Below are 42,258 nucleotides of genomic sequence, written 5' to 3' on the forward strand. Positions count from 1 at the left end.
CGGTATTAATGGTGATTCTGCTGAAGGTGACTATGTAAAATATGGTAAAAAAGATATGTCAGATAATTTTGTTGATGAGACGATTGTAGGATTAACATATCATAGGTATCCAACCATATCAGTGGACTCCACAAATACTGCTTATGTTTTTTGTCAGACAGCACCAGCCTCATATTTGACTTATTTGACTGGTTCTTATAACAATTGGGGAGATCCCATTACTACAAACTTATACGCCAAGTTTATTACAAGTGCCATAGACTCCACAGGTGGCTTACATATTGCTTATTTCGACGCCCATTATCAGTACAAAGATCTTAGATATATATATTTACCTGGGGCTAACCAGAGTGTTGGCTCTCTTACTGTTAATATTTCACCAGCAAGTGCAGTTACAGCAGGTGCTCAATGGCGTGTTGACAGCGGTACATGGAATTAGAGTGGAAATAGTGTTTCAGATCTTGATGTTGGTGAGCATATTATTGAATTTAAGGATATTGCAGGGTGGGACACTCCGTCAGATAAAACTGTCACTATCCAAGATGGGCAGAATCAATCAACAACAGGCATTTATACTCAATCAGGATCAAAACCATCTATAACTGATCAGTCAGCTACTAATATAACTTCTGATTCGGCTAGATTAAATGTTACCGTCAATCCCAACGGACTTTCAACCACAATTTATCTAGAGTTCGGGTTGACAGCAAGTTATGGTATAAAATCCGATATATTTGATATCGGAAATGAAACCATTTCAGAAAGTTATTACATAGATTTTCCAGGCATGGCTTCTAACACAACCTATTTTTTTCGCTTTGTTGCTGTCAATAGTGCAGGGACTACCTATGGTAGTGATCAAACTTTCACGACAACAGCATTGGCTACTGATGACTATGGAGATAATTGTACATCTGCTCAGGTTATAAATATTAATAGCACGATTGCCGGAGAAATTGAAATTGGCGATGATTCAGATCACTTCAAAATCACCTTGCCTTCACAAGGTACATTACAGGTATATACCAGTGGCGATTTAGATACGTTGGGTGACTTGAAGAACGCTGCATGCACGGATATTGCTGACGATGATGATGATGGAGATTCTCTTAATTTTTTAATATCTGAGGATTTGTCCGCCGGGACATATTACATCGCAGTTAGAAGTTATATGTCATCCATAGGGACTTATACACTTAACACTGAGTTTACGAGTGTCGCCGGGAATACAGAGTCTTATCATATTTTAACAGATCAGTCTGAGCCAATCACTATCAATGATGGTGAGTTTGTTAAGCTGTACGGATCAGCAGGTGTTAATAGAATCGATTTAAAATCTGGCGGTCAAGTAGAATGTATAAATTTTCCTGGTTTGAACCTTATAGGTATTGAAGGAAATTCTTATGAGTTTGATGTTTATCGATCTGGTGCTACAATCTTCTTAGAAAATGCCACAGAAGGAACAAAAATTAAGATCCCTGCAACAAACAGTGCTCAAAGTCTCATTTTTTCTGACGAAAGTGTTAACATGATTATCAGCAATGGCAAGGTTATGCTCGGCTCTCAGGAAATTACAATAACAAAAATGCCAGTTACTGTAGAAAGCAGTGACATGCTTTTTTAGTTCAGTATTGAAACTGTAGAATAAGTACTTTTGTTCAAATTCAAGTATAATTAAATATTGGGACTTATTCTACGGACTCGTTAATATCCGATGTAATTTTATGACCGAATCGGGGTCGTGTGGCGGAGTGGGGTCGGGCCATCATAACAGATTATAATCATAGAGAAATCTTTGAATTTTCTTCAATATAAAGGGCTTATATTGAACTTTTTGACACCGAAAACGAGAAAATGGCACGCGCAAAAAGACATTATATTCCTGGCCAAGTGTGGCACATAACACATCGCTGTCACCAACGAGAATTTCTTTTGAAATTTGCCAAAGACAAGAAGCGCTGGATTCAATGGTTGTTTGAATCCAAACGACGTTATGGGTTGACCATCTTGAATTACGTGGTGACCTCCAACCATATTCATTTTTTGGTGGTCGATGAGGGAGTCCGTGAGACCATACCGAAATCCATACAGTTGACAGCAGGACGTTGTGCCCAGGAATACAATCTTCGAAAAAAACGTAAAGGTGCATATTGGGAAGATCGCTACCATGCAGTCGCCATTTAAAGGGGATTAAGGCGAAATTGGGCGGCAGAGCATCGGGGCGTCGAGTCCGGGAGACGCCTGAGGAATACGTGTTGAGCGAAGAATCATGCCCCTATGACTTCAATTTGGGGTCTAAAAAAGAAGATATGTGCCTTGAAAACATGTAATTTTGGAGTGAATTATAAATGATTTCAATTTGTTATTGTGGCCCGACCCCGCAGACGCAGCCGCAGACGCAGACGACCGGATGGTTGTGGTCATTGAGAAGTATTGATTGATACTGGACGGCATATTTTGAGCAATATCATATAATCTATTTTTTTCTTGATGGCTATATCACAATGAGTTATATTATGCCTATGAAAACATTATCAACAAAATGGTTTAGAAAATGGCTCAAGAAGACAAAAATAAAGAACCAGGAAGTATTGAAAGCTGTTGATAATTTGGAAAATAATTTATCAACAGCAGACTTGGGTAGTGGACTTTATAAAATTCGAGTTAGCTCTACAAATAGAGGTAAAAGTTCTGCTTTCAGAACGATCGTAGTCTACAAAAAAGAAGATAGGGCAATTTTTATCTACGGATTTGCAAAAAACGAAAAATCGAATATCGACAAATCTGAGCTACAATATTTTAAAAAGTTAGGTAAAGACCTTCTTTCCTTGGGCCCCAATCAGCTTCAACATGCTATTGAACAACAAATATTGTTTGATCTGGAGGTATAAGAATGAGAGAATCAATAAAAAGTGCAATTGGAGAGACGGTACAGGATTTAATCAATTCCGGGTTAAAGACATCTTTTACAAAAAAAGAACTTGATTCTCTTGGTGTAGAAATCCCTGAAGTTCATCTGACAAATTTTCAAATCAAAGAAATCAGGGAAAAAATGAATCTTAGCCAGAGTGTTTTTGCCAAATTGTTGAACGTTAGTCCTTCATCAATAAGGCAATGGGAACAAGGCAAAAGAAAGCCAAGCGGATCTACAAAAGTTCTTTTAGATCTTCTTAAAAGGTCACCAGGAATACTGGATTATCGTTTGAATATTGTTGATTGCCTGCCAACAAAACAATAAACCAGACCGCGAGAACGGGAGGCGCTTTCCCGTAAGCCCTAAGCCCTTGGCGCGGCTGGTTATTTCACCGTTAGCATTTTCAATTAATTTTGAGTCAAAAATATTGATCTGTATGTAGGGTGTCCTTTCTGCTTGAAGTTGTTTTTTTGAGGGGACTAAAATTGAAAGAGCCTTATTTTTTTGCTTTTTCGATTTGAACGTTTTATGATTAAAGGGAATTTTTTTTTGAATCATAAAAACTATGGAGAGAAAATCAATGGACACCCAAGCGTTTCAAATTGAAAGAAAAGAAAATTTTATTAGTAGGCTTCACCGATTGCCTCAACATTTACGTATCCGTGTGGTGCAGTCAATTCATCAAGAAATTTTGGCGGCAGAAAATGAGGCGGGTTTAGCAACCACACGAGAAGGTTTGCCTTTTGTTTTTGCCGAAGAACGTATCCAAATCTTGAACTCTTTACCAACTTTGGATGAGTGGGAGGATTCAGACAAATGGATTGAGCGTATTCAAACTGCCCGTTTGGATAAAACAAATATTCCTCATTTTGAATAAATTGCTATGTCATATCTTTTGGATACCAATCACTGTATTTGCTTATTGAATGGCTGGGATAAACCTGAACCGAAACAAACCAAAAAAGAAGCCCGCATAATTGAGATTTTCCAGTCAGTAAGGGATGAAGGTGTGTATTTAAGCGAAGTTAGCCTTGGTGAACTATATTTTGGTGCAATGCTATCACATCAAAAAGAGAAAAGCCTTGCACGAGTGAATGGGTTTAAACGAGCTATCCCCGCTCTTACTCTGACTGATCAAATCTGGCTTTTGTTTGGTGAAATCAAGGCTGAATTGCAGAAACAAGGTACAAAAATCCCTGACTTCGATCTGTTGATTGCAGTCACGGCAAAGCATCATAGTCTAAAAATCGCCACTGCCGACAAACACCTTTTAAAGCTGCTGCCAGATTCATTCGAGCGGGAAAACTGGTTGCTATGATAATTATTTAGTAAATCAAAGCAGAAACTTGTTGGAGATTTAGCCGGTGCCTACTCAAGAAGGTTAAATATTCAACATAGAGTTGTTTACCAAATTATGATTGATGAAAAAATTGTTAAAATTATCCGCATGTGGACTCACTACGAATAGATAGAAGGCAGAACAATAAGTCTTGCACTGTTAACAGCACCGGAAAGATTGATTTTTACTCTTCCTTTATTACTTGTATCAAGAATCTCCTGAATAATGACTGAAAACTTCTCCGGCGCAAGATCATCATCCGACAGTACTTTAATAGGATGTCTGTAGGAGAGAAGTGTTGCCCTGAGGCGCTGCTCCCTGTTCTGATCAAACGGCCATACAATTGCCGGTACACCAGATGCCAGAATATTCATACAGGTATTGTATCCGGCCATGCTTATTGAAAGGTCAGATAGAGACATGAGGTTCAGAAAATCAGATGTAAACCTTGATACTTGGACAAACTCTGACTCAAACTGTTTCAAAAATGAAAAGGTCTCATCATCCATAAAATGACCTGAAAAGAGTTTAACAAAGATTTTTTTCCTATTCCTAAAGCCCTCACTTCTGTTTATCAAAGCGATAGTATTAACAACTGCAATAAGAAGTTCCCTGCCCACATTGCCCCCCCCGACGCTGACAATTATCCTTTGACAAGAGGCATCACTGCCAGCAGGCAGAGGCCAAAGTTCACTTAATGTTTTTCCTCTATCCGGCATTGAAGCCACAAATCCTGTATAATGAACAGGAACAGTAATTTCATCCATCCTTGAAAAGGTAGTGTCAAGGCGTAAAAAATCAGGATCAGAATGGACAAGAAGAGCATCAAAATATTGATTAAGGGTTTTAATCACACGCTTTTCATAGGATTCAACATCATCTTTTTCCACCAGAATATCCCTTAAACTGCAAACAACCCTGCATGGCGGCAGAGTTCCGTTACAGATACCCTTCAAAACAGGATCAAGCTCAAAACGGAAGGCCTTTCTGCCAAAAGGATAAAGCTCAACAATCAGTATATCTGGTCTTTCTTCAATGAAACATCTATAAAAAAAATCCCTTCTCTCGCTTTTTGCCTGCTCCACACTCTTATCCCTGTCATGGGAGTAGATACCGGAAAAATTCCTGTCCATCATAAGGGGAGGCAGGCGAATTTCTCTTACATTTTCAGGCAAAATGCTTTCCACAGGAGCACCACCTGTGATCAGAACCACATCGTGCCCCTTCATTGCTCTGCAAATTTCAAGTGCCCTGAAAAAATGCCCCACACCAAGGACATGCTGGCAATACATGAATATCTTCACTTTACACCTTTCTTTGCACAATATTGATCGCCCGCTGGAGGAAGAGAGAGTTTCAGCATATTAACCTGTTTTAACTTAAATGCAGTTTCCTCATGATCATAAAAAAAACTGTGCAGATTCCAAGGTTCCATTATATCAGGCTCATTCCACATGAAAGATCTGTTAAAAAAATAGTTAATAAGAGTGCGAATAACACCCTCATGGGTAACCACAAGAATCCTCTCTTTTTCCGCAAACGAGAATTTTTCAGAAGCAGATTCCAGGGCATCAAGGCTCCTCTGGAGAAGATCAATTCGGCTCTCCCCTCCGGGTGGTCTGAATTGCCAGCATAGATGCACCTGCTTTTTAACAGCTTCCGGTGATGCCTTTCTTATCTCTTTATATACTTTACCTGTCCACTCACCCCAATCCATCTCCCTCAATCCTATATCCATCATAAGGGGAATATCAAGGCAACTGTTGACAAGTCGCGCAGTTTTTACAGCTCGCCCAAGGTCACTTGAAAGGATGCTTGAAAATCTCCCTGCTTGATTCTCCTTTTTTTTAAGCTCCTTTCCCCAGCCAATAGCCATCTCTTCTCCAAATGGTGTAAGAGGAGAATCCTTAGTGCCCTGGATTTTTTTCTGCCTGTTCCATATTGTTTCTGCATGACGCATCAAGACAAACTCTGTCATTAAAAGCCTCGTTACTCATAAGTTTTTTCTGTGTCAGGTTTGCTCATCCGGAAATTTGGAGCCACATAAGCTATGTGACAGAAGAGGCTGCTCCTCAAGATAAATTCCGGCAAGTTTTTCTATAAGCCTCTTGTTGTCAAAAAGCTCTTTTACGCGCTTTTTCCCACCCTTTATAACGGTATCTCTTAAGGCTCCATCTGTCATGATACGCTGAACTGCATCTGCAAACTCATCTGGCTTGGCTGGTGCAACCATCAGGCCGGTTTTTTCGTTTATAATGATTTCAGGAATGGCGGATACAGTTGTGGAGACAACAGGTACACCCATAGCCATGCTCTCCACAAAAACATTGGGAATTCCGTCCCTGTCCCCATTTGGTGCAACTTCACATCCCAAAATAAATGCATGGGATTTTCTGTAGTGCTCTATCACCTCTTCATGGGTCAGGGTTCCAAGCCAGCGGCATTGTGGAGCAAGATTCAAATCCTTTATAAGAGCTAGAATTTTTTCCCTGTCATCACCGTCTCCCACAAGAGTATGGCGAAAATTAAAACCACGATCCTTAAGAATGGCAAGGGTTTTATAGACTGTGGGAAGACCCTTTTTCCTCACCATTCTTGCAACTGTAAAAAGCTGCCATGGAGTTTCAGGGAGAGCAGGCACAACAGTTTCCATACCCTGCTCAACATTTTCATGATTTTTATCAACATCTTCCAGTCCCTTATCAACATCTTCAAAGCTTTTCTCAACAACTTCAAAGCTTTTCTCAACACCTTCAAGGCTTTTCTCAACACCTTCAAGGCTTTTCTCAACATCTTCAAGGCTTTTCTCAACATCTTCAAGGCTTTTCTCAACATCTTCCAGACTCTTTCCGGAGTCATGAAGTTGAAAAAGATTAAGATCAATGCCATGATATACAGCATGAATGCTCTTTTTGCCCCTTGCAACTGATTCAAGATAGTTCTGGTTGTATCCAGTACAGGTAACAACAAACTTTGCCATCTCAATCTTCTCCTGCAACTGCTTAGGATCACTTGTATAGATATCCTTAGCATGACCGGTAAAGCTGAAGTCAATGCCGGCAAGAAGGCTTGTGAACATGGCAACAGATGTTGGAGAGTGGGCAAAATGGGCATGGAGATGGACAATATTTTTACCAGGCATCAATTTGTGGGCAATAAGGCCTGCCTGAAGCAAATGCTTGATGGTGGCAGATTTACGGGTTCTTGTAAAACGCCTGAAAGCCAATCTTAAAGCCTTTGCATATAAAGCCGGATTTTTAAATGCAAACAGAATATTGTGGTACAGAAACAGCGGCAGAAATCTTATAATTTCATGGGGAAGATAATCAACTTCAGCCTTGATGCTTTCAACACTTTTATGGGTAAATGATTCACGAGGATGGCGCATTGAAAAAAGGTGAATCTTAAATCCAAGCTGCTCCAGCAGAAGTATTTCATTGGATATAAATGTCTCTGAAATTCTTGGATATCCCTTCAGAATCATACCGAGAACAGGTCTCTTTTCTTCTATCTTATATTCACTCATATTTATAAATTCTCTTTACCGTGAAAATGACTATCATTTTTATACTTGGGGGTAATTGATACGCAATCATGTCAGTTTGATGAAGTCGTAAAAAGTCCGATTTCAGCATTTTTCAGGCTGTAACATGTTGAAATCATTAATAGTGATTTTGGAGACTCTGGCTTTTTACAGGGGCATCCAGTTTAATACTCAAAGTCAACACCTATGATCTTGTAAGCCTTGTCAACACTGTCTGAATCAGGATTCCCAAGATTAACAAAGGTAAGGCAGGAGGATTCTCTATCCTGAGCATCCTATCCATCCTAATTATCCTGGTTCAGACAACTGCAATAATTTATGAAAAAGCAATAAGATGTCGATTTTGAGTTAATATCTAACGATTCTAAAAAATTATAATTGACAGGCAATAGTGAAATATCAATCATCCCCTGAAGCTTTCAATACGCTTTTTCATCACTTCAATGCCTGTTAAAGGGAAGTTGAGCATGGCCTCCTTTCCTGCGAGTGGATTTTCAAGCAGTGCAAAGATCTTTATAGCAAGACTTTCAGGGGTAAGCTCATTCCATCTAATATAATCAATATAGCCGAAACTGTGAAATCTCTGTGCCCTGATAAGCTGTTCAAGCCTTGGTGTCTCCCTTGGAATAACAAGACCCGGAATTTTTAGGGTCATAAGCTCACAAAGGGTATTGTACCCGCCCATTGTCACAACCACATCTGCTCCGGCCATTAGTTTTTCCATCTGACGATAGAAATGAAACGCCTTGATTCCAAGTTCCCGTGCCTGTCTGAAAAAAAGTTTTCTCTTTGAAGAGGACATAAAAGGGCCTGTTATGACAATACTTTGAAATGGAATCTCACCATTCAAATCATGCTTTAGCTTTCTTATCATCCCAAGGTAAGCCTCAATTACAGCAGAACCATCTCCACCTCCTCCTGTGGTAACTACCACAAGTTTATCATCCACTTTTATGCCATTGCTTTTCCGCTCCTTGATGATCTCCCTTTGTTCAGGCTCTCTTCTGGGGATATAACCGGTAAAATGCATTTTTTCACGAATTGAATCCTGCATCTCATACTCCTTTGCAGGATCATATATTTCTTGTACCCCGTAAACCCATATCTCGCTGTAAAGTTTCTCAAAGACATCATATGTTCCCCGACGATGCCAGTTCTCCTTAATGGTCTCTGCATCATCCATTATATCTCTTAACCCCATAACCGTTTTTGTGCGTGGAAGATGCTTTTTTATCCACCTCAATGTAGGAAGAATCTCTTTTTTCAAACCCAGAGGCTCTTTGTCCACAATGAAAAGATCAGGGCGGAACGCTTTGGCTGTGGCAGCAATGATACTCTGGCGTATATCCATGGCATGGCCGGGATTTATCTTGATGGAAAGTGGAAAATACTCTTCATTGGTCTTTTTGATCATACCGGGGATTCTGATAAAATCAATCTGGGGCGGAAAATCAAAACGGCCTGCCAGAGGGGAACCTGTCAGAATAAGAATATTTATTCCCCTCTCCCTTAGGCTTGAAGCAATGGCCATGGTACGGCGGATGTGCCCAAGCCCATAGGTATCATGGGAGTACATGAGAATATTATATGTTTTGCTTTTAATCATGAATATTCCTGAAAAATGGCTGACGATCATACTTTTGGGACAGATTTGGAATCTCTCCCCGTTCTTGAAAAGGGTAAGTGATTACTCAAAGTCAACACCTATGATCTTGTAAGCCTTGTCAAAACTGTCTGAATCAGGATTCCCAAGATTAACAAGATAAGGCAGGATTATCTATCCTGAGTATCCTATCCATCCTGGTTATCTTGATTCAGACAACTGCAATAACTTCTGAACAAGCAATAAGATGTCGATTTTGGGTTATTACGTGAGCATGCCAGCATTCCCTACAAACAATGCTATAAAAGCCCCACATTAATCCCTGGTTTCTGAAGAGGGATATCCCATTTTTTCATGTATTTCCAGACAGAAGTTCGACTTTTCCCGATTCTGCGTCCCACTTCTGCTTTATTCCAGTCACTTTCGTGGAGAAGTTGCATGAGATATTCACGGGTGAGTCTTTTTGAAGGAATTCCTGCCGGAGCATATCCTGGTGATATTGATGCATAGCCTGCACCAGGGTGATGCCCCATCTTGTTTACGTTTGCTCTTCCGGATGGGTTTCTGTTGTTATTCTGAGCATCCACGACATTGTAGTTACGGCCATATGATGAATGGAGATTAGCAGAAGAGTTTATATTACCTGATAGATGGGCACTATAGGGATCAAGTTCATTCTCAGGGGATGACAAAAAGTTAAATCCATCCATACAGGTTGATGAAGAGCGGATCTCAACCGGCAGGTCTGCAATGTCAATCTGCCGTGATCGGCAAAGCACAAAAGCATGCTCCATTGCATTTTCAAGCTCTCTTACATTTCCTGGCCAGTGGTACTCCATAAGCCGCTCCATGGCATCCCTTGAAAGATCCTGGACATTTTTTCCATCCCTTTCATTACCTTTGTCAATGAAATGACGAATGAGAAGAGGAATATCCTCACGCCTCTCCCTAAGTGGCGGAACATTGATGGGAAAAACCTTGAGTCGATAAAAAAGATCTTCTCTAAAACGCCCTTCCATGACAAGGTTATATAGATTCTGGTGTGTGGCTGCAACCACCCTTATATCAATGTTTATCTTTCTGGAGTCCCCCACCCTTTCAATTTCTCGCTCCTGGAGAACCCTCAGAAGCTTAACCTGCATGTAAGGGGTCAACTCCCCTATTTCATCCAAAAAAATGGTACCGCCATCTGCCTTTTCAAAACGACCTGTACGCTCCTTATATGCTCCTGTAAATGCCCCCTTTACATGACCGAAAAGCTCACTCTCCAGAAGGGTTTCAGAAAGGGCACTGCAATTGACTGTCACAAAAGGACCTTCTGCATTGGGGCTGTTATAGTGAATGGCTCCTGCCACAAGCTCCTTGCCGGTACCGCTCTCCCCCTGAACAAGAACTGTAGCCCTGCTTTCAGCAGCAGCGGTTATTGCATCAAAAACCCTCTGCATTGAAGGGCCTTTTCCTATGATATTACCAAGGCGATGCACTTCGCCAAGGCGCCGTTCCGCCTCTTCTGCCTTTTTGCGCATCCGGCTCAACTCTGTAAGATCAGTAAGGGTCTCCACAATCCCGAGCAACTCACCACTCTCTCCTCTCACTGCCCTTGCACTTTTAATCACAGGAACATCATACCCCTCCCTGTGCCGAACCCTACACTCCTTGGCTTCAGATTTACCCTTTTGCAGAACTTCACAATCTGCATTTTCAACACAATTTTTGCCAAAACAGCGACTGCACTGAAGTAGCTGGCAACTCCTTCCCATGGCCTCCTGGGCAGGATAGCCTGTAATGCGCTCCATGGAAAGGTTCCATGAAGTAATTATACCTGTGCTGTCAAGCGTAAAGAGCCCGTCTGCCATGGTGTCAAGAATCTGATTGAAAAATCGTACATCCCAGAACTCATGATTCTTCATGACTGCATCTCCCTTCTCTTCCTTCCTGTATATATGGACTTCCAGAACAACATTTTGGCATCCCAATTTGGGCAAATTTCGATATTCTCTGAGTAATATCCTAACCTGTACCTGCCAGAACCAAAGAGGTTTTCCGATTCTCTTGCCAAGATAAAACAAAAATCTGCAATAATAAGTTACCGTGAAAATATCTCTCATCATCTTCATAATCGGAGGTGGCGAAGTAGAGACAAGGCATGCCTTGTCTCTACTGCCATGATGGTTTAATAACATTAAAGCATAATTGATGCCGTATTGCACCATTCTTCGTTTTCCAGTTTATATTTAACTTAATAAGTAAAATTTGCTTCGAAATATACCCATTTTTTTATCGTATCTCATGGCGTTCACATCTCATTAGGGAACGCTAATAATAAAACACCTCATCTAATAACGCAATGTTGCGCTACTATAGGTTACTGGTAACGGCAGTTAATATTCCAATAGCCTTCTTCAAACAGTTTAAAGCTTCACATGCACACAATTCCACATCCCCAAATAATATTAAAATCAAATAGTTATACATAGAGAATGGATATTGTATGAACATTTATCAAGCTGTTGGCACTCTCTTTGCTGATAGACTTATGCCAGGTAAGCATCACCAGAAACAAAACATAAAGTAACGGAATCCACAACAAAATCAATATGGAGGTAACACCATGACAGATCTCAATAGTATCGAAGCATCCGGTTCAGTTGACGCCAGAGGAAGTGCATGCCCGGGTCCTCTTCTTGAGGCAAAAAAAGGCATCGGCAAAGTGCAGGTTGGACAGGTTCTGGAAATTCTCTCCAATGACTCAGGCACAAGGGTTGATATCCCTGCATGGGCAGGCAAAGTTGGCCACGAATACATGGGCTTTGTTGAAGCTGACGGATATGACAAACATTTTATAACCCGCAAAAAATAGGCAGGTGAACATGGCTTCCCAGGGAAACAGTAAAGGCGAAGGAAAAATCTTGATTCTGGCAACAGAGAGCTGCGCATACCCCGGCGCTGATTCCGTTGGGCAGGCCCACTCTTCCTATCCGGCAAACACATATATTCTAAGGGTCAGGGCGCCGGTTCTCTTTCCTGAATCATTCTATTTCGACTGCTTCAGGAAAGGGATCAGCGGCATCATCATAATGTCCTGCGGTGAAGAGTGTCCCTATGAAGGTGCATACCACGCACTGGCAAAACGGTTAGACAATGTTTACAAAAAGATGAAGGCCATGCAACTGGATCTCAGACGCCTTCGGCTTACAGCCATCTGCACAGTGTGCAACAGGGCATTTCTCAATGAAGTAAAACAGATGAACGCCCTTATCCAGGAACTTGGGCCTCCACAGTTGAGTGCCTGACAGCAGATCATAAACATACAGTAACGGTGGATCAAGATATACTCAAAATCGATATCTTATTGCTTTTGCAGAAGTTATTGCAGTTGTCTGAACCAGGATAACCAGGATGGATAGGATGCTCAAGATAGATAATCCTGCCTTATCCTGTTAATCTTGGGAATCCTGATTCAGACAGTGTTGACAAGGTTTACAAGATCATAGGTGTCGACTTTGAGGATATAACAGTGGTTCAGGTTGTACCATGTATCGCCTGTGATGCATCGCTCATGATGTATCGCCTGTCATGCATCGTCAATCCTTCACCACTGTCAATACACCGTTTCAACAACAAGTCCGGGAGGAATATATGAACTCCACGCAACAAAACAGTTTCGACACCCTTGTGGTGGGTGGGGGCATTGCCGGTCTCCAGTCTGCCCTGGATCTTGCTGATCAGGGATATAAAGTGGCAGTGATAGAAAAAGACGCATCCATTGGCGGCAAGATGATACGCCTTTCCAAGGTTTTTCCAACCCTTGACTGCGCAAGCTGCATAACCACTCCCAAAATGGCATCGGCTGCACACCATGACAATATAACTCTTTTTACACGCTGCAATCTTAACTCACTTAATTCCATTGAGATCAAAGGCAGCAGTTCCAATAACAGCCAGGGCAAAATCAGCACATCTTCTGGCAGCCAGGACAAAACCGCCCCCTCCTCTGGTTGCCATGGCAAAGGCAGCAGCGGTGTAACAGCCTCAATCACCCAGATGCCAAGGTATGTTGATGCAGATAAATGCATTGGCTGCCGAAAATGCGAATATGTGTGCCCTGTTTACAGACCTGACCCTGAACAAGGCGGTTTTTCAGCAACCAAGGCCATCTCAATACCATTCTCCAATGCAATTCCACAGCTTGCAGTACTTGAACCTGAATATTGCATGCTTTGCGGCCAGTGCGAAAAGGTGTGTCCCACCCAGGCAATAGATTACTTTCAGAAACCTGAAACTTTTACCCTGTCAGCAAAAACAGCTATAATTGCAACAGGTTTTGAGATGACTCCCCTTAAAAACAAGGTTCAATACGGCTGCGGCGAAATTCCCAACGTCATTGATGCACTTCAGATGGAACGTCTTCTTGCACCTCACGGTCCATTTAATCGTGTACTTCGCCCCTGGGACGGCATGGAACCAGATTCCATTGCATACATCCAGTGCGCTGGTTCAAGGGACAAGAGCATGGGTGTATCGTACTGCTCCAGGGTGTGCTGCATGTACGCCATAAAGCAGGCAATGCTTCTGGCAGGAGCTTTGCCCCTTGCAGATGTGACCATATATTATATGGATATCAGGGCATTTGGAAAGGGCTACGAGCAGTTTTATCAGAATGCAAAGGCCATGGGCATAGAGTTTATCAAGGGCAAAGTTGCACGCATTGACGGCGGCGATAACGGCAGCGCCATTGTAAGATTTGAAAATCAGCAGGATGGAACCATTACAGAAAACACCCACGATCTTGTGGTTCTCTCCCTTGGCATGACCCCGGGATGGAATCCCAACGGAATATGTCCGGTATCAACTGCCGAGGATCGCTTCATCACCTCGATCCAGCCAAAAATGTCGCCTGTGCTCACCACCATGGAAGGAGTTTTTGTAACCGGAGCTGCCGCAGGCCCCAAGGATATTGTGGATACAATAACAGAATCCGGATCAGCGGCCATGGAAGCAGCACGCTACATGACTGCAAAGGGTCAGATGGCCAATGCAACATCAAACGGTGCAGCCGCATAGGCAGGGAGGATAATCAGGATGAACGATCAGACAGAAATCCGTCAGCCAGAAACCGAGCAGAATGAAACCGTACCTGCAACCGGACAGGCGGAAAAGGAAAAGAGTGCAACTTCTCAAACCGGAAACGGGAAAAATGAGTCAGGAGAGAGTGAAGCAAAGGATAAAAAACAGAAAGTTGGTGTCTATATCTGCTACTGCGGCGGGAACATATCAGATCATGTGGATGTGGAAGCTGTGCGTGAGCGCATGGAAAAACTTCCGGATGTGGCAATCTCCAGAACCAATATGTTCATGTGCTCTGACCCTGGTCAGGAGCTTATAATTGAAGACCTTAAAAACGGCCTTGTGGATCGCGTGGTTGTGGCCTCATGTGCCCCGAGCCTCCATGAAACCACATTCAGAAGCGCCATTGAAAGGGCCGGTGCCAACCCATTTATTTATGAACATGCAAACATACGTGAACAGGTAAGCTGGGTTCACCACGGAGATCCGGCAACTGACAAGGCAACAACACTTGTGGCAGCAGCAGCAGCCAAGGCAGGGCTTCTAAAACCCCTGGAACCTGTCAGAGTGGATGCAAAAAAACATACAACAGTCATTGGCGGCGGCATATCAGGCATGACAACTGCCCTCGGCATTGCAGACAAAGGCATTGATGTTGCCCTTATTGAAAAGACATCAGCTCCGGGAGGAATGCTCAACCGCCTTGATCGCCTGGCTCCAACAGGTGAGTATGCGGCCGACATAATTGAGAAGCTGACCCGCAAAATAAATGCCCACAAAAGAATCACACTCCATACTGACTGCGATATTGTGGATGTAACAGGATATGTGGGCAATTTTGTCATCACCATTAAAAACAACAGGAATACACAAAAAGGTGCAGGCAGCAAAACCTCAGAACTGAAAAACGGAGCGATTAAAACCGGAAGCATTGCAAAAGGAACCTCTGAAACCGAACTCCATGAAGCCGGAACCACTGGAGCTGGAGTCATTGAAACAGGAGCCATTGTAATGGCAACTGGTTCCCACACATATATCCCCGTGCCCGGGGAGTTCGGATATGGCAGGAACAAACAGGTAATAACTCTTGAGGAGCTTATCTCCCAGCTTAAAAAAGTTAATATTCCGGAGAGTTCCTCAAAATTCAGCAGGGAGCTTTTCACATGGAACGGCAGAAAAATCAGAAGTATTGCCATGATCCATTGTGTGGGAAGCCGCCAGATTCCAGGTATCCATGAACCAGGCAGCAGCGGATATCTTAACGAATACTGCTCAAGAACATGCTGCTCTGCAATGCTCAATGCATCAGTTACCATCAGAAAGGCATTCCCCGGGACAACCGTCTATGAAATGTACCGTGATATCAGGACATATGGAAGAGGCCAGGAGGAGCTTTACAACCGTGCAGCAGAAAACAAGGTCATCTTCATGAGATTTGAGGCAGGTGCTGAACCTGAAGTAAAAACAAGGGAAGAGCTTGAATCTGACACATCAGACAACCTGAGATCCCCAGCCAGCCAGGCTTTTAACGGCAGGCGATCAGGAGAGCCTCAATTTCCTCTTAATGTAACGGTTCAGGATACTCTTACATTTGGAGAAACTTTTGATATACCGGTGGATCTTGTGGTACTTGCCACAGGTGTTGAGCCAAACGATGTATCCTCCCTTGTAAAAGCCATGAAAATACCTGTGGGTACAGACAGATTCCTGCTTGAAGTCCATCCAAAACTCAGACCTGTTGAATTTCCGGTGGCAGGGATCTTCCTTGCAGGAACATGCCAGGCCCCCATGGATGCAGGAGAAGCATCCAATGCAGCAGGTGCGGCAGCAGCCAAGGCAGCAGCTCTTCTAAACAAGGGCTACATAGAACTTCCCCCATTTGTTGCTGAAGTGAACGAAGAGAGATGTACAGGGTGCGGTTCGTGTGTGGAAGCGTGCATCAAAGAAGGTGCCCTTAACATGGTTGAGATAGAAACAAGCAGAAATTCAGGTGCATCTGACGAAAAAGTCAAGGTTGCCAGGGTTACTCCGGCCATATGCCTTGGATGCGGTGCCTGTGTTGCTGTTTGCCAGGATAGTGCCATAGATCTCAATGGATGGGCGCTTAAACAGTACGAAAAGATGGTGGATGCCATAGTTGCTGACGGCATGGCCGCATAATCGTTGTGTCACCCTTCGGGAGGAACCAGAAAATGAATTCAAAATCCCTTGACAAAGAGCAGAAAAAAGAGGCCATTAAACAGCTTCGCACCCAGCGAAAAGATAGCATCGCCAATGCCTCGGCCCTTATGAAAAACCAGAAAAAAGAGATGAAAGTCATAAGAGATTTTCTCAAAAACGGCGATGCCACAGTACCTGCAATTGCAGATGGTGTCTCAATGCCTGTCAACCAGACTCTATGGTATGTCATGGCCATGAAAAAATACGGAGAGGTGCTGGAATCAACAAAAGAGGGGGCATGGTTTAAATATTCCCTGATCCCAACTGAGAAGACCGGGCAGACTGATAAGGACGAAAAAACGAAAACAGCCCGGGATAAATCAACTGAAAAAGCCCGGGACAACTCAACGGAAAAATCCCTGGATAAGGCAGGTGCATAATGACAACCACAATCCAGTCAAAAATAAAATCATGGATAACCTCCGGTGTCAAAACCGGTATGGAATCCAATGGAGACACCCTTAAGGATACACCATCAGGTTCAATCTCCATTGCCTTTGCCGAGGAGCTTAGTAAATGCGGTGATGATACAGTACTTGAGTGCTTTAACTGCGGCACCTGCTCGGCAATATGCCCCCTTGTGGGGGAGAGTTTTCCCAGAAAAATGATCCGCTATGTGCAGATCGGAGCAAAGGATCGCATTCTTGATAATGCCGAAGAGCTGTGGCGCTGTCTTCACTGTGGTCTCTGCACCCGCACATGCCCAAGGGAAGCAGATCCTGGAGAGGTTATCCTTGCTCTGAAACGGTTCGTTCTTTCCGGATGGAGGAGGTCATAATCATGTTCAATCCAAGAGATATCATTGAAGTCCTTGCCAATAACGTTAAACAGACCCGAAGCCCATTTGGTATTCCAAAATTTCTGGTCAACAAGTGGTGGCAGAAGGCAGATCTTCAAACATCCGGTGAGTACATGCTCTTTACAGGGCTTATGTACCAGTTCACACCTTTCATAGATCGCTCCACCCACTATCTTGAGATGTTTGAAGATACTCCATGGGCAGATTATCTTAAATACGCAAGGTATGTACCAGGTTATCTGTCCGGCCTTGGACTTGCTGTCATAACACCCTTCAGCGAAAAGAGAAAAGCAGGCCAGGCACTTGTTGACATTGCAACACTTCTTAAAAAATCAAAGGTCGATTTTGGATATGATCCTTCCATTGACAACTACTCAGGAATTCTGCTTTACGACATGGGTGATCAGGAAGGGTTTGTACGACATGCAAAGTTTGTTGCAAAAAAACTAAAACAAAAAGGGATAAAAAAGATCATAACAGTTGATCCCCATACCACATATGCTCTTAAGGTGTTGTTTCCAAAATATGCTGGCGCACATTTTGAGGTCAAACCCTGGTTTGAGATGATGAGACTTTCATCAGGAAAGTGCAACATGACGGTGACCATCCACGATCCATGCTTTTATGGCAGATACCTTAATGTATCAGATGCTCCCAGAAAAGTGCTTTCAGGCCTTGGAATCCAGTCATCAAAAATCAGAAACTCCGGAGAATTTACAAGCTGCTGCGGCGGACCTGCTGAATCAATTTCTCCGGCCCTTTCAAAAACCATAATGGAAAAGAGAGTTGAAGAGCTTAAAGAACCTGGTAACCCCATTGTGGCTCTCTGCCCCATATGTCTTGGCAACCTTAAAAAATCAGGTGCCAATGTTGAGGATTTTTCTGCACTTGTTGCAAGGCATGCATAACCCCTTAAAATGAATATTTTTTTTGAAACCAGCAAACTGTTTTTTTTACAAAAATATTTTTTAAACCCCAAAGTCGGTTGATTTTACACCAAGACAATAACATCACAAGGAGAATTTATCATGGAAGAAAAACAGGAAAAAATTGTATATTTCTGCACATCTGGCGCTGACAATGCTGAAAAAGCATCCATCTGCTTTGCAATGGCCAATGCAGGCATGGCCCTTGACATGGATGTAAAGGTTGCTCTCCAGGGCAAGGCTGTGCAGCTTGCCCAAAAAGGCTTTACTGATCATGTACCAGCCACAGGCGGATTTCCTGCACTGAAAAAACTCATCTCTGATTACATTGCCCAGGGCGGTGAAATCCATGTTTGCAAACCATGCATGGAGGAGCGAAATATTGCAGACTCAGATCTCATTGAAGGGGCACAGGTAACAGCCGGCGGTACCCTAAATATCATGGCTGCTGCCTCTGATGCCCAGATGGTTTATTAAACCTTCATGGGCAATTTAATGCTACCCATGTCCATGAGAAGCTACCCCCGTCCATGAGAAAATACCCATCATCATTTTCATAATCGGAGGTGGTAATAGAGACAAGGCATGCCTTGTCTCTACTGCCATGACAGCATACATCCACTGCCATAACGGTTTAAATAATCTGCCTATTTAGCTTACCCCGTTACTCTAAATCTCCATCTTATGGATAAGAGAGTAACGGGGAAGTTATCCAACTAAAGGGGGCATCTTTCATTTGTCGGTTTACACTTTTTTTGAACCATGATTTTCATGATTAAGGGATTACCTTGATTTTTAATCGTGTTAATCCTTAAATCATGGTTCAGAATTTTTCGAAAAGTGTAAACTAATTTTGAGTTGCTATGAAGGATGTCTTAAAGGGTACAAAATTTTAAGAGAGGTAACCAAAATGGAATTATCTGTTGCAAAAAATCCCCCCAAAAGAGTCACAGACCTGATCCATCTGAAACAACAGGGTATGGATCTATCCATATCCCTCTCTTTTGAAGTGGTACCTGTGGATTTTGCCCATGAAAATGCCGCTTTCCAGGCATATATTTTCCTTTGCAGGTACAGCGGTACAGTTAACGGCAATGAATTCATGTTCAGAAAATGCTATGCAAAGGGGTGTCAGCATAATCTCTGCCCACATGTAGCCCAGGCCGTAATGATTGCCAACCGCTATCTTCAACGTGACTACAAAAAGATGAAAGATGCAGGTATTGCAATTGAAGAGAAATTTTTCAGCCTTGAAGAGATGATTGTAAAATTTAAGGATGATTCTGAAGAGGCGTCTCACACAAAAGATGGTGTTCTCACAATCCATGATTATATCAATATCGCAAAAGAGGGTAATAAGGTTGAAGTTAAGGTCAATCTTGATGCAATTCCGGCTGTTGAACATTTTGCAAACAAAAAAAATAAACAGACATTTCTGATGGGCAACTTTGCAATTTCAACGCTTGGAAGCAATGGTGAATTTCAGAGATGCCTTGCCTGCTATCAGACAGATCAGGAAGAACTAAAGCCTGATGCTGTTTCCACGGCAAATGAAAGGCTTAAAAATCTGTATAGTGAATTTGGAGAGGCTGGGATTGCCTGCCAGCCTCAATTTTTTTAATAATCTGCTTTTGTTAATTTTTAAAAATCGTCATCTAATTTTTTTTGGGTATACTTAGTTTCTTGTTTTGCACTTTTAAAAGAGATATCCCCATGTTCCGATACTTTTGCCCCCAAAATATAAACTGCTTTGGAGCAAATTTAAAAGAGAGCGATTTTTGTGAAGTTATTGCATTTGTCTGAATCAGGATAACCAGGATGGATAGGATGCTCAGGATAGATAATCCTGCCTTATCTTGTTAATCTTGGGAATCCTGATTCAGACAATGTTGACAATGCTTACAAGATCATAGGTTTCGACTTTGAGGACATATAAAGACTTTAATTCTCCATTGTTAAAAATAAGTCTGACATGGCCTTTGCAAAAAATCAATAAAAAACAAATCCAACAAACTATACATGATAAACTAATCAAGGATTATATCTTGAGTGACTTGAGATAATCTATCCCCCTTCTTATCTCAATGCCCTGTTTTTTATGTTCTCTTTTAAGATACATGACAAGTTGAACAGCAGGAATGGCGTATCTTTGATGAAAGTAGATAATGTTTTTTGATGGATTGCTGTCCGAAAGTTTCACTTCAATCATTGTTTCCGGAATATTCTCCCTGACCAGGCAGAAATCTACCTCTTTTCCATCTTTTGTCCTCAAATAATTCAAAGAAGAGGGTATGCCATACCAGTCTTCCATAATATACTGATGTTTAAGCAGACATAGGGCAACCATGTTCTCAAACTTTGCCCCCTCATCTCCCCTTACCATACCGGTATCAAAAAAATAAATTTTAGGTTCTTTCAAAATTGACCGTGCAATATTTCTGGAAAACGGGGATACCCTAAACACTATGAAGAGAGATTCAAGGATGCCTATATATTTCTTTACAGTATTGGGAGAAATCTGAACATCCTCGGAAATAGATCTGTATGACACAGGAGAACCTGTTCTGGTTCTCAATAGCTCCAGAACAAGATTCAGGGCCCTAAAGTCATGGATTTTGTCAAAATCAAGTACATCGGTACGAATCAGACCGTCTATATACTGAAGGCGCCAGCGATCCGCATCAACTGCCTGTTCTGTCAGAAATGGTTCAGGGAAACCACCACGAATCAGTAACTTTGTCAAGTCTGGTTGTTCCCCTGTATGAAACAGTTCAGCAGGAGAAAATGGGAGAAGACGATGCCTGAAAAATCGTCCGGCCAGCGAATCACCCTGATACCTGAAGGCCTCAAGTCTTGCACTGCCTGTCACCAGAATCTTCATGTGATCAGGTTTCGTGTCATAAACGCCTTTGAGATAATTTTTCCAGCCGCTCATTTTATGAAGTTCATCCAGAATCAGCAGTCTTGTTTTGTCAAGCCATCCCTCTTCCTGTATAATCTGCCTGTCACCTGAATGGTCATAGTTAAGATAAAGCGTTTCTGCAAATGACTTTCCCACCTCTTTTGCAAGCCAGGTTTTACCGACCTGCCTTGGACCGGTAATGAATACCATCTTTTTTTCAAGATCCTGCATGATCCTGTTTTTTTGGTGTCTATCCATAAAGGAAATCCTCCAAATTCCGAATAACGTACATGGCGGATGTCCGCCACAATCGAAGAAATGAAAGTCGTTTTAAAAACAGCTATTTATTGAGACTTTCATATAAACGTAGATGGCGGATTACCGCCACAATCGAAGGGATGAAAGTCTTTATATGTCAGCGCGTTACGTAAACTTTTTAATAAAAAAATCTCAACGGAGATTATCCTAACTTGGACAAGCCAGAGCCAAAGAGGTTTTCTGATTCTCTTGCCCAAATAATACGAAAACCAGAAATAAGAATTTAACTATTGTGCATTGGTTTGCATAAAAGTCAAGACTATTGTGCAAATCAATGCGCAATGGTCAAAAAAATCAGTGGTAAGATTGCTTTAGAATGCACATAACCATACACTTTTCACTTGAAGAGAACCATTTTTAACTGTACACTTTATCCTGAAATTTGTCAGGAGAGTCGTTCCCTTATCAGATCAAGTTAATCAGATCAAAGTATCACCTCGCCCCCAGCCACATTTTACAGACTTGAGAGGGGGAGTTTGAAACAGCATGAGACTTTTATTTTATGGATATTATTCCCCAAAATACTAATAGAGAATACCTTTCTGAGCTATACACAAACCTTATAACTCTTGCTGCCATCCTCTTTGCTCTTTATATGGTCAGCAGATTTAACTTCCTGCTTTTTCATGGCATTGCAGAAATATTTTCCATCACCGTTGCCTGGGGTGTTTTTCTGCTTGTATGGAATGCACGAAAATTCGCAATGGATAACAGCTTTACCTTTCTTGGTGTCGCCTATCTATTTGTGGGTTTCATTGATCTTCTTCACACCCTATCATACAAGGGTATGGGAGTTTTTGCCTTAGAAAGTTCTGCCAATATTGCCACTCAACTATGGATTTCAGCGCGATATATGGAAGCCATCTCACTTTTAATATTTCCCATGCTGATCAAAAAAAAGGTTACATCCATAAATTTTATTCTCTTCATATACAGCGCAGTCACAAGTATTGTCATCATTTCCATTTTCATGCTTCCGCTTTTTCCCGTATGCTACATTGAGGGCACAGGCCTTACCTTTTTTAAAAAAGGCAGTGAATATTCCATCTGCGTTATTCTTGCATTTGCAGCACTCCTTATGTTTTTTAAACGCAACCTCATGGAGGCCAGGGTATATAAACTGATAATAATATCCATTGGAATCACAATATGTGCCGAGCTATGCTTCACTTTTTATGTGAGTGTCTATGGGTTATCGAATCTTATGGGGCATTTTTTCAAAATTATTTCTTTTTATATAATTTTTATTGCAATTATTAAATCAGGTTTTAAAGAGCCATATTCGCTTATATTCCATGGATTGCTGGAAGAAAAAAAATCCCTTGAACAAAATATAATTGTACCCCAGAAACGTTCACTTTTGATCATGGAATCAAGGCTGCGTATAAACCAGTTCTCTTTTAACTGCACTGTGGAAGAACTTCTTCAGAAAGTACTGGATGAGGTGGAGATGCTGACTGAATCCAGAATCGGCTTTATCCATTTTGTGGATTGGGATAAAAATAGTATATCTCTTCAGATGTGGTCTTCTGCCACACTAAGCAATGCATGCAATATTCCAGATTCTCTATCCCACTATCCAATTGACAGGGCAGGTATCTGGGCTGACTCACTTCGCACCGGAAAACCCGTAATTCACAATGATTACGAAAAGGCAGAAGGGAAAAAAGGATTACCCCCCGGCCATATAAGCATTCTAAGGGAACTGACTGTGCCTGTATTCAGAGGAGACTGCATTGTGGCGATCCTTGGAGTTGGCAACAAACCAAGCCCTTACACCCAAGAGGATATTGAGACTGTCACCAGCATTGCTTCCATGGGATGGGATATAATTGAACGCAAAAAAGCAGAAGATGCACTGGAAAAATCCCAAAAAATGCTTGAGAGCATTATTGAAAATTCACCTGCACTGATTTCCATCTATGACAACAACGGGAGATATCAGCTTGCCAACCAAAGCCTCGCTGATGTAATTGGAATACCTCCTGAAAAGATAATTGATCACTCATTTAATGACCTTCTGCCACAAGAAATATCTGAGCAATTCATGCTAAGAATCAATGAGATCTTCAAAACCGGCAAATCAAGTCAATTCAAGGATAACATCTTTTTAAATGCAAACTCCAAAGATTACATCACAACCCTTTTCCCTGTTCAGGAAGAAAATGGAAATATAAAATCTGCCGGTGCAATATCCATTGACGTCACAGAAAACATACTCATACAGGAAGAGATACTCCGCCTTAAATCAGCCATTGACCAAGTTCAGGAAGGTATAATTATAACAGATTCAAATGGTATAATTACCTTTGTAAATCCAGGTTTTGAGAAGATCACCGGATACTCACAAAAAGAGTCCATGGGCAAAAATCCCCGTTTTCTCAAAAGCGGTAAGCAGGATTCAGGATTTTACAGAAAAATGTGGGAGACCCTTAAAGCTGGCAGAACATGGTCAGGCAGAATAGTGAATCGCCACAAAAATGGTGCCCTATTTACTGAGGATACAACCATCTCACCGGTACTTGATGAAAATGGTAAGATACTCAATTTCATTGCCATCAAAAAAGATATAACCGAAGAGCTTGATGTGCAAAGACGCCTTGAACAAGCCCAAAAAATGGAAGCAATTGGAACCCTTGCAGGTGGGATTGCCCATGATTTCAATAACATGCTCTTTCCCATCATGGGGCATACAGAAATGCTCAAGGATGACCTTCCAAAGAACAGCCCCCTCCATCACTATGTAGATTCCATTATGGAGGCAGCCGGACGATCCAGTGAACTTGTAAAGCAGATTCTTGCCTTCAGCCGCCAGAGTGACGGAGAAGCAGAACCAACAATGCTGCAACCTGTAATAAAAGAGGTGCTGAAACTTCTCCGATCAACTTTCCCCAGCACCATCAGGATAAATCACAATATCAATGCAAATTGCTCCATGTGCCTTATAAATCCTGTAAAATTCCACCAGGTTCTTATGAACATTGCTACAAACTCCCTTCATGCAATGGAGTCCAAGGGAAAAGGAGAGCTTTTTGTCTCGTTGAATGAAGATTACATTGACAGGATACAGTCTCAAAAAATGGACATGCCAGAGGGCACATATGCATGCTTGGAGATAACAGACACAGGCTGCGGAATTGACTCTTCCATTGCTTCAAAAATCTTTGATCCCTACTTTACCACAAAGGCAGAAGGCAAGGGAACCGGAATGGGACTTGCCGTGATCCACGGCATTGTAAACAATGCAGGAGGACACGTCTGTTTCCAAAGCAATCCTGAAACCGGAACAACATTCAAGGTTTACCTTCCTTGCATAACGGAAGAGAAAAAGCCTATGACAGAAACAGGTAACAAGTATAATGAAAGCATTAAAGGAGGTGATGAACATCTCCTTCTTGTGGATGATGAAGCGCCGGTTATTGAAATGATAAAACTTCTGCTAATGCGCCTGGGATACAGCATAAGCAGTTACTCATCAAGCATTGCTGCACTTGAAGCCTTCAGACAATCCCCTGAAAAGTTTGATCTGTTGATAACAGATCTTATAATGCCCGACATGACAGGTGACAGACTGACATCTGCCATAAAGAAGATCAGAGCAGATATCCCTGTTATACTATGCACAGGTTTCAGTGATGAGCTGAACATGAATGAACTCAAATCAACGGGTGTGGACGAGATTATTCTTAAACCGGTTCTCAACAGGGATATTGCTGCTGCAATACGAAAATTATTAGACACTTCCCCAACTACCAAAGAGATTTGAAAGCAAATGCTAAATAGTTATTTGCAAAAAACAGTGAGTATGTTATGACCATATTATGCATAACACAGGATGTAGCCAGTTGTTAATAACCACCATAACTTGATGGGCATAAAGTGAGGGAGACATGACAAAAAAAATTCTTGTTGTTGATGATGATCCTGCCATTGTAAAGTATCTTGTGAGCATTTTCAGTGATAATGGATATGCAACATGCACCGCCAATGATGGTGCAGAAGCATTTGAAGTCCTGAAAAAAGAGACTCCGGATCTGATTACCCTGGATCTTGAAATGCCAAAAGAGTGGGGACCTAAATTTTTCAGGCGAATATCCAAGCAGGAAGAGTTCAAAGATATCCCTGTTATTGTTATAAGCGGCCTTGCAAGCCGCCATCTTTCCATAGGCAAGGCTGTCACATGGCTTGCCAAACCTTTTGATCCAGAAAAATTAATTGAAATTGTAAAAAATACAATAGGCTAACCCTCACGCTCCTGAGGGTGCAATGAAAAATGAAATGTATGGGCATATCCTGAGAGGCTCTATGCCACTCAAAGACGACACCTATTATAGACTTTCAGGAAAAGATTTTGGCATCTCAACTTTGGAGAGGGAAGCCACACAGGGCAGCCCTACAGTGGTATTGCCAATTTAATTACCTGGAAAACTATATCTTTTGAGCCTTGTGAATACTGTCTGAATCAGGATATCCAGGATTAACAGGATAAGGCAGGATTATTTATCCTGAACATCCTTTTCATCCTGGTTATCTTGATTCAGACAAATGCAATAACTACTAAAAAGACAACAACGTGCCGCTTTTGAGATGCCATCATATATCCATATCCTCATGATAGCGAGGGGCATCACACTGATAGATGAAAATCTTTATATATCAGTCTGTTATATTAACGTTTCAACAAACCCTCATGATTACGAGGGTATCACAACGATACATGAAAGTCTTTACATATCAGTATGTTATGGAGACTTTCTAATAAACAGGCAATCCATGCCTTCATCTCCCGTGGGGAGGGTAAAATCCCATGACCCGCATCCTCAACCGTATCCAGCACAGTCTTGTGTTCAAACTTATCATGATAACCGGCGTTGTATGTCTTGTCGCAATTTCAATCTGGGCATACTTCAGCATTGAGTATCAGCGAAAAAAGTTCATAAACGACACCACAGACATTGCCGATCGTATCAGCAAAACCATACGTCTTGGAACGCACTACTCCATGATGCTCAACTCAAGGGATGACATCAATCAGATAATAAGAAACACTGCCAATCAAAAAGGTATTTTGAATGTCCGGATAACAAACAAGGCAGGATATATCAAATTTTCCAACATACCTTCAGAAGTTGACCAGAAGCAGGATCTTGAATCAGAGGCATGTGTTCTCTGCCACAGGCAGTCACCTCCCCTTGTTGATCTGACACTTGATCAGAGAAAACGCCTTTTTACAACAGAACAAAATGAGAAACTTCTCGGTATAATCACACCCATTTATAACGAGCCAAACTGCTCTTCCCAATGCCATTTCCATGATCCTGAAAACAAAGTTCTGGGCGCTCTTGATGTTGTTATTTCCCTTAAAGAGACAGAAGCTGAAATTATTAAATATGAGCAGAGCATTTTTCTGCTTGCAGTGGTCATTATTATCATACCATCTCTTTTCATATTTATATTTGTTTATCAGTTTGTTATCAAGCCAGTTAAAGAGTTGACGGAAGAGACAAAACATATTGCTTCAGACAATGGTTTTAACCCAATTAAAACTGATCCTCACAGTGAAATAGGCAGATTAAACACGGCATTCAGCAACATGGCCCAAAAAATAAGGGATAACCAGATAGAGCTGACCAAGCAAAAAAATGAATATCAGACACTTTTTGAAAATGTCCCATGCCTTATAACGGTACAGAACAGAGATTTCCAGCTTATCAACTTCAACAGGGAGTTTTACGATAAATACAGTCCAGGCTCTGGTGATTACTGCTTCCAGGCATACAAAGGAAGAACCAAAAAATGTGATAATTGCCCGGTGGAGAGAACATTTTTAGATGAAAAATCCCACTATTCGGAAGAGAGCGGAGAAGGCAAGAACGGCACAATGGAATACTGGCTTGCAAGGACATCGCCCATAAGAAACGCAGCAGGTGAAGTTGTTGCTGCAATGGAGATAAGCCTTGATATTACTGAACGAAAAAAACTTGAGCAGCGGGCTGAACAGTCAGAAAAGAAATATCAGGTTATTTTCAACAACATACCTAATCCAATATTTGTACTTGATTATGATACCCTTAAAATAATAAACTGTAACAGCAGTGTATTTCAGGTCTATGGATATCAGGAGTCAGAGCTTCAGGGGAAAAAATTCACCACCCTTTTTGCTGATGCAGATGAAAACCCATCCATTGTTAGCCTACCAGTTTCAGCAATACCATCCGGAAGACCATCTGATATCGACGAAAACCCTGAAAAAAAGGAAAATGAGAAAGCATACAGCAATGAAAACAGAAACAAAAAATATAAATATAACGACGAGCAGATCAGAGAATCAACCATTCTGAACACAGTACGTCATGTAAAATCAAACGGGCAGATATTTTATGTGGATATCTGGATATCTCCCAGCGAATATCCAGGGCAGAAGGTGCTGCTTGTGACAACTTCTGATATTACAGAACGTCTTGAAACAGAGACACAGTTCAACCAGGCAGCCAAACTTGCCACACTTGGGGAGATGGCAACCGGTGTTGCCCACGAACTTAACCAGCCACTTTCGGTAATAAAAACATCCAGCAGCTTCTGTATCTCAAAGATCAGCAAAAAACAGGATATCAAACAGGATATACTTAACCGTCTGCTCCAGAAAATTGACAGTAATGTGGACAGAGCCTCAAGGATTATTGTCCACATGAGGGATTTTGCCAGAAAATCAGAGATCAATGTTGAAAGAACCTCAGTAAAGCGAATCGTCATCAGTGCTCTGGAGATCTTCAGCCAGCAGTTAAAGGTCAGAGGAATTGATGTTGTATGCCAGATACCCGATGATCTTCCTGATGCCATGGCCGACCCGGGAAGGCTTGAACAGGTCTTCATCAATCTGCTTTTAAATGCCCGTGATGCCATTGAGGAAAAATCCAGCCGGAATAACAATGACTCGGAAAAGAGCATTTTCATCAGAGGCTTTGAGGAAAACGGCAAAATTTATCTGGAAATTGAAGATACAGGTACTGGAATTCCTGATGATGTTGCAGAAAAAATATTCCAGCCATTTTTTACAACAAAAGAGGTGGGAAAGGGTACCGGCCTTGGCCTTTCAATAAGCTATGGTATAATAAAAGACTGCAAGGGGATTATCAAATTGAAGCAAAGCTCAGGAAGCGGAACCATTTTCCAGATTATCCTTCCCTCTGCCCAGGAAGTGATATAAAGGAGTTTAATTGCCATGACATCAGATGGTCTAAAAAAAATTCTTCTTGTGGATGACGAACAGGACATAAGGGAAGTTCTGGGAATCACCCTTGAAGATATGGGATTTGAGGTATTTACAGCCGAAAATGGACAAAAGGCCATGGAGCTTTTTGATAAGCAGGACTTTTCCATAATTCTGACTGACATCAAAATGCCGGTGATGGATGGAATAGAGCTTTTGAAAAAAATCAAATTCAAATCTCCACTTACCGAAGTTATCATGATAACCGGACATGGAGACATGGATCTTGCCATTGAAAGCTTCCGGCATGAAGCTGTGGAATTTATCACAAAACCTGTTGATGTTACCAAACTTGAGGTGGCAATAAGAAGGGCTGAGGAAAAAATAGAGATTCGCAAAGGCATTCAGGAATATACCCATAACCTTGAAAACCTTCTATGGTCAAAGACAGAAGCCCTTAAAAAAGCTGAACAAAAGAAAAAACAGCCTGCCTCAACCCTTAATCGTGATAAAAAAGATATCACTGCGATAATGGAGACCCTGCCCCTGATTATTTTCTTTGTGGATGAAAATTTGAAGATATCCCTTGCCAACAACCTGTTTAAAGAAAAATTCGGCGACTATGACGACAGATACTGCCATGAACTATGCATGGATAAAAAAGCTCCTTGCGATGATTGTCCTGCCATTCTGACATTTAAAAACGGAACATCCCATCAAATTGAAAAAAAATTTTTAACTGCCATAAGAGACAAAACTGACCGGAATGTGGCTCATCAGGATATCTCTTGCGAGGAATCTCAAATGAGTTATCTTGTCTGGACATCTCCAATTTTAAATGAGTCATCAAGCCAAGGTAAAAAAACCGGCACAATTTCAACCATTGACGAAAAAAGTAGTAAAGCCCCCCAAAAAAAAGCTGTTTCAGAAGTTTTGATCATGGCAACGGATATCTCAAAGGTGCTGGATATCCAGGATCATCTTGCATCCTTAGGATTAATGATAGGATCTGTTTCACATGGCATCAAGGGGCTTTTAACCGGCCTTGATGGCGGCGTATATCTTCTCAATGCCGCTTTAAACAAAGATGACCAGGCCCTGGCCCAGGAAGGGCTTGATATGGTCAAGCAGATGACGTCCAAAATACGCAAGATGATCCTTGATATTCTCTTTTATGCCAAGGAGAGAGAGCTTTACATTGAAGATATTCCGGCAACTGCATTTGCTCTTGACCTTGCTTCAGTCATAAAGCCCAAGGCGGAAAAAAACGGAATATCCTTTACCTTGAACCTGCCGGAGCAGGATTTTACCTTCAGAGCTGACTCTGCCATTCTCCATGCAGCCCTTGTAAATATCCTTGACAATGCAGTTGATGCCTGTGCTGAAGATAAGGATTCCAGTAAAAAAACAGAAAAAGGGATGGCCAACGACAAAGAAGCAAAAGATCCAACCATCTCTTTTGAACTTCAAAAGATTGGAAACAGTATCCAGTTTGTCATTTCCGACAACGGTGTAGGCATGGAACAGGATGAAATTAAAAAAGCCTTTACCCTGTTTCATTCGGGTAAAGGCAAAAAAGGCACAGGTCTTGGCCTGTTTATTTCCAACAAAGCGGTTCAGCAGCACAAAGGAACCATCAGGGCAACTTCGGCAAAGGGTGTGGGGACATCTTTTTTTGTGACTATTCCAATGATGGATAAGTAACCATCAATAAGATAAAACCAGTTCCTTAACCGCAAGATTCTTGTGCAGCATAAGCTCTTCCCGTGAAATCCCCATGGCCATACCCAACAACTGGGGCAGATAGATGACAGAGACAGAAAGATCCTCACCGGCTTTTCTTGACAACTCCTCCTGAAAGCCCTCAAGGTTCAACTGGCACATGGGACATACGGTTACAATGGCATCTGCCCCCTTGGCAGATTTTAATATCTTCTGCACAAGTTTTCCGGCAGCGCTTTTTTTGGTATTCATGTTGGATGCTCCGCAGCACTGTGCCCCCATATCCCAGGGAAAAACTTCTGCTCCGCAAGCTTCAATCAATGGTTCCATTGAACGTGGTTCTTCTGGATCATCAAAAACCGGATAAGGTCTTAAACACTGACACCCGTAATATGGCACAATTTTAAGGCCAGACAATTTTTTTGTGACCTTGTTTTTAATCTGATCTGCTCCTATATCATTTGCCAGAATATCAAGAAGATGGCGAACCTTAAGTTTTCCTTCAAGTTTCAAAGCTTCTTCTGCAAGACATTCGTCTATGGAAGCTGACATAGATGGATTTTGCTTCTTCTCCATTTCCACTTTTTTAAGATTCAGGTAACATGCACTGCATGGAACCATCACAGAAAAATTTTGCTTCATCTTTTCTGCCAGGGCAAGATTTCTTGCAGGCAGCACAAATGACAAAAGAGAGCTTACAGGTTCAGCAGCAGTGGCTCCGCAGCAGCTCCAGCCTTCAATTTCAGCAAGCTCTATATCAAGGGCATGCATAACAGCACGGGTGGAGGCATCATATTCAATTGCCGATGCTTCCAGGGAACAGCCGGGATAATAAATATAGCTCATGGCATCTGCTCCTCTCTGTTTTCAATTTCAGAAACCTTCTTAAATATTCTGTCAAGGTTACCCTGCCCCCTTCCATCTGCACCAGAAGGAAGAGAGAAAGATACCTTGTTTTTGCTCATCAGCTTCAATCCAAGGGAAGCAAAGTCAAATGGCAGAAGAGGATTTTTCATTTCCAGGAAATAGAGTGTCATAAACTCGCTCTCTCTTACTCGTCCATGACGCCTTACGCTCTCCATGAAACTGCCGTAAAATGCACCTGATTTTCTGAAAGTCTTCACATCATTCTTATAGGCCACCTCCTTCAGCATTGACATTGCCCTTGTAAGAGGCAATCCCCTGGGGCATTTCAAGGTGCAGAAATAACAGGTTGAACAATATGCAAAAGTCTGGCTTTCAAAAATTTCATCCGCCCTGTCCATTAAAACCATCCGCCACAGATGCCTTGGAGTCAGATCCATGGCATCTGCATTGGGACAGGTTCCGGTGCATGTGCCACACTGCATGCAAGTTGCAAGTAACGCTTTTATAGAGCCTGTATCTTTCATCACTCCTCCTTAATACCCAATTGCAGCATCAATGGTTTCAAACATCTGCTGATCTGTAAATCCGCTTACAAACGACGCACTGTTGGGACAAATCGCTGCACAGGCACCGCATCCCTGGCACATGGCTGCATTGACATCAATTTTCATTGTCTCTTCATTCAGATGGCGGGCATCATAGGGACATGTATCAACACAGCGAAGACAGAGAGAACATAGACTTGTTTTAACTCCTGCTGTCACAGAGGATGGCTGGATTTTATCATGGGTGATAATACACATGGCTCTCATGGCAGCGGCTCTGGCACTTATTATGCTCTCTTCCACATCTCTTGGCCCAATGGCTGTTCCACATATAAAAATTCCTTCACGGGTACTGTCAACCGGTCGCCATTTGGAGTCAGCCTGTCTGAAAAAATGATACTCATCGTTTTTGATACCCATTATCTCTGCAAGCCCTGAATATTGTAAAGATAAATGTGAATTTGCAGAATCCTGAGATAAACTGAATCCAACAGCTTCAGAAGGGACAACACCTGTTGCAAGAACCAGAAGATCACCACTGATTTCAATTGTCCTGCCAATTACTGGTTCATCCAACCTTATTTTAATAAGGTCACAATTCTGCTTTTCCTGCTGTAAATCATCTCCATCTACATTGTCTGAATTTCCTTTCTCTACATATACCTGGGGCTTTTTATCAGAAGTGTATTGAATAAAAATAATACCGCTCTCTCTTGCCTGATTATAGTATTTTTCCGTAAATCCCGGTGACATCATATCCCTGTAGAGTATGTAAATATCAATATCAGGATTTATCTTTTTCAATGACAGTGCATGTTTAAGTGCAGATGTACAGCAGACACGACTGCAATATGGTTTGATTTCATCCCTTGAATCCACACATTGAATCATGACAACGGTTTCAAGTTTTGCAAAATCAATAACAGGGATAGTAGCATCAGCCTCAACATCTGCGCTGTTGCCTGATATGATATTCTGAACCTTACTATTAAGGTTTTGCTGGATCTGATTAGTTTTAGTGTTATTCAGGGCTTCCTGCATCTGTTTCAAGGTTATTATGGCATCGCTTTTTCCCCTCGAATATGAAGCAGTATCAGCCTCGGATGCACCTGTGGCAATAATCACTGCACCGTGCTTAATAACCTCCCTTATGCCACCATAATTTGTGGCAGCCTCTCCTTTTTCTTTTTTCTCTTCTGTTTTCTCTATGGTTGAAGAAAAATTACCAACTTCCCCTCTGCATTCAACAACTTCCCAGCCACTGTAAAGAAAAATCAGGGGATGTTTATCAATTTTCTCCTTCATTTCAGCCAGAAGAGCCGGAAAATTATTGCCATTTAGATTGGAGGCAAGCCAGTTGAGATTTCCTCCTACCACATGCTTTTTTTCAACCAAAATAACCTTATACCCGCTATCTGCAATGAGAAGTGCTGCTGTCATTCCGGAAATTCCTGCGCCAATTATCAACACTTTCTGTTCAACGGAAACAGGCTTTATCATCTGCGTTACAGTGCTACCTGAACTTTTTTGCCCTACAGCACTGCCAGAAGATTTTGATTTGACATCTCCAGGGGCATTACCTTTAGAAGAATCACCTTCATCATATCCAGGGTTCCTGAATGCAGCAAGTTTTGAGGTGATCTTTACTTCCGAAGATAATATTGGTGAAGATGCACCTGAATATCCATTCCTGAACTCAGGTTGCAGGGGAGCTCTGTTTCCCCTCAACTGATTCAGGATTTTCATGGCTTCGGCAGCAGCAGCAGATGCATGAATCACAGACTCTGAAATGTCTTTTAAGCCTCCAAAAGCACCGCCAACAAAAATTGCATTTTTATTTGATGTTCCTCCAGCGCTTCTATTTGATGCACCTGCACCGGAAGATGTGCCACCTGAAGTGCCTGAATCAGAAAGCATAGGCAGGGCACTCTCCGGAAAGACTCCTGTTTCAGGGAATCCAAATTCATTCAAAGGCACTCCTGTAAGTTCAGATAGGGCCATAGCCTCGGACGATGGCCTCTGTCCCACAGATAAAACCACCATGTCAAAAACTTCATCTTTTTTGGAATCAGAAAAAGAGGGCATCTTAGACATGGTATCAGGTGTGGAATCAGATATGACTTCAGATGTAGAATCAGACATGACTTCAGATGTGGAATCCGATATGACTTCAGATGTGGAAACCCCAGAATCTGCAATAAAAATTCTGAGCTTTCCGCTCTCATTGTCCATACGTACAGAGTGGGGTCTTATACGCTTCAAAATAACCTGGTATTTTTCTTCAGCCTCTTTTCTGTATGCTTCAAACTCCTTTCCGAAACAGCGCATATCCATATAATAGATCACTGTTTCAATGGTACCACCTGAACGCTTTCGAGTTAATACGGCCTCCTTTAATGCAAACATGCAGCAGACAGATGAACAGTATGAAGCCCCGCTGTGGACATCCCTTGATCCAACGCACTGAATCCAGGCAATCCTTTTGGGAACCTCTCCGTTGGATGGCCTGATAATTTCTCCCCCTGTTGCTCCTGAACCGCTTACCATCCTCTCAAACTCAAGACTTGTGATAACATCCGGATAAACCTTGTATCCAAATGTATTTTTGCCACTATCCGGATTATAATAATCAGTTCCACAGGCCATGATCAAGGCACCTGCATCAACTTCCATCACAACATCGTCACTCTGACGCCCTGACTGGTATATGCTGTTCACCTTTTCAATAAGGGTATCAGGGTCAAAAGGTTTAATGATGTACTCAAGGGCCCCCCTCTTCATGGTCTCCACTGCTGTTTCCACAGTGGCATAGGCTGTCATCATAACCACCTGAAGCTCAGGTGCGATCTCCTTTGCCCTTTTAAGAACTTCCGTACCCTCCATCTCCGCCATTCTGATATCAAGAAGCATAAGGGAATATTCGTTCTTCTCTATCATTTCAAGGGCAATCTGGCCTGATTCCGCCATATCCACAGGATAACCTTCAAAATCAAACCACTCTTTTATGGAATCCCTTACAATCAGCTCATCATCCACCACCAGAATTCTGAAATTCTTTTTCTGGTCTTCGGGCAAAGTAATGGCATTTTCGGGACAGGCATCAACACAGGCACCACAAAGAGTGCAGGAATTAATGTCAATTGTATAGCGTTTGGGAATGGCATGGGGCAAAGGAAGATAGATGGCCTTATGGGTAGTGCTGCCCTCATTAAATCTATCCGGAATATCACCAACCGGACAGACTTCTGTACACTCTCCGCATCCTGTACAAAGCTCAGGATTGACATACTGTTTTTTTTGGCGCAACTGCACTGTGTAATTGCCTGATTCACCCTCGATTTTCTCAATGGTTGTGGAGAGCATAAGATCAATATTGTCATGAAAAAGACCACGCCGGAGACAGTACTGTGATGCAGAATCCCGATGCATCATGGGAAGCATCCGGCACATGCCGCAACGATCCGTGGGAAACTGATAATCCAGCTTGGAGAGAATTCCCCCCATGTGTGGAGCTTTTTCAATTAACGTCACATGATGACCGGCATCTGCCAGATCCAGGGCAGAACGAATACCGCCAATACCGGCTCCCACCACAATGGCACCCTTACCCTTTTCAGGGAGTTTTTCCTGTTGTTCGTTCATAATCCCACCTTATTTAATGTAATCCTGTGACATCCTTAAATTCGTTTTCATAAAATACTGACAATGGCGGTGCATCTGCCACGTCTTTCCCAGGTACATAATCAAAAGCTTTCTGTGCCTGCAATCCCGCCATTTTAAAAAGCTCTGCAATGGGAATATCATTGGGGCATGCATTGGAGCACTGACCGCAACCAACACAGGACAACCCCATATGAATCATGCGGGTCATGTGAAAGAAAACTGTATCAACAGGCATTTTGAGTACACCTCTGGCCTTTGACCAGGCTGAATACTGAAAAGGATCATAATCCACAACATCAGTATTAAAAACGCACTCCTTGCAAAAACATACAGGACATGCCACACGACAGTTGTAGCAGTTGACACATGAAGAAAAATAGTTAGAAAGCTCTGCAATGCTTGATGTTTGTGCTGCAAGCTGTTCAAAAATCGCCTTCTGTTTTTCTTTTCGTTTACTGATACAAATATTTTTATCGTCCATCGTTTTTTGTAGGATATCGCTGCTGCTGCCTGCATCCTTAAAAGTATCGCCGGCAATTTTACCAAGTATCCCGGCACCTTTTTCACTTTGAGAGACAATAACAAGTTCCTGATTCTCTGCCCCGAAGTAATGGAGTGTAATGTCAGAGAGTTCCGGAAAGGGCTTATCGCATATTTGACAGGCTGTGGATATATTTGGACTCTCCATATCAAAATTATCTGCAATCTTCTTCTTGATAAACTCAAGGGTGAACCCCTCCCCCTTATCCTTTGCCAGTTGATTGAAATCTCTGTTGGAAAAGGCTCCTGCGCAATCATGGGATATAATAACAATGTTATCCCATCTGGCCTGATGAATCTTTACAAGTTCCACAAAAGCTCTTACTTCACATGGTCTCAAAACTGCTGCGATTTTCTCTTCTCCCTCACGTCGGGTCAATCTTGATACAAGTTTTGCCCCGTTAAGCTGAAATGATGGAGAGAGAGGATCTGCCTGGTCAAGAAGAGAGAGATCAGAGACAAGAGCTGGCATGATGGCCTGGTTATTGACAGAACGCAGTGGAACAAGAACACCACTGACCTCACCGCTTCCAAGAAGGCTTTTCAAAAAAGCCCTGAAGGAATCAAGCAGGTTTTCCTTCCGGAGTGTATATGCTTTATCCATAATAAATACCTTTCTCCTTATATGACCATTTTCAAATCAGACTGTAACGGGCCGGCCTCTCTTATCTCCTCAACCATCTTCCGGATTGTTGCGGCAAATTCAATGCCGTCACTTGCACCGATCCATGTGAGTCGAAGGCGTTTTTTATCAATGCCGAAACGCGATAGAATTTCGTGCAAAAGCTTTGTCCTGCGCCTGGCCTTGTAATTGCCGTTGATATAGTGGCAGTCTCCCGGGTGACATCCACTTATCAACACGGCATCAGCTCCCTGGAGAAATGCCTTCAACACATATTTTGGATCAACCATACCGGTGCACATCACCTTGATAAGCCTTACATTTTTCGGATATTTCTGTCGGGATGTTCCGGCCAGATCCGCGGCAGTGTAGGTGCACCAGTTACATACAAATGCAATGATTGTGGGTTCAAATGTTTCCATGCCTCTTCTCCTTTTCCTGGGCTTCAGAAAATATTATTTTTTATAAAAAATTCCCCGTATTTTGATGTTTTTGAAGACTTTATATGAAAGACGTTGCAATGCAACGTCTCTACGTTCTGTATTTATAACGACTTTAACCTCTTGAATTGTGGCGATAAGGCAACCATAGCCTTTATATTCCAATACTGTTTACAGCATCCATTACCCCTGCAAGTTCTCCGAAAATCTGTCTCTCACTGAAATGACGCACCTGTGCAGCACCACTTGGACAGAATCCAGAACAAGAGCCGCACCCTTTGCAGAGAGCTTCATTCACAACTGAAACGCCTCTGATTCCATCAAAATAGATGGCAGTATATGGGCAAAGACCAATGCAGGTTTGACAGCCGGCACAGATATCAGGATCAATAAATGAAATAGTTGACGGAATATCCACCTCTCCCCTTGAAGCAAGCAAAAGAGCCTTGGCAGCAGCGCCTGATGCCTGGGATACTGTATCAGGAATATCCTTTGGCCCTTGACATGCACCTGCTATGAAAACACCGTCTGTCGCTGTATTTAAAGGCCCAAGCTTTGGATGCTCCTCCAGGAAAAATCCGTCAGCTCCCTGGTTTATGCCAAGTACCCTGCCTATATCCCTTGCGTCCTTTCTTGCCTCCATGGCAGTGCAAAGCACAACCATATCCACAGGAACCCTGATTTTTTCCCCAAGCAATGTATCTTCGGAGATGACCACAAGTTTACCCTTTTCCCTTTCAGATTCTGCATGATCGGTGATCTGCGCTGCTTTTCCACGAATAAATACAGTGCCCTCCTCCTGACATTTTGTATAAAACTCTTCATATCCTTTACCAAAACAGCGCATATCTATGTAAAAATTATATACAAGTGCGTCATGTCCAACCTTTTCATGGATGAGATGGCCATATTTCAGGGCATACATGCAGCATACCCTGGAGCAATATTCATGGTGATTGATATCACGGCTGCCGATACAGTGAAGAATTGCAACACTTTTTGGGGAACGGGTCAGATTACCATCATCATCCCTTATCAAAATCTGTCCGCCTGTGGGGCCTGTTGCATTACTAAGTCGCTCAAACTCAAGATTGGTAAATACATTGGGGTATTTTTTATATCCATAGGCTTTCATCTCCGATGGATCCTGGGGATCAAATCCTGTGGCTGTAATGATACTTCCCACCTTGACATGTATCAGCTCATCCTGATCAGCATGATTTACAGCACCCGGCTGGCAGGCAGTTACACACTGCATGCACTCACAGCAACCACCGCAGTTGATGCATTTTCCAGCCTCCTTTACAGCCTCTTCCTCATCAAAACCCCTATCAACTTCATCAAAGGATTTAACCCTTACGCTGCTCTCAAGCATTTGAGGTTCTGCCCGCTTTGTGATTAGAGCATCTTCCGGAAGCGGTGCCCATCTATCCTGATCCATCTTACTCTTTCCATTACTCTTTCTACCTTGATGAAAGATAAGCTCCTCTTCTGCGGCCTTGTTTTTTATATCCTGCCACTCTTCATGATTTTCTGCACCAAGATAAAGATCAATGCCCCTTACCACCCTGTGAGCTGCTGCAATGGCCTCAACAACGGTTGCAGGGCCTGTTACAGCATCACCTGCTGCAAACACGCCGTTTACAGAGGTCTCCATTGAACTTTCGTCAATTTTGATGGTTCCCCAGGATGAAAAATCAATACCCTCGTCCTTAAGTTTGCCGGTCAAAGCCACTTTTTGTCCTATGGCAGGAATAACCATATCGCATTCAATGATGAATTCCGAATTTTTTACAGGAACCGGCCTTCGCCTGCCTCCTTTATCAGGTTCTCCCAACTCATTTCTAATACATTTAATCGCAACAACCTTATGAGCGCCGGCACCGCCGTTATCATCTCCTGCAACCACAGCAAGAGGAGTTGCAAGATGTATAAACTCAACCCCTTCCTCCTTTGCGCCTTCAATCTCCTCAGCTTCTGCCGGCATCTCGTTTTCCGTTCGGCGATAGACAACAATTACCCTTTTTGCTCCGGAACGAATGGCAACCCGGGCAGCATCCATAGCCACATTACCGCCGCCTATTACAACAACCCTTGGGCTTTTTCTTAACATGCCAACATTTTGATTAAGGTTAATAGTTTCAAGAAAAACAAGAGCATCAACAACATCCGGCATATCTTCATTTTCAATGTTCATTTTCACCGGCAAATGGGTGCCAATGCCCACAAAAACTGCATTAAACCCGTCATCTTTCAGGGATTTCAGTGAAAAATCCTTTCCAAGCGCCATACCGGTTTTAAGCTCAACACCTGTGGAGAGGATATGATTTATCTCTTTTTCAAGGATTGCAGGGGGGAGACGATAGTCAGGAATGCCGGTTTTAAGCATACCACCGGGAGAATCCTTGGCCTCAAATATGGTAACAAGATAGCCCTTTCGCCGCAGATAATAGGCAACCGTCAAGCCGGCAGGCCCTGACCCCACAACTGCAACCCTTTTATCTTTTTCCGTGACATCGGGCATGGGCACCTTCTCAAGGCTTGCCTTGTCAGCAGCAAAACGTTTAAGATTTCTGATGGAAACAGCTTCGTCGATAAGTGCTCTGCGGCAGTCAATTTCGCATGGATGGGGGCAAACCCTGCCAAGAACTCCAGGCAGAGGAAGACGTTCCATAATGATATTGAGCGCCTCCTGATATTTGCCAACCTTGATCATCTGTACATATCCCTGGACATTGGTACCGGCAGGACATGAGAGTTTGCATGGTGGAGTATCTCTCTTGTCAATGGCAAAGGTAATGGGAACAGCCTGGGGAAATGCCCTGTAGATGGCTGTTCGCTTCTGAAGCCCCACATCCCACTCACTCGGCATCTTTACAGGGCATACTGTGGTACACTCCCCGCATCCGGTGCAGGTGGAAGCGACATAACGTGCCTTTTTTCTTATAGTGACATCGTAATTGCCGATATAGCCCTGAATCTCCTCCACCTCGCTGTTGGACAAGAGATTCACATAGGGATTCTGGGCTGTCTCCACCATCTTGGGAGTACCTATGCAGGCTGCACAGTCAAGTGTTGGAAAAGTCTTATCAAACTGCAACATATGGCCGCCAATTGTTGTATCCTTTTCCACAAGCCAGGCTGTTAACCCGGCGTTGCCAATGTCAATTGCTGCCTGCATACCTGCAATGCCTCCACCCACAATCATGACATCGGGATTAATAAAGACCTTTCTCTGCTCCAGTGATTCGTGATAGTTCACACGGCTCAATGCAGCGGCTGCAAGTGTTTTGGCCTTGGCAGTGGCACTGTCCCTGTCATCTGTCACCCATGATACCTGCTCCCTTACCGATGCCATCTGAAAATAGTAGGGATTCAAACCAGCCCTGAGACAGGCGCTCTGAAAAGTTTTCTCGTGAAGCCTTGGAGAACAGGATGCCACAACCACACGATTCAAGTTGTAATCCCTGATATCCTTTTCAATGATCTCCTGTCCGGGATCCGAGCACATGAACTTGTAATCCCTTGCCACAACCACATTCCTGATGGTAGAGGCATATTCTGCCACCTCTTCCACCCTGACCATTCCGGCAATGTTGATGCCACAGTGGCAGACATAAAATCCTATTCTGATGGACATATGAATCACCTCGTTTTATTGATTTTAAGTTTCAAGATTTTTTACAGGTTCATCATTTTTTTCAAAACGATCAACACATATTAAGATTTTGCTTAAGGGTAGTGATTGGTCAAAATACAGATGGAGTTAAGAAGCTCATCTTCCTGCAATGGTTTCTCAAGGAACAATATCTTCTCTCTTTTTCCACTGCACAGTTCCCGATAAAATTTTTTTCGACGAAAGGTAAGGGTTTTCAATGGAATGGTTGAAATAAAAATAACGGGAATATCCTTCACCCTTTTCTGGGCAAACAGCCTCTTGAGGCTGCTTTCGGTGGTGGTCATTTTTTCGCCGGCTGTTTTTTCTCCGGATGAAAGCGCATCTACGATCAAAAGCTCAGGTTTAAAATGTTCAAGCTGCTCTATGCCCTGGCAAACAGACAGAGATGCAAACACCTCAAAGCCCCTGTTTTCAAGAAAAGTCTGCAAAAAAGCATTCTCTTCAGGCTCACTGTTGATGACGATGATGCGATGTACCTTTCCGGTCATTATGCTTTCTCCATCAAATTAATTATTGCTCATAAAAGCAAGTTTGATGCCGCATCATAAAATAAACGATATTCAACAAATATAGCTACGGGATCATCTACTTCTACATAACTCATTAATTTTATTAGAGTTAAAAAAAACACAACATCGAAAAAACAGACAAAATCAATCTTAAATTACAGCATGTTATGCACATAAGGAAAAAGATGGAGATCTCTTTTAAAAAAGTACTATGCAAGATAAAATGAATAGACTGCGGTCAAGGCAAAAAATTGACCAAAAAAATTATATTTACAGATAGTTATGGCAATTCAATTTTAAAAAAAGAATAAATATTCAACTAAAAGAACAGGCATAGTAAAGATCAGATATTTAATAAATAACAGGTAGGATGAAATATAAAAACAAAAGCGCATATGCATCATTAATGCAATATAAACGCAACAATAACATCATAACATATTGCTATTTTAACAAAAAATAGTTGTGCAATATCTTTGAAGCATCCAGTGCAATATCTGCAAGTATCTTGAGGATGAGGTGTTTGCTTCTTGATAATCAACGTTAAATGTAATATTTTATTATTATGAACTGAATCTGGTTATGAACTAAAAAAAGTCCAAAACAGCTTTTTCAAATAAACCTACATGTTTGCTGACGCATCACAACGAAACATGAAAATCGTTGTATATCAGCATGTTACGGAGACTTTTTTTTAATAAACCTTCATGATTGCAAGGGCATTACAACGATACATTAATATCTTTATATGTCATTATGTTATGGAGATTTTCTAATAAATCAAAAAGACAAAAAGAGGTAAAATCAACAGAATCCAATGGAGATAAAA

34 protein-coding genes are annotated in these 42,258 nt (G+C 42.2%); 21 read left to right on the forward strand and 13 right to left on the reverse strand.

Annotation, left to right across the window (positions count from 1 at the left end):
* The 8 genes from MTBBW1_RS28410 to MTBBW1_RS29570 form a co-directional block, all read left to right on the forward strand.
* On the forward strand, positions 1-439 hold a 439-nt coding region (locus tag MTBBW1_RS28410), incomplete at its 5' end, for a hypothetical protein (protein ID WP_186441314.1).
* A gap of 261 nt (positions 440-700) precedes the next feature.
* Positions 701-1,624, forward strand: coding sequence for a hypothetical protein (locus tag MTBBW1_RS14085; protein WP_080804418.1), 924 nt, complete (start codon positions 701-703; stop codon positions 1,622-1,624).
* 230 nt (positions 1,625-1,854) lie between these two features.
* Positions 1,855-2,184 (forward strand): transposase, encoded by a 330-nt coding sequence (locus MTBBW1_RS14090; RefSeq protein WP_281255644.1) that lies wholly within the window; start codon positions 1,855-1,857, stop codon positions 2,182-2,184.
* A 332-nt stretch (positions 2,185-2,516) separates the two neighbouring features.
* Positions 2,517-2,891, forward strand: a complete 375-nt coding sequence (locus MTBBW1_RS14095; protein ID WP_245809388.1) for a type II toxin-antitoxin system RelE/ParE family toxin — start codon at positions 2,517-2,519, stop codon at positions 2,889-2,891.
* Between the two features lie 2 nt (positions 2,892-2,893).
* On the forward strand, positions 2,894-3,238 hold the full coding sequence (locus tag MTBBW1_RS14100) for a helix-turn-helix domain-containing protein (RefSeq protein WP_080804419.1): 345 nt from the start codon (positions 2,894-2,896) through the stop codon (positions 3,236-3,238).
* Positions 3,239-3,494: 256 nt separating this feature from the next.
* A complete protein-coding gene (locus MTBBW1_RS14105) occupies positions 3,495-3,791 on the forward strand; it encodes a hypothetical protein (RefSeq protein ID WP_080804420.1) in 297 nt (98 codons plus the stop codon).
* Between the two features lie 6 nt (positions 3,792-3,797).
* Positions 3,798-4,232 (forward strand): type II toxin-antitoxin system VapC family toxin, encoded by a 435-nt coding sequence (locus MTBBW1_RS14110; RefSeq protein ID WP_080804421.1) that lies wholly within the window; start codon positions 3,798-3,800, stop codon positions 4,230-4,232.
* A 69-nt stretch (positions 4,233-4,301) separates the two neighbouring features.
* Entirely contained in the window at positions 4,302-4,382 is an 81-nt protein-coding gene (locus MTBBW1_RS29570) for a type II toxin-antitoxin system RelE/ParE family toxin (protein WP_245809410.1), read from the forward strand.
* Here MTBBW1_RS29570 and MTBBW1_RS14120 read toward each other — a convergent pair.
* The 5 genes from MTBBW1_RS14120 to MTBBW1_RS14140 form a co-directional block, all read right to left on the reverse strand.
* Positions 4,373-5,557 (reverse strand): glycosyltransferase family protein, encoded by a 1,185-nt coding sequence (locus MTBBW1_RS14120; protein ID WP_080804422.1) that lies wholly within the window; start codon positions 5,555-5,557, stop codon positions 4,373-4,375. The two genes, MTBBW1_RS29570 and MTBBW1_RS14120, sit on opposite strands and share 10 nt — an antisense overlap.
* The gene (locus tag MTBBW1_RS14125) at positions 5,554-6,231 is read right to left on the reverse strand and encodes a histidine phosphatase family protein (protein ID WP_080804423.1); all 678 of its coding nucleotides are present in this window, start codon (positions 6,229-6,231) and stop codon (positions 5,554-5,556) included. The genes MTBBW1_RS14120 and MTBBW1_RS14125 overlap by 4 nt, the downstream gene beginning before the upstream one ends.
* 33 nt (positions 6,232-6,264) lie before the next feature.
* Complete coding sequence (locus MTBBW1_RS29575; protein ID WP_245809389.1) at positions 6,265-7,779, reverse strand: glycosyltransferase family 4 protein; 1,515 nt, start codon at positions 7,777-7,779, stop codon at positions 6,265-6,267.
* Between the two features lie 421 nt (positions 7,780-8,200).
* Complete coding sequence (locus MTBBW1_RS14135; RefSeq protein WP_080804424.1) at positions 8,201-9,403, reverse strand: glycosyltransferase family protein; 1,203 nt, start codon at positions 9,401-9,403, stop codon at positions 8,201-8,203.
* 296 nt (positions 9,404-9,699) lie between these two features.
* Complete coding sequence (locus MTBBW1_RS14140; protein WP_080804585.1) at positions 9,700-11,310, reverse strand: sigma-54 interaction domain-containing protein; 1,611 nt, start codon at positions 11,308-11,310, stop codon at positions 9,700-9,702.
* A gap of 701 nt (positions 11,311-12,011) precedes the next feature.
* Between MTBBW1_RS14140 and MTBBW1_RS14145 the strand changes: the two genes are divergently transcribed.
* The 9 genes from MTBBW1_RS14145 (at position 12,012) to MTBBW1_RS14185 (ending at position 20,033) form a co-directional block, all read left to right on the forward strand.
* The gene (locus MTBBW1_RS14145; protein ID WP_080804425.1) at positions 12,012-12,260 is read left to right on the forward strand and encodes a sulfurtransferase TusA family protein; all 249 of its coding nucleotides are present in this window, start codon (positions 12,012-12,014) and stop codon (positions 12,258-12,260) included.
* A 10-nt stretch (positions 12,261-12,270) separates the two neighbouring features.
* Positions 12,271-12,693 carry a hydrogenase iron-sulfur subunit gene (locus MTBBW1_RS14150; protein ID WP_080804426.1) on the forward strand — a complete coding sequence of 141 codons (423 nt, stop codon included), beginning with the start codon at positions 12,271-12,273 and terminating at the stop codon, positions 12,691-12,693.
* 346 nt (positions 12,694-13,039) lie between these two features.
* Positions 13,040-14,464: a CoB--CoM heterodisulfide reductase iron-sulfur subunit A family protein gene (locus MTBBW1_RS14155; RefSeq protein WP_080804427.1), complete on the forward strand. Its 1,425-nt coding sequence runs from the start codon at positions 13,040-13,042 to the stop codon at positions 14,462-14,464.
* 18 nt (positions 14,465-14,482) lie between these two features.
* The gene (locus MTBBW1_RS14160) at positions 14,483-16,627 is read left to right on the forward strand and encodes a CoB--CoM heterodisulfide reductase iron-sulfur subunit A family protein (protein WP_080804428.1); all 2,145 of its coding nucleotides are present in this window, start codon (positions 14,483-14,485) and stop codon (positions 16,625-16,627) included.
* Positions 16,628-16,659: 32 nt separating this feature from the next.
* A complete protein-coding gene (locus MTBBW1_RS14165) occupies positions 16,660-17,067 on the forward strand; it encodes a hypothetical protein (protein WP_080804429.1) in 408 nt (135 codons plus the stop codon).
* Positions 17,067-17,465 (forward strand): 4Fe-4S dicluster domain-containing protein, encoded by a 399-nt coding sequence (locus tag MTBBW1_RS14170; protein ID WP_245809390.1) that lies wholly within the window; start codon positions 17,067-17,069, stop codon positions 17,463-17,465. The genes MTBBW1_RS14165 and MTBBW1_RS14170 overlap by 1 nt, the downstream gene beginning before the upstream one ends.
* A gap of 2 nt (positions 17,466-17,467) precedes the next feature.
* A complete protein-coding gene (locus tag MTBBW1_RS14175; RefSeq protein ID WP_080804430.1) occupies positions 17,468-18,394 on the forward strand; it encodes a heterodisulfide reductase-related iron-sulfur binding cluster in 927 nt (308 codons plus the stop codon).
* A gap of 120 nt (positions 18,395-18,514) precedes the next feature.
* Positions 18,515-18,889 (forward strand): DsrE family protein, encoded by a 375-nt coding sequence (locus MTBBW1_RS14180; protein WP_080804431.1) that lies wholly within the window; start codon positions 18,515-18,517, stop codon positions 18,887-18,889.
* Between the two features lie 433 nt (positions 18,890-19,322).
* Positions 19,323-20,033: a hypothetical protein gene (locus tag MTBBW1_RS14185; RefSeq protein WP_080804432.1), complete on the forward strand. Its 711-nt coding sequence runs from the start codon at positions 19,323-19,325 to the stop codon at positions 20,031-20,033.
* A gap of 417 nt (positions 20,034-20,450) precedes the next feature.
* Here the strand turns inward: MTBBW1_RS14185 and MTBBW1_RS14190 are convergent, their stop codons facing one another.
* Positions 20,451-21,572 (reverse strand): ATP-binding protein, encoded by a 1,122-nt coding sequence (locus MTBBW1_RS14190; RefSeq protein WP_186441315.1) that lies wholly within the window; start codon positions 21,570-21,572, stop codon positions 20,451-20,453.
* A gap of 562 nt (positions 21,573-22,134) precedes the next feature.
* Here MTBBW1_RS14190 and MTBBW1_RS14195 point away from each other — a divergent pair.
* From MTBBW1_RS14195 to MTBBW1_RS14210, 4 genes are all read left to right on the forward strand, one after another.
* A complete protein-coding gene (locus MTBBW1_RS14195) occupies positions 22,135-25,398 on the forward strand; it encodes an MASE3 domain-containing protein (RefSeq protein ID WP_080804433.1) in 3,264 nt (1,087 codons plus the stop codon).
* A 124-nt stretch (positions 25,399-25,522) separates the two neighbouring features.
* Positions 25,523-25,876 carry a DVU0259 family response regulator domain-containing protein gene (divK, locus tag MTBBW1_RS14200; protein ID WP_080804434.1) on the forward strand — a complete coding sequence of 118 codons (354 nt, stop codon included), beginning with the start codon at positions 25,523-25,525 and terminating at the stop codon, positions 25,874-25,876.
* A gap of 563 nt (positions 25,877-26,439) precedes the next feature.
* Positions 26,440-28,839, forward strand: a complete 2,400-nt coding sequence (locus MTBBW1_RS14205; RefSeq protein ID WP_080804435.1) for a PAS domain-containing sensor histidine kinase — start codon at positions 26,440-26,442, stop codon at positions 28,837-28,839.
* A 15-nt stretch (positions 28,840-28,854) separates the two neighbouring features.
* Positions 28,855-30,546, forward strand: coding sequence for an ATP-binding response regulator (locus tag MTBBW1_RS14210; RefSeq protein WP_080804436.1), 1,692 nt, complete (start codon positions 28,855-28,857; stop codon positions 30,544-30,546).
* Between the two features lie 3 nt (positions 30,547-30,549).
* Here the strand turns inward: MTBBW1_RS14210 and MTBBW1_RS14215 are convergent, their stop codons facing one another.
* From MTBBW1_RS14215 to MTBBW1_RS14245, 7 genes are all read right to left on the reverse strand, one after another.
* Positions 30,550-31,410, reverse strand: coding sequence for a CoB--CoM heterodisulfide reductase iron-sulfur subunit B family protein (locus MTBBW1_RS14215; protein WP_080804437.1), 861 nt, complete (start codon positions 31,408-31,410; stop codon positions 30,550-30,552).
* Positions 31,407-31,955 (reverse strand): 4Fe-4S dicluster domain-containing protein, encoded by a 549-nt coding sequence (locus MTBBW1_RS14220; protein WP_080804438.1) that lies wholly within the window; start codon positions 31,953-31,955, stop codon positions 31,407-31,409. Before MTBBW1_RS14220 ends, MTBBW1_RS14215 begins: the two co-directional genes overlap by 4 nt.
* Positions 31,956-31,964: 9 nt before the next feature.
* A complete protein-coding gene (locus tag MTBBW1_RS14225; RefSeq protein WP_080804439.1) occupies positions 31,965-35,618 on the reverse strand; it encodes a response regulator in 3,654 nt (1,217 codons plus the stop codon).
* A gap of 13 nt (positions 35,619-35,631) precedes the next feature.
* Positions 35,632-36,783 (reverse strand): Coenzyme F420 hydrogenase/dehydrogenase, beta subunit C-terminal domain, encoded by a 1,152-nt coding sequence (locus MTBBW1_RS14230; RefSeq protein WP_080804440.1) that lies wholly within the window; start codon positions 36,781-36,783, stop codon positions 35,632-35,634.
* A gap of 17 nt (positions 36,784-36,800) precedes the next feature.
* Positions 36,801-37,223 carry a hydrogenase iron-sulfur subunit gene (locus MTBBW1_RS14235; protein WP_080804441.1) on the reverse strand — a complete coding sequence of 141 codons (423 nt, stop codon included), beginning with the start codon at positions 37,221-37,223 and terminating at the stop codon, positions 36,801-36,803.
* Between the two features lie 172 nt (positions 37,224-37,395).
* Positions 37,396-40,881, reverse strand: coding sequence for an FAD-dependent oxidoreductase (locus tag MTBBW1_RS14240; protein WP_080804442.1), 3,486 nt, complete (start codon positions 40,879-40,881; stop codon positions 37,396-37,398).
* Positions 40,882-40,973: 92 nt separating this feature from the next.
* Positions 40,974-41,408 carry a PleD family two-component system response regulator gene (locus tag MTBBW1_RS14245; protein ID WP_080804443.1) on the reverse strand — a complete coding sequence of 145 codons (435 nt, stop codon included), beginning with the start codon at positions 41,406-41,408 and terminating at the stop codon, positions 40,974-40,976.
* Positions 41,409-42,258 lie beyond the last annotated feature (850 nt).

Source organism: Desulfamplus magnetovallimortis (assembly GCF_900170035.1).
In the GTDB taxonomy this organism is placed as follows: Bacteria; Desulfobacterota; Desulfobacteria; order Desulfobacterales; family Desulfobacteraceae; genus Desulfamplus; species Desulfamplus magnetovallimortis.

Excerpts from the sequence above, each read along its gene's own strand:
- MTBBW1_RS14210 (WP_080804436.1), top strand. The coding sequence starts at position 28,855 with ATGACATCAGATGGTCTAAAAAAAATTCTTCTTGTGGATGACGAACAG.
- MTBBW1_RS14215 (WP_080804437.1), bottom strand. The coding sequence starts at position 31,410 with ATGAGCTATATTTATTATCCCGGCTGTTCCCTGGAAGCATCGGCAATT.
- MTBBW1_RS14245 (WP_080804443.1), bottom strand. The coding sequence starts at position 41,408 with ATGACCGGAAAGGTACATCGCATCATCGTCATCAACAGTGAGCCTGAA.
- MTBBW1_RS14170 (WP_245809390.1), top strand. The coding sequence starts at position 17,067 with ATGACAACCACAATCCAGTCAAAAATAAAATCATGGATAACCTCCGGT.
- MTBBW1_RS14195 (WP_080804433.1), top strand. The coding sequence starts at position 22,135 with ATGGATATTATTCCCCAAAATACTAATAGAGAATACCTTTCTGAGCTA.
- MTBBW1_RS14180 (WP_080804431.1), top strand. The coding sequence starts at position 18,515 with ATGGAAGAAAAACAGGAAAAAATTGTATATTTCTGCACATCTGGCGCT.
- MTBBW1_RS14145 (WP_080804425.1), top strand. The coding sequence starts at position 12,012 with ATGACAGATCTCAATAGTATCGAAGCATCCGGTTCAGTTGACGCCAGA.
- MTBBW1_RS14185 (WP_080804432.1), top strand. The coding sequence starts at position 19,323 with ATGGAATTATCTGTTGCAAAAAATCCCCCCAAAAGAGTCACAGACCTG.
- MTBBW1_RS14230 (WP_080804440.1), bottom strand. The coding sequence starts at position 36,783 with ATGGATAAAGCATATACACTCCGGAAGGAAAACCTGCTTGATTCCTTC.
- MTBBW1_RS29575 (WP_245809389.1), bottom strand. The coding sequence starts at position 7,779 with ATGAGTGAATATAAGATAGAAGAAAAGAGACCTGTTCTCGGTATGATT.
- MTBBW1_RS14100 (WP_080804419.1), top strand. The coding sequence starts at position 2,894 with ATGAGAGAATCAATAAAAAGTGCAATTGGAGAGACGGTACAGGATTTA.
- MTBBW1_RS14090 (WP_281255644.1), top strand. The coding sequence starts at position 1,855 with ATGGCACGCGCAAAAAGACATTATATTCCTGGCCAAGTGTGGCACATA.
- MTBBW1_RS14220 (WP_080804438.1), bottom strand. The coding sequence starts at position 31,955 with ATGAAAGATACAGGCTCTATAAAAGCGTTACTTGCAACTTGCATGCAG.
- divK (WP_080804434.1), top strand. The coding sequence starts at position 25,523 with ATGACAAAAAAAATTCTTGTTGTTGATGATGATCCTGCCATTGTAAAG.
- MTBBW1_RS14165 (WP_080804429.1), top strand. The coding sequence starts at position 16,660 with ATGAATTCAAAATCCCTTGACAAAGAGCAGAAAAAAGAGGCCATTAAA.
- MTBBW1_RS14190 (WP_186441315.1), bottom strand. The coding sequence starts at position 21,572 with ATGGATAGACACCAAAAAAACAGGATCATGCAGGATCTTGAAAAAAAG.
- MTBBW1_RS14110 (WP_080804421.1), top strand. The coding sequence starts at position 3,798 with ATGTCATATCTTTTGGATACCAATCACTGTATTTGCTTATTGAATGGC.
- MTBBW1_RS14175 (WP_080804430.1), top strand. The coding sequence starts at position 17,468 with ATGTTCAATCCAAGAGATATCATTGAAGTCCTTGCCAATAACGTTAAA.
- MTBBW1_RS14150 (WP_080804426.1), top strand. The coding sequence starts at position 12,271 with ATGGCTTCCCAGGGAAACAGTAAAGGCGAAGGAAAAATCTTGATTCTG.
- MTBBW1_RS14240 (WP_080804442.1), bottom strand. The coding sequence starts at position 40,881 with ATGTCCATCAGAATAGGATTTTATGTCTGCCACTGTGGCATCAACATT.
- MTBBW1_RS14140 (WP_080804585.1), bottom strand. The coding sequence starts at position 11,310 with ATGAAGAATCATGAGTTCTGGGATGTACGATTTTTCAATCAGATTCTT.
- MTBBW1_RS14105 (WP_080804420.1), top strand. The coding sequence starts at position 3,495 with ATGGACACCCAAGCGTTTCAAATTGAAAGAAAAGAAAATTTTATTAGT.
- MTBBW1_RS14225 (WP_080804439.1), bottom strand. The coding sequence starts at position 35,618 with ATGAACGAACAACAGGAAAAACTCCCTGAAAAGGGTAAGGGTGCCATT.
- MTBBW1_RS14205 (WP_080804435.1), top strand. The coding sequence starts at position 26,440 with ATGACCCGCATCCTCAACCGTATCCAGCACAGTCTTGTGTTCAAACTT.
- MTBBW1_RS14160 (WP_080804428.1), top strand. The coding sequence starts at position 14,483 with ATGAACGATCAGACAGAAATCCGTCAGCCAGAAACCGAGCAGAATGAA.
- MTBBW1_RS14095 (WP_245809388.1), top strand. The coding sequence starts at position 2,517 with ATGCCTATGAAAACATTATCAACAAAATGGTTTAGAAAATGGCTCAAG.
- MTBBW1_RS14125 (WP_080804423.1), bottom strand. The coding sequence starts at position 6,231 with ATGACAGAGTTTGTCTTGATGCGTCATGCAGAAACAATATGGAACAGG.
- MTBBW1_RS14235 (WP_080804441.1), bottom strand. The coding sequence starts at position 37,223 with ATGGAAACATTTGAACCCACAATCATTGCATTTGTATGTAACTGGTGC.
- MTBBW1_RS14155 (WP_080804427.1), top strand. The coding sequence starts at position 13,040 with ATGAACTCCACGCAACAAAACAGTTTCGACACCCTTGTGGTGGGTGGG.
- MTBBW1_RS14135 (WP_080804424.1), bottom strand. The coding sequence starts at position 9,403 with ATGATTAAAAGCAAAACATATAATATTCTCATGTACTCCCATGATACC.